Below are 57167 nucleotides of genomic sequence, written 5' to 3' on the forward strand. Positions count from 1 at the left end.
ACCGCCTTGCCGATAACCTTCTTCAGCGGCAGGGCGCCTTCAAGCAAGGAGAAGGCGGAGTGGACGCGCAGATGCACGAACTGCGGATCCGTGCCGAGCGCCTCACTCGATGCTGCCTTGCTGTCGTCTGCCATTGTCGCACCCTGATTCCTGTCCAGCCGGAAGGATATCCCGTTTATCGCCCGCCATGTCCAGTTTGCCCTGACATGTCGTCCCCCTTATTCAACGGGGACGAGGCGCTTTTACGGAGGGTGACTGAGAGGAGATATTGGCGCGGCCTCAGAGGCCGAGCGCGATGAATGAGATGCTTGCGATGAACAGGCTCATCGAAGCGAAGGCGGCGAGGTCACGAACAAAATCCGTCATAACATGGCTCCTTTTCCGTTATGTTTTTACTTTGTTCCATTTTTGTTCACGCGTCAAGTCAACCACAGGTGTTCTGTTCACGATGGTTAACACGACGCCCGAATGCAGGTTAACTGACGAGGAAGCCGCTTGAGGAAAGTGCTACGCCCGCCTATCAAGAGGAACAACCACGCGGAGCGTTCCGACATGACTGCACGCCTCATTCTCCCATTGCTGCTCCTGCTTCCGGCCGTCGCCTCTGCGGCGGAGGCGATCGACCCTGCCCGCATCGTCTCCGCCGCAACCGGCGACTGGAACAAGGACGGCAGCCCGGATCTCGCGCTCATCGTGCGGCCCGCCGAAGGCAGTGATGAGGACAACGGCGTCTACCTTTACCTCGCTGGCGACGATGGCGCGCTCACCTTGAAATCGGCCATTGCGAACAAGGTTTGGGGTCAGTTCGCGCTCGCCGGACAGGCGCCGTCGATTGCGGCATTGCCGAGCGGCTCGCTGCTCATCACCAGCCACAACGACGCCGTCGGACGGGATCGCTGGGAACAGAAACTGACGGTCGCCTATCGGAATTTCGAATTCGTGGTCGCCGGCTACACCTACGCGTCCTACGATACGCTCGATCCGGACAACACGTCGCAATGCGACCTCAACGTTCTGACGGGCAAGGGCAAGACCAACGACAGGCCAGTGGCCACCAAAGGCGAGCTCGTGCTTCTCAAGGACTGGTCCGACGATCGCGGCCAGAAAGCCTGCGGCCTGCAATAACCGAGTAATGTTTCTCATTTGTTCTTTACAACCGCGTCGGATCGCGACATCCTTCTGCGTGAACATATAGGGAACAATCATGACCGCGCTCGGGCCACTCAGGGACTTCATCGTCGAAGCCAAATCAAACACCTATGTCGGCGGTGGCGGGCGACGCTCGTCGTCACGCCCAGGCTCCCACGACATCGGCTATGAGCGGGATCGCTGGCGCTACCTCGACAGCTATTTCGGCGGGACGGACTTCGCAGGACAGGAGACCGTTTGGCACGATGGCGCGCCGCACTGGGCGATGAACTATTTCGGTCGGATCATTCGTCCTGATCTCATCGACGGGGAAAAGGCGGGCCTCGTCATCAAGGCTGCGCTGCAGGCCATGTACCAGGAGAAGCGGCACTTTCTCGGTGGCACTGAGTTTCGGCACGCCCATGGCTACTACATCGACAACAGCCGCGGCGACACCGCACATTTTTCCGGGCACGAGGTCATCTTCGTCGATGGCGAGGAAGCCTACGAACTCGACTATCGCGGCGGTCTGATCAAGCCATGACGGCAAGACCCGGCGCCAGGCGCTACGGACGGCCGGTGAAGACGGGCAATCGGTGAGGCCGCGGCCGCGGCTACGTCTTCCCGACGTCCTTGCCGTCCTCGATCATCAGGCGGCGGCCTTGCCTCCACCACCTCGACATCATCTGTGCTCTTGTCATTCGTAGCGAAGGGCCTGAACCGGATCGAGGCGCGAGGCGCGCCAGCCCGGAAAGATCGTGGCGAGGAAGGAAAGGGTGAGCGCCATGACGATGACCAGTGCTGTCTCGTCGGCGTTCATGTCGGCCGGAAGCTGGTTGAGGAAATAGAGCTCCGGACTGAACAGCGTCGTTCCGGAGATCCAGGAAAAGAACTGCCGGATGGATTCGATGTTGAGGCAGACGACGACGCCGAGCGCCACGCCGGCGACCGTTCCGGCAACACCGATCGCAGCCCCGGCCATGAAGAAGATGCGCATCACGGAGCCTGAGGTCGCGCCCATCGTTCTCAAGATCGCGATGTCGCTGCCCTTGTCCTTCACCAGCATGATCAGGCCGGAAATGATGTTCAGCGCCGCGACCAGCACGATCAGCGACAGGATCATGAACATCACGTTGCGCTGAACATCGAGCACCGAGAAGAAGGTCTGGTTGCGATCGCGCCAGTCGGTGATGAAGATCTGCCGTCCGGCCGCATCCTCGATCGGCTGGCGCAGTTCTTCGACGACATCGGGGTGCTCGACGAAGATCTCGATCGACTGGACCAGCCCTTCGGCGTTGAAGAAAAGCTGCGCTTCCTCGAGCGGCATGAAGAGGATCGTCGCGTCATATTCCGACATGCCGATCTCGTAGATCGCCGAGACGGTGTAGGCCTTGACGCGCGGGTTCATGCCGAGCGGCGTGACATCGCCGTTGGGCGAGGTCAGCGTGATCGTGCCGCCGACCTGAATGCCGAGCTGCTCGGCCATGCGCGAGCCGATCGCCACACCGGAACCGGCGGCAAAGCCGACGAGATCGCCGGACTGGATATGGTCGGAGACCGACTTCATCTTGCTCAGGTCGTCGGCGCGGATGCCGCGCACCAGCGCGCCCGTGGAGCTGTCACCGATGCCTTGAGCCAGAACCTGGCCCTCGACCATCGGGATCGCCATGGTCACGCCCTTGACGCCCGAAAACCTGGTCGCCAGCTCGGCATAGTTGTTCAGCGGCCCGTCGATCGGCTGCACGATCATGTGGCCGTTGATGCCGAGAATGCGGGAGATGAGCTCGGTGCGGAAGCCGTTCATCACGGCCATGACGATGATCAGCGTCGCCACACCGAGCATGATGCCGATGAAGGAGAAACCGGCGATCACCGAGATGAAGGCTTCCTTGCGCCGCGAGCGCAGGTAGCGCCACGCAACCATGCGCTCGAAGGCGGAAAAGGGTCGGCTGGAGGACTTTTCAGGCTGCGCTGCGGCCTGCACCTGATCTTGCACCTCGGCGGTCATCCTGCCTTCCCTCGCCTCAGACCATCACGCCATCTCGACGACCTTGCCGTCTTCGATCGTCACACGGCGGTCCATCAGTGACGCAAGCTCATGATTGTGGGTGGCGATCAGGGCCGCCAGCCCGGACTGGCGGGCGAGCGCTTCCAGCGCCTCGAAGACATAGCCGGCAGTTTCCGGGTCGAGGTTGCCCGTCGGTTCGTCGGCAAGCAGCACCAGCGGCGCATTGGCAACGGCGCGTGCGATCGCCACGCGCTGCTGCTCGCCGCCGGAAAGTTCCGCGGGCCGGTGATCGGCGCGGTGGCCGATGCGCATGTAGTCGAGCAGCGCCCGTGCCCGTTCCGCGGCCTCCGCCTTGGGCAGGCCGGCGATCAGTTGAGGCATCATGATGTTCTCGAGCGCCGAGAACTCAGGCAACAGGTGATGGAACTGGTAGACGAAACCGATCTCGTTGCGGCGGATCGCAGTGCGCCGGTCGTCGTTGAGGTCGCCACAGGAGACGCCGTTGACCAGCACCTCGCCGCCGTCGGGACGTTCCAGAAGCCCCGCGACATGCAGCAGCGTCGACTTGCCGGTTCCCGACGGCGCCACCAGCGCCACGGTCTCCCCGCTTTTCAGCGTGAAATCCGCCCCCTTGAGGATGGAAAGAAACGTCTCGCCTTCGCCATAGTGTCGCTCGACGCCGGAAAGCTGCAGTGCCACGCGCGCATTCATTTAAGATGTGTCCTTGTCATTCGTAACGCAGGGCCTGCACCGGATCGAGGCGCGAGGCGCGCCAGGCCGGGAAGATCGTGGCGAGGAAGGAAAGGGTGAGCGCCATGACGATGACGAGTGCTGTCTCGTCGGCGTTCATGTCGGCCGGAAGCTGGCTGAGGAAATAAAGTTCGGGGCTGAACAGCGTCGTTCCCGAAATCCAGGAGAAGAACTGGCGGATGGATTCGATGTTGAGGCAGACGACGACACCGAGCGCCACGCCGGCGACCGTTCCGGCCACACCGATCGCTGCACCCGTCATGAAGAAGATGCGCATCACCGAGCCTGAGGTCGCGCCCATTGTTCTCAGGATCGCGATGTCGCTGCCCTTGTCCTTCACCAGCATGATCAGGCCGGAGATGATATTCAGCGCCGCGACCAGCACGATCAGCGTCAGGATCATGAACATCACGTTGCGCTCGACCTGGAGCGCCGAGAAGAACGTCTTGTTGCGGTCACGCCAGTCGGTGATGAAGATCTGCCGTCCGGCCGCATCCTCGATCGGCTGGCGCAGTTCTTCGACGACATCGGGGTGCTCGACGAAGATCTCGATCGATTGCACAAGCCCTTCGGCGTTGAAGAAAAGCTGCGCTTCCTCGAGCGGCATGAAGAGGATCGTCGCGTCATATTCCGACATGCCGATCTCGTAGATCGCCGAGACGGTGTAGGCCTTGACGCGCGGGTTCATGCCGAGCGGCGTGACATCGCCGTTAGGCGAGGTCAGCGTGATCGTGCCACCGACCTGAATGCCGAGCTGCTCGGCCATGCGCGAGCCGATCGCCACGCCGGAACCGGCGGCAAAGCCGACGAGATCGCCGGACTGGATATGGTCGGAGACCGACTTCATCTTGCTCAGGTCGTCGGCGCGGATGCCGCGCACCAGCGCGCCCGTGGAGCTGTCACCGATGCCTTGAGCCAGGACCTGGCCCTCGACCATCGGGATCGCCATGGTCACGCCCTTGACACCCGAAAACTTGGTCGCCAGCTCGGCATAGTTGTTCAGCGGCCCGTCGATCGGCTGCACGATCATGTGGCCGTTGATGCCGAGAATGCGGGAGATGAGCTCGGTGCGGAAGCCGTTCATCACGGCCATGACGATGATCAGCGTCGCCACACCGAGCATGATGCCGATGAAGGAGAAGCCGGCGATCACCGAAATGAAGGCTTCCTTGCGCCGCGAGCGCAGGTAGCGCCACGCCACCATGCGCTCGAAGGCGGAAAAGGGTCGGCTGGAGGACTTTTCAGGCTGCACTGCAGCCTGCACCTGATCTTGCACCACGGCGGTCATCCTGCCTTCCCTCGCCTCATTACTTCGTTGCGATCAGCTTGTTGATCGCAGCTTCGACGGTCATGGTCTCGCGCTCGCCGGTCTTGCGATCCTTGACCTCGACTTCGCCATTGGCGATCGAACGCGGCCCGACGATGATCTGGACCGGAACCCCGATCAGATCGGCCGTTGCGAATTTCGCACCGGCACGGTCGTCGCGGTCGTCGAGCAGGGCATCGAATCCGGCCTTGCCGAGCTCGGAGTAGAGCGTCTCGCATGCGCCGTCGCAAGCGGCGTCACCCGCCTTCATGTTGATGATGACGCCATCGAACGGCGCGATCGACTTCGGCCAGATGATGCCATTGTCGTCATGCGAGGCTTCGATGATTGCCGGCACGAGGCGGGTCGGACCGATGCCGTAGGAGCCCATGTGCACGGCGTGCTCCTTGCCGTCGGGGCCGAGAACCTTGGCGCCCATGGCTTCGGAGTACTTGGTGCCGAAATAGAAGATATGGCCGACTTCGATGCCGCGGGCGGACAGTCGGTCGCCTTCGGCGACCGCATTGAAGGCTGCCTCGTCGTGCATTTCCGACGTCGCGGCATAACGCGACGTCCACTTGTCGAAGATCGCCTTCAGGCCGGCAACGTCATCGAAGTTGGTTTCTTCGCCCGGAATGTCGAAGCCGAGGAAGTCCTTGTGGCAGAAGACCTCGGATTCGCCGGTGTCGGCGAGAATGATGAACTCGTGGCTGAGGTTGCCGCCGATCGGGCCGGTATCGGCGCGCATCGGAATGGCGCGCAGCCCCATGCGCGCAAAGGTGCGCAGGTAAGCGGCGAACATCCGGTTATAGGCGTGCTCGGCCCCTTCCCGGTCGAGATCGAAGGAATAGGCATCCTTCATCAGGAATTCGCGCGAGCGCATGGTGCCGAAGCGCGGACGGATCTCGTCGCGGAACTTCAGCTGGATATGATAGAGGTTGAGCGGCAGATCGCGGTAGGACTTCACGTAGGAGCGGAAGACGTCCGTGATCATTTCCTCGTTCGTCGGACCGTAAAGCATCGGCCGGTCCTGGCGGTCCTTGATGCGCAGCATCTCCCTGCCATAGGCGTCGTAGCGCCCGCTCTCCTGCCACAACTCGGCGGACTGGAGCGTCGGCATCAGGAGTTCGACCGCGCCGGAGCGGTTCTGCTCCTCGCGGATGATCGCATTGACCTTGTCGAGAACCCGCTTGCCCAGTGGCAGCCAGGTATAGATGCCCGAGGATTGCTGCCGGATCATGCCCGTGCGGAGCATGAGGCGGTGGGAAACGATTTCCGCTTCCTTAGGGTTTTCCTTGAGGATGGGCATGAAAAAGCGGGACAGGCGCATAACGGGTTCCAGAACTTGATGAACGTCGCACTATCGGCGGATTCGGGCGAAATGACGTTGAGCTTAGATGCCGGCTCACCTTTTGATGGTAAAGGCGACCGCTGCTTCTCGGGTCGGGCTCTTTCGTTTTCCATCGCCAGCGGAGCCGGCAGGAACCTTTATGAGCCTTGCGTTCATAGCTGCTTCGCAGGCGGAAGAAAACCCTGCTCTCCGTTGTCACGGACAGAGAAGGCAGCCACGGATTTTGAGGGGGAATGCGACGCCGCTCCTGCGTCAAAAGAGCACGCTAGTAACAAGATTACGACAGGAATTGTCAACGGGAATATTTTACTCGACTGTAGCAAAAATGCAAAAAAACAGGATGACAGCGCCCAATGTTTGGGCTAGTTTCGGCTCACAAAACAGGCATGAAGACTAAATTCTTGCCGACTTTCGCGGTCAAGTCTTGGGAGGATAAGATCTTAGGCGCGCCTAGTCGCTGCCGCCGGAAACGGATTAAAGATCACGCGAAACTTGAAAAACAAGGCTTTCAGCCTTGTTTTTTTTTGCTTTTCAGCAAGCGGCGCTTGTGCGAAGCACTTTCAAAAATTGAACTATGTCAATTTCACGGCGGTCAATCCTGCAATTGCTCGGGTTTTGTCCGCAGCGCGTGCAGGGCCCTGTCAAGGCAAGGGCATCCCCCGTCAAATCCCGCAGAATATGTCGCAAGGAAAACAGCCACCGCGCGGCAGCCCCAATGAACGTATCAATAGAATTTGGGGTAGAAACGCGGAATGGAATCGATGCCGTAGCCGAGCCTCACGGAGACGATGTACCAGGCAAGTTGAATGACGGCCGCAATCACCGTCGTCAAAAGCACGACGCGTTTGGCGTTGAACCGTGCCGGCGCGCTCTCGACACTGCCCGGAACGACGCTGTTTTCTTCGGCCTGGGTGCGGACGCCCAGGGGCAATACGGCAAAAAGCGTAATCCACCAGATGATGAAGTAGATGGCAAAGCTCGAAAAAAGCGACATTCTCAGCTCCGGATGAGGGCGATCGGCAAGGCGGCCAACAGCGCATTTCGCCACGACGTCCGCGACATTCTGCCCGCCTTATAGCGCCGCCGGCCCTTTCACACAAACGGCGCCCGCGCGATCAACTGTCACACCTCTTCAAGTTCGATCAGTGTTCCCTGGAAATCCTTGGGGTGCAGGAAGAGCACGGGCTTGCCGTGCGCGCCGATCTTAGGCTCGCCATCGCCCAGCACCCGGGCTCCCGCGGCACGCAGTGCGTCGCGCGCCGACAGGATGTTCTCCACCTCGTAGCAGATGTGATGCATTCCGCCCGAGGGGTTCTTCGCCAGGAAAGCCGCGATCGGCGAGCCTTCACCAAGCGGCTCCAGCAGCTCGACCTTGGTGTTGGCAAGCGTCACGAACACCACGGTCACGCCGTGTTCGGGCAAAGCCTGCGGCGCCGTGACCGAAGCCCCGAGCGTCGCACGATAGCTTTCCGCGGCGACGGCAAGGTCCGGCACGGCGATGGCGATATGGTTCACTCGTCCGAGCATGGCGATCCTCCCGCGATAACGTCCGGTTCCGCTTACATGGCCGCTGGCGGCGCGCCAATCAGACTTTGGTGACAAACACCGTGACGATCGGCTTCTTGCCCCAGATTTGGTTGGCGGTGCTGCGAACGGCGCGGCGGACCGCCTCCTGCAGCATCGCCAAATCCTTGCGCTTGGCACGCGGAATGCTCTCGACGGCGCCGAGCACGGCGTCATAGAGCGTATCCTCCATGTCCTCGCCCTCGTCGTCGAATTCCGGCAGACCGATCGCGACGATATCCGGATCTCCGAGGAAGTCGTAGCGGCTGTCGAGAACGACGTTGACCGCGACATGGCCGGCAAAGGAGAGCTTGCGGCGCTCGCCAATGCCCATTTCCTCGAAATCGCCGATGAGGCTGCCGTCCTTGTAGATGCGGCCGTGCGGCACTTCGTCGATCACCTCGGCTGGCCCCGGGGCCAGGCGCAGCATCTCGCCGTTTCGAAGCCGCGGCACGCTGGCGATGCCGGATTGGCGGCCGAGTTCCCCATGCGCCGTCAGATGCGCCGCCTCGCCATGAACAGGCACGAGAATCTGCGGCCGCAGCCACTGATACATCTGCTGCAGCTCCGTGCGGCGCGGGTGACCGGACACGTGCACAAGCGCCTCGCTGTCGGTAATGATGTGGATGCCCTGTTCGACAAGGCCGTTCTTGATGTCGTTTATCGCCTTCTCGTTGCCGGGGATCGTACGCGATGAAAACACGACCGTATCGCCGGCAGAGAAAGCGACGTTGCGCATCTCGTCTCGGGCGATCTTGGCAAGTGCTGCCCGCGGCTCGCCCTGGCTACCCGTCAGGATGACCACGACCTTGTCGCGCGGCACATAGCCGAACTCGTCTTCGGCCAGGAACGGCTTGATGCCTTCCATCAGTCCGAGGTCAGCAGCGACGGCGACGACCCGCTTCATCGAGCTACCGAGCAAAAGCACATCCCTGCCCGCTTCTTCAGCCGCCTCGGCGATCGAGCGGATGCGGCCGACATTCGAAGAGAACGTCGTGATGGCGACCCGCCCCTCGGCGTTGGCGATGATCTTCGTCAGGCTTTCGGAGACTTCCTGCTCCGACGGCGAAACGCCGTCACGCATCGCGTTGGTGGAATCGCAGACCAGCGCCAGCACGCCCTCGTCGCCGATCTGGCGGAAGCGCGCCTCGTCGGTCAAGGGTCCGAGCGACGGCTGAAGATCGATCTTCCAGTCGCCGGTATGAACGACGGTGCCAACGGGGGTGCGAATGATGAGCGACATCGGCTCGGGGATGGAGTGATTGACGCCAACCGCCTCGATCTCGAACGGACCGACATTGATGCGGTCACCCTGCTTGAAGATCGTCACGGGGATTTCGCCACGGCTTTTCTCGAAGTCACGCTTGGCTTCGAGCATGCCCGCCGTAAACGGCGAGGCGTAGACCGGCACGTTGAGGCCCGGCCAAAGATCGTTCAGGCCGCCGTAGTGGTCCTCATGGGCGTGGGTGATGATGATGCCCTTGAGATTGCGGCGCTCTTCCGCCAGGAAGCTGATGTCTGCGAGAACCAGATCCACGCCCGGAAGCTCCGGTCCCGGAAAGGTGACGCCGCAATCGACCATGATCCATTGGCGGCTTCCCGGCCGTCCGTAGCCGTAAAGGCCCAGATTCATGCCGATTTCGCCGACGCCGCCGAGCGGCAAGAACACCAGTTCTTCTTCTTGCGCCATATCGTGATGCGCCCTTGTTCTAAAGATTATCCGAAAAATACGTCGCCGGCGGCAATCGCCTGCATCGTGCCCGAGCCGGTATCGAGCAACAATCGCCCGGCCTCATCAATACCGGCAAAGCGCCCCGAAAGCGATCGGTCCGGCAGGTTCACTGTTATCGCTTCGCCGATGCCGCGGGCGGCTGCCCGCCACTGTGCGATCGTTGCGGCGATGCCTGCGCCCCGGTCCCAGAGCGCCAAAGTCTCCGCCATCGTCAGGAACAGCCGCGCGAACAGTTCGTCCGGCGAGACCGCAGCCCCCTCCTTCGCCAGCGACGTCACCGGATAAAGGGCTTCATCCGGCTCGACGGCAATGTTGATGCCGCAGCCGATGACCAGCGCCCGGCGTCCGTCGGCAAGGTTTTCGCCTTCGAGCAGGATGCCGCAGGTCTTCTTGCCGTCGATCAGGATATCGTTCGGCCACTTGATCTCCACGGGTGCCGAACCAGGCGGCATCACCTGGCGGATTGCCCGGTGGACGGCGACGGCTACGGCAAGCGGCAGAGAATGCAGGTGCTCGACCGGCGCCGGTTCGATGAGGAGAAGCGAAGCGTAGAGATTGCCAGGTTCGGAGAACCATGCCCGGCCGCGACGGCCGCGCCCGCCGGTCTGCCTGACGGCCGTCACCCAGAGATTGCCCGGGTCGCCCTGGCGCGCCCGCGCCAGGCATTCGCTGTTGGTCGACCCGACCGCATCGAGAGCGACGTGCCGGAAATCGTCGAGCGAAATCCGGCCGCCGCTTTCAAGGGCGATCAAAAGAAGGTCCGCGCCGCGACTTCAGCGGCGTTTCCGAGCGGTCCGCCGATCAGGACGTATCCGAGAACGAACAGGCCCGAGAGACCGAACACCAGCCGCAGTTCACCGGCGGTGCGGGCGAACTCGCCCTTGGCATCGTCGAACCACATCACCTTGATGACGCGCAGGTAGTAGTAGGCGCCGACGACGGATGCGAGAACGCCGATGATGGCGAGCGCATAGAGCTGGGCTTCGATCGCCGCCATGAAGACGAAGTACTTCCCGAAGAAGCCTGCCATCGGCGGGATGCCGGCGAGCGAGAACATTAGAACGGTCAGCACGGTCGCCATGAAGGGGTTGGTCTGCGAGAGACCGGCGAGGTCGTCGACGTTCTCGACGTTTTCGCCTTCCTTGCGGCGCATCGCCAGGATGCAGGCGAAGGTGCCAAGCGTCATGACCATGTAGATGAGCATGTAGAGCAGCACACCGCGCACACCCGCCATGGAGCCGGCAGCAAGACCGACCAGGGCGTAGCCCATGTGACCGATCGAGGAATAGGCCATCAGGCGCTTGATGTTCTTCTGGCCGATCGCCGCGAAGGAACCGAGCAGCATCGACGCGATCGAGATGAAGACAATGATCTGCTGCCAGTCGGCAACGACGGGCTCGAAGGCATTGATGACAATGCGCACGAGGATCGCCATGGCGGCAACCTTCGGTGCTGCCGCGAAGAAGGCGGTGACCGGCGTCGGCGCACCTTCATAGACGTCCGGCGTCCACATGTGGAACGGCACGGCCGAGATCTTGAAGGCGAGACCGGCGAGCACGAAGACGAGGCCGAAGATCAGGCCGAGCGAACGGCCTTCCGCCGTCAGTGCGGCAGCGATCTCGGTAAAGCCGGTGTGGCCGGTGAAGCCGTAGATCAGCGACATGCCGTAGAGCAGCATGCCCGAGGACAGCGCGCCGAGCACGAAATACTTCAGGCCGGCTTCCGTCGAGCGGATGCTGTCACGGTTGATGGCGGCGACGACATAGAGCGCGAGCGACTGCAGTTCCAGCGACAGGTAGAGCGAAATCAGGTCGTTGGCCGAGATCATCAGGAGCATGCCGAGCGTCGCCAGCACCAGGAGCACCGGGAACTCGAAACGGTCGATCTGGGCGGAGCGCGCATGGCCGACGGTCATCACCAGGGCGGTGATGGAGCCGATCAGCGCCAGCACCTTCATGAACTTGGCGAAGGGGTCGGAAAGGAAGGCGCCGTTATAGGCCGCCCCTTCGCCGGTCTTCAGCACGAGCCAGAGACCGGCGATGATCAGAAGGGCAACCGCAAGACCGGTGACCGTCGACGCCGACTTTTCGCCGGAAAACACGCCAATCATCAGCAAGGCCATCGCGCCGACCGCGAGGATCAGCTCGGGGATCGAGAGTTGCAGGCTTGCAAGGAGGGTTTCAGCAGTCATGTCCAATCACGTCCTGTGGTCATTGCACCGAAAGCGCAACGTTTTGCGCTGCCTGCAGGGCTGCGGAGTAGTTGTTGACGAGCAGATCCACGGAGGCCGCGGTCGCATCGAAGATCGGTGCCGGGTAGACGCCGAAGAAGATCGTCAGGATCACCAGCGGATAAAGAATGGCCTTTTCGCGCGCCGACAGATCGAGCAGCGACTTCAGGCTTTCCTTCTCCAGCGCGCCGAACACGACCCGGCGATAGAGCCAGAGCGCGTAGGCGGCCGACAGGATCACGCCGGAGGTCGCAAAGAGCGCAACCCAGGTGTTGGCGCGGAACGCACCGACGAGCGTCAGCACTTCACCAACGAAGCTGGACGTGCCCGGCAGGCCGACGTTCGCCATGGTGAACACCATGAAGGCGACGGCATATTTAGGCATGTTGTTGACGAGGCCGCCATAGGCCGCGATTTCGCGGGTGTGCAGACGGTCATAGACAACGCCGACGCAAAGGAAGAGCGCGCCGGAGACGATGCCGTGCGACAGCATCTGGAAGATCGCACCCTGCACGCCCTGAACGTTGGCGGCAAAGATACCCATCGTCACATAGCCCATGTGCGCAACGGACGAATAGGCGATCAGCTTCTTGATGTCGGTCTGCATCAGCGCCACCAGCGAGGTGTAGATGATGGCGACGACCGAAAGCGTGAAGACGAACGGCGCGAAGTAATCTGATGCCAGCGGGAACATCGGCAGCGAGAAGCGCAGGAAGCCGTAGCCCCCGAGCTTCAGGAGAACGCCGGCCAGGATGACCGAGCCTGCCGTCGGCGCCTGAACGTGTGCGTCCGGAAGCCAGGTATGGACCGGCCACATCGGCATCTTCACCGCAAAGGAGGCGAAGAAGGCGAGCCACAGCCAGGTCTGCATCTGACGCGGGAAGTTATAGGCCAGCAGCTGCGTGATATCGGTCGTACCGGCCTGCCAGTACATCGCCATGATCGCGAGCAGCATCAGCACCGAGCCGAGCAGCGTATAGAGGAAGAACTTGTAGCTGGCGTAGACGCGATCCTTGCCGCCCCAGACACCGATGATGAGGAACATCGGGATGAGGCCGGCTTCGAAGAACACGTAGAAGAGCACGATGTCGAGCGACACGAAGACGCCGATCATGAACGTTTCCAGAACGAGGAACGCGATCATGTAGGCCTTCAGGCGCTTCTCGATCGACAGCCAGCTTGCGAGCACGCAGAACGGCATGAGGAAGGCCGACAGCACGACGAACAGCATCGAGATGCCATCGATACCGAGATGGTAGGAAATGCCGGTGCCGAGCCACTCGTGCTTCTCGATCATCTGGAAGCCCGGGTTCGAGGAATCGAACTGGTACCAGATGTAGACCGACACCGCGAAGGTGAAGATCGTCGTCAGCAGCGAAACGTTCAGGATGTTCCGGCGGCCGTAGGCGCTGTCTTCCCTTGTGAGCAAGAGAAGCAGGACGCCGACGAGCGGCATGAAGGTGACCGCGGAAAGTACGGGCCAATCGGTCATCAGAAGGAACTCCTGAACATCATCCAAGTAACGAGCGCGGCAATGCCAATCAGCATCGCGAACGCGTAGTGATAGAGGTAACCAGTCTGCAGGCGGACGACGCGGTCAGTGACGTTCATCACGCGTGCGGCAATGCCGTTCGGGCCGTAGCCGTCGATCACGCGACCGTCGCCTTCCTTCCACAGGAAGGTGCCGAGCCACTTGGCCGGGCGTACGAACAGGAAGTCGTAGAGCTCGTCGAAGTACCACTTGTTCAAGAGGAACTGGTAGAGGCCGCGGTGCTGTTCTGCCAGATACTTCGGCAGTTCCGGCCGGCGGATATACATGTACCAGGCGGTGAAGAGGCCGAGCGCCATGGCGCAGAACGGGCTCCACTTAACCCACAGCGGTACGTGGTGGTACTCATGCAGGATTTCGTTTTCCGCCGAGGTGAACAGCGCGCCCTTCCAGAACTCGGCATAACCTTCGCCGAAGAAGTGGTCGTGGAAGAAATAGCCGGCAGCAATGGCGCCGACGCCAAGGATGTAGAGCGGGACCAGCATCACCTGCGGCGATTCATGGACGTGATGCATGACATCGGAGGAAGCACGCGGCTTGCCGTGGAAGGTCATGAAAGTCAGACGCCAGGAGTAGAAGCTGGTGAAGAGAGCGGCGATCACCAGCAGCGTGAAGGCAAAGCCGGAAACGACGCTATGCGACGCGAAGGTCGACTCGATGATCGCGTCCTTCGAGTAGAAGCCCGCCGTGCCGATAACGCCCGGAATACCGACGCCGGTCAGTGCGATCGTGCCGATGAACATCATCCAGTAGGTGACCGGAATGTGCTTCCGAAGACCGCCCATGTAGCGCATGTCCTGCTCGCCATCGACGGCGTGGATGACCGAACCGGCGCCCAAGAACAGTAGAGCCTTGAAGAAGGCGTGCGTGAACAGGTGGAAGATCGCCGCGCCATAGGCGCCGACGCCCAGTGCCACGAACATGTAGCCGAGCTGCGAGCAGGTCGAATAGGCGATGACGCGCTTGATGTCGTTCTGCACGAGACCGACGGTCGCGGCGAAGAAGGCGGTGATCGCACCGATGATGGTGACGACGGTCAGCGCATCCGGCGACAGCTCGAACAGCGGCGACATGCGGGCGACGAGGAAGACGCCGGCGGTGACCATGGTTGCGGCATGGATAAGGGCCGAAACCGGGGTCGGGCCTTCCATGGCGTCCGGAAGCCAGGTGTGCAGCAGGAACTGCGCCGACTTGCCCATCGCGCCCATGAAGAGCAGCAGCGATGCGGCGGTGATGGCATCAGCCTTGTCGAGGTGCATGCCGAACAGGGTGACGACCGCCTCCCCTGCTCCGGCACCTTCGGCCGGCAGATAAGTCTTGGCAGCAGCGAAGATCGTTTCCAGGTTGACCGAGCCGAACAGCACGAAGACGAGGAAGATGCCGAGCGCGAAGCCGAAGTCGCCGACGCGGTTGACGATGAAGGCCTTCATCGCGGCGGCGTTGGCCGACGGCTTCTTGTACCAGAAGCCGATGAGCAGGTAGGACGCGAGACCCACGCCTTCCCAGCCGAAGAACATCTGCACCAGGTTGTCCGAGGTGATGAGCATCAACATCGCGAAGGTGAAGAGCGACAGGTAGGCGAAGAAGCGCGGACGATGCGGATCGTGGTGCATGTAGCCGATCGAATAGACATGCACGAGCGTCGACACCGTATTGACGACCACGAACATGACCGAGGTCAGCGTATCGACGCGGAACGCCCATTCGACATCGAAGGTGCCGGACTGGATCCAGCGCAGCACCGAAACCTTGATCATTTCCTGGTGGCCCATGGCGACGTCGAAGAAGACGTACCAGGAGAGCGCAGCGGCGATGATCATCAGACCGCTGGTGACATATTCCGATGCCTTGGCGCCGATCGAATTACCGAAGAGGCCGGCGATCAGAAAGCCGATCAAAGGCAGGAAAACGATAGCCTTGATGATGGTATCCATAGCCCAATCAGCCCTTCATCATGTTGACGTCTTCAACAGCGATCGAGCCGCGGTTGCGGTAGAAGACGACGAGAATTGCAAGTCCGATGGCCGCTTCCGCAGCCGCGACGGTCAGGATGAACAGGGCAAAGACCTGGCCAGTGATATCGTTCAGGAACGCCGAGAAGGCGACCATGTTGATGTTGACCGCGAGAAGAATGAGTTCGACCGACATCAGGATGACGATGACGTTCTTCCGGTTCAGGAAGATGCCGAAGACGCCCAGCGTGAACAGGATGGCGCTGACGGTGAGATAGTGGGAAATTCCGATTTCCATTTTTTTGTTCCTCGATCTCGCGTCCGACTTAGATGCCCTGGCCCGGCTTGACCGTGACCACTTCGACGGCGGTCTCAGGCGTGCGGGCAACCTGCTGCGGGATGTTCTGGCGCTTGATGTTTTCGCGGTGGCGCAGCGTCAGCACGATGGCGCCGATCATGGCGACGAGCAGGACCAGGCCGGCGATCTGGAAGAAGTAGACGTAGTGGGTATAGAGCACGTCGCCGAGGGCTGCCGTGTTCGTCCGCTCGGTGACGGCCGGGATTGGCATCGAGACCGCCTTGGCGATTTCCGGCGAAAACGTCGCGCCGCCCACCACGATGATGAGTTCGGCGGCCAGGATCAGACCGATCAGAGCGCCAACCGGTGCATATTCGAGTACGCCGGCGCGAAGTTCCGCAAAGTCGATGTCGAGCATCATGACCACGAACAGGAAGAGCACCGCGACCGCGCCGACATAAACGACCAGCAGGATCATCGCGAGGAATTCGGCGCCGGTCAGCAGGAACAGGCCTGCCGAGTTAAAGAAGGTCAGGATCAGGAACAGAACCGAATAAACCGGGTTCCTGGCCGCAATGACCATGAATGCCGACGCCACCGCGATGAAGGCAAAGAGATAGAAAAAAAGAACCTGCAGACCCATGATCGGTGCCTTCTTCGTCTTGCACGGCGTGAGGCGCTTTTGGCCCCACTCCACAGGCAAAGCCGGACACGCGTCCGGCCGTTGCCCAAACCTATGTCACATGCACCGCCCTCCCCGGGGCGGCGCTACGCAATGGCCTCAGCGATAGGGCGAGTCCATTGCGATGTTACGTGCGATTTCCCGTTCCCAACGGTCACCGTTGGCGAGGAGCTTGTCCTTGTCGTAGTAAAGCTCTTCGCGCGTCTCGGTGGCGAACTCGAAGTTCGGGCCCTCGACGATGGCATCGACCGGACAGGCTTCCTGGCAGAAACCGCAATAGATGCACTTCACCATGTCGATGTCGTAGCGCACCGTGCGGCGGGTGCCGTCGTTGCGGCGCGGGCCGGCTTCGATGGTGATGGCCTGTGCAGGACAGATCGCCTCGCACAGCTTGCAGGCGATGCAACGCTCTTCACCGTTCGGATAGCGGCGCAGCGCATGCTCGCCACGGAAGCGAGGGCTGACCGGGCCCTTTTCGAAGGGGTAGTTCAACGTTGCCTTCGGCTTGAAGAAATAGCGCATCGACAGAAAGAAAGCGCCGACGAATTCCTTCAGGAACAGCGAGCTGACGGCTTGCGAAAGACCGGCCATCATTTACCTCCAGAGTTGCCGGCCTGGGAGCGACCGGCGGTATGCTGCCAAACGTAAGCCATCGTCATGCGGCTCCCGTCAGCTTGAGAACGAACGCAGTGATCACGACCATTGCGAGAGAGATCGGCAGGAAGACCTTCCAGCCGAGACGCATCAGCTGGTCGTAGCGGTAACGCGGAACGAAAGCCTTCACCATCGCGAACATGAAGAACACGAAGGATGCCTTGAGCACGAACCAGATGATGCCGGGGACCCAGTTGAGGAACCAGACGTCGACCGGAGGCAGCCAGCCGCCGAGGAAGAGGATCGTCGTCAGCGCGCACATCAGGCAGATGGCGGCATATTCGCCGAGCATGAACATCATGTAGGGCGTGGAGCCGTACTCAACCATGAAGCCGGCGACGAGTTCGGATTCGGCTTCCGGCAGGTCGAAGGGCGGGCGGTTCGTTTCGGCCAGCGCCGAAATGAAGAACACGATGAACATCGGGAACAGCGCCAGCCAATGCCAGTCGAGGAACGACGCCGGCAGGCCGAGGTTCGTACCGATGCCCGTGGACTGGGCGTTGACGATGTCCGTCAGGTTCAGCGAGCCGACGCAGAGCAGAACGGTGACGATGACGAAGCCGATCGAGACTTCGTAGGAAACCATCTGTGCTGCAGAACGAAGCGCGCCGAGGAAGGGATACTTGGAGTTCGACGCCCAGCCGCCCATGATGATGCCATAAACTTCAAGAGAAGATATGGCGAACACGAAGAGGATGCCGACGTTGATGTTTGCGATCACCCATCCGGCGTTGAGCGGGATCACCGCCCAGGCGGCGAGCGCCAGCGTCACGGAAACGAGCGGTGCGAGCAGGAAGATCGCCTTGTTGGCGCCGGCCGGGATCACCGGTTCCTTGAAGACGAACTTCAAAAGGTCGGCGAAGGACTGGAAAAGTCCCCAGGGGCCTACCACATTCGGACCACGGCGGAGCTGAACTGCAGCCCAGATCTTACGGTCGGCGAGCAGAATGTAGGCGATGAAAAGCAGCAGCGCGACCAGGAGCAGCAGCGACTGGGCGACCATGATGATCGCGGGCCAGACATAGGTCGAAACGAAAGCGTCCATGATACTCTATTCCTTCGCGCTCATTCCGCCGCAGCTTTGAAATTGTTGCGTGCCAAAGCCGAGCATTCGGCCATGACGGCGGATGCGCGCGCTATCGGGTTCGTCAAATAGAAGTCTTTGACCGGAGACGCAAACACGGATTTGCCCATCTCACCGGCTTTTTGGCCAAGTGCGGCAATTTCGTCGCCGTTGCCGGCCGCGATCGCGTCGATATCGGCGAAATGCGGGTGGGCCGCATAGAGCTTCGAGCGCAATTCGCCAAGCGAATCAAAGGGCAGCTTCTTGCCGAGGACGTCGGACAGCGCGCGGATGATCGCCCAATCCTCGCGTGCGTCGCCCGGTGCGAAGCCAGCGCGGTTGCCGACCTGAACGCGGCCCTCGGTGTTGACCCAGGTGCCGGACTTTTCGGTGTAGGTCGCGCCCGGCAGGATGACGTCGGCGGCATGCGCGCCGTTGTCGCCGTGCGAGCCGATGTAGACCGTGAAGCCGGACTTGCGTTCCGCAAGATCGATCTCGTCAGCGCCGAGCAGGAAGAGAACATCGGAAGCGGTGACCATTTCGGCCGCCGTCTTGCCGTTTGCACCTGGAACGAAGCCGAGGTCGAGGCCACCGACGCGGGAAGCAGCCGTGTGAAGAACGGCAAAACCGTTCCACTCGGCGGTAACCGCACCGGCGGCGCCTGCGAGCTTGGCGGCGGCAGACAGAACGGCAGCGCCGCCCTCCCCTGCAACAGCACCCTGGCCGATGAGGATCATCGGGCGCTGCGCCTTCTTCAAGGTGGCGGCAAACTTGCCCTTGCCGGAAACGAGTTCGGCAAGCGTTTCGGTGCCGGCGCCGAGATATTCGTATTCGTAGCGCAGTTCGCCGGGCTCGCCGATCACGGCGATCGGGAAGTTGCCCATGCGGTAGCGCTTGCGGATCCGGGCGTTGAGAACCGAAGCCTCGAAGCGCGGGTTGGAGCCGATGATCAGCAGCGCATCAGCGCTTTCGATGCCAGCGATCGTCGGGTTGAAGAGGTAGCTGGCGCGGCCGAGCGAAGGATCGAGTGCTGCACCGTCCTGGCGGCAGTCGACACTCTCGGAGCCGAGCGCTGCGATCAGGCTCTTCAACGCGAACATTTCTTCGACCGAAGCGAGGTCGCCGGCAATCGCGCCGATCTTGTCGCCAGAGGTCTGGGCAACCGCGGCCTTGACCGCCTGGAAGGCTTCGGCCCAGGTGGCCGGCTGCAGACGGCCGTCCTTCTTGACGTAAGGACGATCGAGGCGCTGCGTCTTCAGGCCATCCCAGATGAAGCGGCTCTTGTCGGAGATCCACTCTTCGTTGATGTCCTCGTTGACCCGCGGCATGATGCGCATGACTTCGCGGCCGCGGGTATCGACGCGGATCGCCGAACCGAGCGCGTCCATCACGTCGATGGATTCGGTCTTGTTCAGTTCCCACGGACGGGCGGTGAAGGCAAACGGCTTCGAGGTCAGCGCGCCGACCGGGCAGAGGTCAACGACGTTGCCCTGCAGTTCCGAGGTCATCGCCTGCTCGAGATAGGTGGTGATCTCGGCGTCTTCGCCGCGGCCGATGAGGCCCAGCTCGGCAATGCCGGCGACTTCGGTCGTGAAGCGGACGCAGCGCGTGCAGTGGATGCAGCGGTTCATCACGGTCTTGACCAGCGGGCCGATATACTTGTCTTCGACGGCGCGCTTGTTTTCCTGGTAGCGCGACGAGTCGATGCCGAAGGCCATGGCCTGGTCCTGCAGGTCGCATTCCCCGCCCTGGTCGCAGATCGGGCAATCGAGCGGATGGTTGATCAGCAGGAATTCCATCACGCCTTCACGGGCCTTCTTGACCATCGGCGTGGTCGTGAAGACTTCCGGGGCCTCGCCGTTCGGGCCCGGACGGAGGTCGCGCACGCCCATGGCGCAGGAAGCGGCGGGCTTGGGCGGCCCTCCCTTCACCTCGATCAGACACATGCGGCAGTTGCCGGCGACCGAAAGCCGCTCGTGGAAACAGAAGCGCGGAACTTCAGCCCCGGCCTCTTCGCACGCCTGAAGCAGCGTGAAATGATCCGGTACCTCGATCTCTTTTCCGTCGACTTTCAGCTTTGCCATCTTCGTACTCAATCCTGTCTTCCGTCCGTCGGCCCATCGGCGACGGACAATTCCAACACAGCCTTGCTGCTTGCGGGCGATGGCCGTCTCCGGTCCCCCGCCCCTATTGTCTCAAGCGCCTTTCAGCGCCTTGGCCTGTCCAACCCAATCGTCCCGCTTGATCCGCCCGCCGAAACCGAGTTCGTCGTCGAAGCGGGCGACATCCGCCTCGCTCCAGCCGGCGATGTCGGCAAAGCCGCTGATCCCTTTAGCGTTCAGCACCTGCTCGAGCTTCGGGCCGATGCCGGAGATCAGCTTGAGGTCGTCGGTGGCTTTCGCCTTGGCGCGCGTCGCGCGAACCTTGACCGCCTTTTGAGCGGCACCCTTCTCGACTACCGGCTTTGCGGCTGCGCGCTTGGCAGGCGCGGACGGCTTGGCAACCGGTTCCGGCTTTGCGTCGGCCTGCACCGTCTTTGCGACAACGGCGGTCGTCTTGTCAGACGCTGCGGGCTCTGCCCGCTTCTGCGCCGCCTCGACGGCCCCCTGCATCGCGCCGATCATGGCGCCTGCAATCTGGGTCGTGAGACCGAGGCCGATCGCGGTCGCCGCCGCAACTGCGGCTGCCGGATGAACCATCAGCGGATGCAGCGGCACCTGTGAAAGGCCCTTCATCCATTCGCCCATGCCGAACGGATCGGCCGGATCGCCGTCAAGCGGACGTGCGAACGGAATGCCTGTTTCGGCCTGTCCCTTCATCTGTCCCTCTTCGCGTGCGCCGGCCATCGTCGGGTTACTCCGCCGCTTCCAGAACCGCGCCATGCGACGACGCGTTGCGCGTGTATTCGTCGATGCGCGCTTCCATCTCCGGACGGAAATGCTTGATCAGGCCCTGGATCGGCCAGGCGGCCGCGTCGCCAAGCGCGCAGATCGTGTGACCTTCCACCTGCTTGGTGACGTCGAACAGCATGTCGATCTCGCGCTTCTGGGCGCGGCCCTGAACCATGCGTTCCATCACGCGCATCATCCAGCCGGTGCCTTCACGGCACGGCGTGCACTGGCCGCAGCTCTCGTGCTTGTAGAAGGCCGAGAGACGCCAGATCGCCTTGATGATGTCGGTCGAGCGGTCCATGACGATGACGGCAGCGGTTCCAAGGCTGGAACCGACTTCGCGCAGACCGTCGAAATCCATGATCGCGTCCTTCATCTGCGCGCCAGGCACGCAAGGAACGGACGAACCGCCGGGGATGACGGCGAGCAGGTTGTCCCAGCCGCCGCGAATGCCGCCGCAGTGCTTTTCGATCAGCTCATGGAACGGGATCGACATCGCGTCTTCGACCGTGCACGGGCGGTTGACGTGACCGGAGACCGAATAGAGCTTGGTGCCGTGGTTGTTCGGGCGACCGAAGCTCGTGTACCAGCCAGCGCCGCGACGCAGGATCGTCGGGGTGACCGCGATCGACTCGACGTTGTTGACGGTCGTCGGGCAGCCGTAGAGGCCCATGTTCGCCGGGAACGGCGGCTTCAGGCGCGGCTGGCCCTTCTTGCCTTCAAGGCTTTCGAGCAGCGCCGTCTCTTCGCCACAGATATAGGCGCCGGCACCATGGTGCACGTAGATGTCGATGTCGTAGCCGAGCTTGTTGTTCTTGCCGAGCAGGCCATAGGCGTAGCACTCGTCAATCGCCGCCTGCAGCGCCTCGCGCTCGCGGACGAATTCGCCGCGGACGTAGATGTAGGCGACATGGGCACCCATGGCGAAGCTGGCGATAACGCAGCCTTCGATCAGCGTATGCGGATCGTGACGCATGATGTCACGGTCCTTGCAGGTACCGGGCTCGGACTCGTCGGCGTTGACCACGAGATAATGCGGACGGCCGTCGCTTTCCTTCGGCATGAAGGACCACTTGAGGCCCGTCGGGAAGCCGGCGCCGCCACGACCGCGAAGGCCGGAAGCCTTCACTTCGTTGACGATCCAGTCACGGCCCTTTTCGAGCAGCTGCTTGGTGCCGTCCCAGTGGCCGCGCGCCATGGCGCCCTTCAGGGACTTGTCCTTGAGGCCGTAGATATTGGTAAAGATGCGGTCTTCATCTCTGAGCATAATTCACCTCTTTACCGCGGCTTCTTGCCGAAGACCTTGATGTATTCGGCTTCGCCGCCCTTGGCGAGCGCCTTGGCCTGCTTGACCCAGTCGTCGCGTTCGATGCGGCCCTTGAAATTCAGGTATCCGTCGACCCACTCGCGCTCCGCCTTCTTCCACGAAGCAACTTGCGCGTAGGTGTAGATGCCCAGTTCGTTGAGCGTACCTTCGATTTTCGGACCGACGCCCGAGATCAGCTTGAGGTCGTCGGTCGCCGCCGGCTTTTCGATGCCGGCCGGACGGTTCTTGTCCTCCAGCGACGGTTTCCCGGAAACGGCAGCAGCCTTGGCCGGCTTCGACTTGTCGACGGTGTCGCCTTCGACCTTGGCGTTGGCAGCGGCTTCCGCCTTTGCCGTCGCCGGGGTCTTCAGCGATGGGTCGGTCACGGCCGACGCGGTCTTGGCGCGACCGGCATTCGACGGCGGCACGGAGACGGCCGGAGCATCGCTCACCTTCTTGGCGGCGCTAGTCGCAGCCTTGGCCGGAGCGGCATCCACAAGCATGAGGGTTGTCGGGCCGCCTTCCGGAGCCGAATAGATGCGATCGATCTGCGGACCGGGGGTGATTTCAGCACCCTTGCCTGCTTCGAAACGGTCGATGATCTGCTCGAGTTGCTCGGGCGTCAGGTCTTCGAAGGTGTCCTTGAAGATCATGACCATCGGCGCGTTGACGCAGGCGCCCTGACATTCGACTTCTTCCCAGGAGAGCGTGCCGCCCTCGTTGAGGGTGAAGGGATCGTGGGCGATCTTCTTCTTGCAGACCTTGATCAGATCTTCGGCGCCGCGCAGCATGCAGGGCGTCGTGCCGCACACCTGAATGTGCGCACGGGTGCCGACCGGCTTCAGCTGGAACTGGGTGTAGAAGGTCGCAACTTCGAGCGCGCGGATGTAGGGCATGCCGAGCATGTCGGCGATCGACTCGATGGCGGCCTTCGTGACCCAGCCGTCCTGATCCTGAGCGCGCATCAACAGCGGGATGACGGCGGACTGCTCACGACCCTTGGGGTATTTGTTGATCGTTTCCTTCGCCCAGGCGGCGTTCTCCTTGCTGAAGGCAAAGCTCGCTGGCTGGACGGTGTCTTCGGCTAGTCGACGAACGGACATTCTAGTGGACACCTTATCAGTTAATCGAACCGCACCGCGATTTCGTCACCGAGACGAATTCGCAGGCATAGGCTGACTGGTCTTTCTGCAAAAATACGATGTAGCGCGTGCCATTGGCGACCGCGGCCTTGATCTCGTAGCCCTTGGCAACGAGATCGGCCATCGAGCCCCCGCGCATGCCGCCCGACGTCGTGCCCGTATCGAGCTGCTCCTGGGCGGGAGCGGCCGATGCGAACGCGAGAAGAGCGAGCGTGGCCAGGGGCGCGAGACGCATCAGCGGTCCACCTCACCGAACACGATATCGAGGGAGCCCAGCACGGCCGAAACGTCGGCAAGCTGGTGTCCCCGACAGAGGAAATCCATCGCCTGGAGATGCGCGTAACCCGGGGCACGGATCTTGCAGCGATAGGGCTTGTTGGTGCCGTCGGAGACGAGATAGACGCCGAACTCGCCCTTCGGCGCTTCGACGGCGGCGTAAACTTCGCCGGCCGGCACGTGATAGCCTTCGGTGTAGAGCTTGAAGTGGTGGATCAACGCTTCCATCGAACGCTTCATCTCACCGCGCTTCGGCGGAACGATCTTGCCGTCGAGCGACGAAACCGGGCCGACCTTGGCATCGCCGAGCAGGCGATCGACGCACTGGCGCATGATGCGGGCCGACTGGCGCATTTCGATCATGCGGATCAGGTAGCGGTCGAAGCAGTCGCCGTTCTTGCCGATCGGGATATCGAATTCCATATCCGAGTAGCACTCGTAGGGCTGCGAACGACGCAGGTCCCAGGCAGCGCCCGAGCCACGCACCATCACGCCCGAGAAGCCCCAAGCCCAGGCATCGTCGAGCTTGACGACGCCGATGTCGACGTTGCGCTGCTTGAAGATGCGGTTGCCGGTCAAGAGTTCGTCGATGTCGTCGACGGTCTTCAGGAACGGATCGATCCACTTGCCGATATCTTCGACCAACTCGTGCGGCAGGTCCTGGTGGACGCCGCCCGGACGGAAATAGGCCGAGTGCATGCGCGCGCCGCAGGCACGCTCGTAGAACACCATCAGCTTTTCGCGCTCTTCAAAGCCCCAGAGCGGCGGCGTCAGTGCGCCAACGTCCATGGCCTGCGTGGTGACGTTCAAGAGGTGCGACAGGATGCGGCCGATTTCCGAATAGAGAACGCGGATGAGCTGGCCGCGGATCGGAACTTCCGTCGCCGTCAGCTTCTCGATCGCCAGCGCGTAGGCATGCTCCTGGTTCATCGGCGCCACGTAGTCGAGGCGGTCGAAATAGGGCACGGCCTGCAGATAGGTCTTGGTTTCGATCAGCTTTTCGGTGCCGCGATGCAGCAGGCCGATATGCGGATCGACGCGCTCGACGATTTCGCCATCAAGCTCGAGCACCAGACGAAGAACGCCGTGCGCCGCCGGATGCTGCGGGCCAAAGTTGATATTGAAGTTGCGGACGTTGTGTTCGGTCATACCGATTGCTCCAGGCCGGACGGCAGCCGCTTGGCGGCTACCGCGGACCATTTAGTCTCACCGTGCTTTCGCCTTCTCGTCGCCGGGGAGCACGTAGTCCGTGCCTTCCCAGGGAGACAGGAAGTCGAAGTTGCGGAATTCCTGCTTCAGTTCGACGGGCTCGTAGACGACGCGCTTGGCTTCGTCGTCATAACGCACCTCAACAAAACCGGTGACCGGGAAGTCCTTGCGCAGCGGGTGTCCTTCGAAACCGTAGTCCGTCAGGATACGACGCAGGTCCGGATGGCCGGTGAACAGGATGCCGTACATGTCGTAGGCTTCGCGCTCGAACCAGTCGGCGCCGGGATAGACCGGCGTTGCCGACGGAACCGGTTCATTCTCGCCGGTCGAAACCTTGACGCGCACGCGCAGGTTCTGGCGCGGCGACAGCAGGTGGTAGACGACGTCGAAACGGTCCGGGCGCTGCGGCCAGTCGACGCCGCAGACGTCGACGAAGTTGACGAAGGCGCATTGCACGTCGTCGCGCAGGAACGTCAGCAGCGCGATGAGGTTCGCCGACGTCGTCGTCAGCGTCAGCTCGCCATAGGCCAGCGACGCGTCGGAGATCAGCGCACCACGCGTTTCGCGCAGGTAGGATGCAAGCTCGTTCAGGGCTTCACTCATATCAAAGACCCCCTGCCCTTAGCGCTCGATCGTGCCGGTCCGGCGGATCTTCTTCTGCAGCAGGAGCACGCCGTAAAGCAGCGCTTCTGCCGTGGGAGGACAGCCTGGCACGTAGATGTCGACGGGAACGACGCGGTCACAGCCGCGAACAACCGAATAGGAATAGTGGTAATAGCCGCCGCCGTTGGCGCAGGAGCCCATCGAGATGACGTAACGCGGCTCCGGCATCTGGTCATAGACCTTGCGGAGCGCGGGCGCCATCTTGTTGGTCAGCGTGCCGGCGACGATCATGACGTCGGACTGGCGCGGCGAGGCGCGCGGCGCAAAGCCGAAGCGCTCGGCGTCGTAGCGCGGCATCGACATCTGCATCATCTCGACCGCGCAGCAGGCGAGACCGAAGGTCATCCACATCAGCGAGCCGGTACGGGCCCAGTTGATGAGCTCGTCGGTCGAAGTGACCAGAAAGCCCTTGTCGGCGAGTTCATTGTTGATCTCGCCGAAGAATGCGTCATTGCTGCCGATCGGCTTGCCGGTCGAGGGATCGATGATCCCCTTGGCCTTCGGCGCAACGAGCGTGGTGCCGGATGCTAGTTCCATTCCAGCGCTCCCTTCTTCCATTCATAGATAAAGCCGATCGTCAGCACACCGAGGAAGACCATCATCGACCAGAAGCCGAACCAGCCCAACTCATGGAACGAGACCGCCCAGGGGAAGAGGAAGGCAACTTCGAGGTCGAAGATGATGAAGAGGATCGACACGAGATAGAAGCGGATGTCGAACTTCATGCGGGCGTCGTCGAACGCATTGAAGCCGCACTCGTAGGCCGACAGCTTTTCCGAATCAGGAGCCTTGAAGGCGACGGCGAAGGGAGCAATCAGGAGCGCCACACCGATCACCAATGCGATTCCAATGAAAATCGCGATCGGAACATAGGAACCGAGAAGTTCAGTCATTGTTATCCGTCCCTGCCTGCGGGAGGGCGCATGGGAGAGCGCCAGATCAACAAATCTCGCAGGCCGAAAAATATGTTGCAACGCCGGAGTGGTTAGCGCAGCCCGCGCCGTCGCGCAAGCCTTGAGGGGCCATTTAAACCGGTTCGCGACACAGGATCAGACGGGTGGTACCGACAAAGCGCGGATTCGTGGGCCGACGGGAACTTTACGGTAAAACAAAGCAGGACGAGACAGATTGCCGCAGTGCACAATCCAGCCCGAGGGCTGGCACATTTCAAAGGAAAACCGGAGAGGAGAAATGGCGCGAGTGACGGGGCTCGAACCCGCGACCTCCGGCGTGACAGGCCGGCACTCTAACCGACTGAGCTACACCCGCATCCTCTTGACTTGGTTGAGGCGTTTCCGCCCCGGCACCGAGCGGGCTTGCCCGTTCGATGAGCGGCTAACTAAGCGGTTCGCATTTGGGTGTCAAGCGTGTTTGAAGACAAATCCGTGACGGAATGAAAATTGATCCACAGGGCGAAAATGATCCACAGGGCAGCAAGGCGACAAAGCTTGGCAGGTCCGGTTCATTTCACGGGACGCAGCCGCGTCGCCATTCCGATCGCCCTCCGTCCCGCACGGCGAACTCGCCCGGCGATTCTTTTCCGCGCCCTCCCCTGCCACTCCTCCAAGAGAAGAGACGCTTTCTTGTCCACAGCCACGAACCCCTGCAATTCAGGGCATCGCGCAGGCGCTCGCAAAAAAAATCATAAAAACGATACAAATGCTCTTGCGGTTTTTTTCGGTTACGCCTAGATCACGGCCACCGACGCGGCGGACTGAACCGGTCCAAACGCGGAAGGGCGATTAGCTCAGTTGGTAGAGCGCCTCGTTTACACCGAGGATGTCGGGAGTTCGAGTCTCTCATCGCCCACCATTTTCTCCCAGAAAATAGACGTCATTCACCGCAGTTGAATTTGCTGTTCGCAATTTCCTGCCGCACTCGTATGTGCCTGCGCTTCCGGATGAGCACCAACCCTGAATGGCCGGATAAGGGACCAGACGGCCCAGTCGCGACGGCTTCCCGCGATTTGCGACGCTCGGCTCGCCACAAGCGCCAAGACCTTCAGCGCCGGCGAGCCCGCATGCGCGGCGCAGTTACGCGCCGCGGTACTGCTCGTCGCTCACATGCTCCAGCCAATCCACGGCCTTGCCGTCAAGCGCCTCCTGGATCGCCAGATGCACCATGGCAGTGTCCGGCGCGGCACCGTGCCAATGTTTTTCGCCTGGCGGGAACCAGACGACGTCACCGACGCGAATCTCGCGCACGGGGCCGCCCCAGCTTTGGGCAAGGCCACGGCCGGCGGTCACGACCAATGTCTGGCCGAGCGGATGGGTGTGCCAGGCAGTGCGGGCGCCAGGTTCAAAGGTGACGCTGACGGCACGGACGCGCGCCGGGGCCGCGGCCTCGATCACCGGGTCCTGACGCACCGTGCCGGTGAAGTACTCCGCCGGAGCGCGCATCGAAGGTCTCGACCCACCTTGTATGATGTCCATCTCTCGTTCCTCCGGTTTTTTTCAGGGCATGTATTCCCCGAAAATGCGTCACGGCCAGCGGGCACTGGCTTGGTCGCGAGCCTATCATAACCTGTGGATCGTCACAGTCGGGCAGGCCTCACGGGCAATCTCGCAAAGATGCTCGTGGTGCGTCAGATAGATCACCTGGCCGACACGCGCCATGTCTGCCATCTGCTCGAAGGCGCGGCCGGCCCGCCCGTCGTCGAAGGTCTCCATGATGTCATCGGCGATGAAGGGCAGCGATTCGCGCGCCGCGGCGATCTCGTGATAGCCGGCGATTCTCAGCGCGAGGTAGAGTTGGAATCGGGTGCCCTTGGAGAGATCCCTGGCAAGCTTCGATCCGCCGGCCGCCGCATTGGCGATCAGGAACTCCTGCCCCCTGTCGGATTGCGCCGAGAGACCGGAGTACTCTCCGCCGCTGATCCGGCTGAAGGTTTCCGAAGCGCGGCGCATCATCGCGCTACGGTGCCGCTCGCGGAAGAGCCGCAGCGCCGTCTCTGCGGCGATGACGCCGGCGCGCAGCCGCAGGTAGGCGAGCGCCTTGCCCTCGATGTCGAGAAGCAGCGTTCTGCGCTTCTGTTCGAGTTCTGCGACCGTATCGCCCCCCTCGACAGCGGCGAGCGCCTTTTCCCTTTCTCGCATCTCCGTATGCAGTTCGCTGACGTCTCGGTCGCTTTCTTCGAGCGCCGCGTCCAGCCGCGCGAGTTCCAGCCTGACCTTCGCGTCATCGAGTTCCGCGAGCAGGGCCTCGGCTTGCTCGCTCCCGGCGACACCCAGGCGGGAAGCAAGATCCGCCTCCGATTCGGCGATGCGCTCGCGCAGGCGCTGCTGCTCCCGGCCGGCCTCAAACAGCTGCGCCGCTTCGTCGAGCGTTTCGCAACCGAAGAAATCAAGCACCAGGCGCCTGCGCGCGAGATGCAGCTCCCGTTCGGAGCAAGCGACACGCCGCTCCTCCTCCAGGCGCGCGAGTTCCGCGAGGAAGGTTGTACGGCGATCCGAAAGCCGTTGCGCCTCGGCTGCGCGCGCTTTCAGCGTCATGTAGGTCGTCAGGGTGTCGTCAGCGGTCGCCCCGCAGGCAAGCTCGGCAATGGCACGGTCAAACTCGATCTGGTCCTTGCGCATGCCGGCGATTCGATATTCGAGATCTGCCTTTCGCTGCGTGAGCTTGTCGAGCTCCTGCAGGATCGAGAGCATTGGACCGATCTGCTCCGGCGTCAAAGGCTCGCTGCGCGTGGCCAGCCAGCTTTTCGCAAGAGTATCCGTCCATTGCTCTTGCCAGGCGGCTATCGCGGCTTCCGAAACGTCGAGCGTGGATTGCCGGCTATCAAGGACCGTTTTCGCCCGCCTTGCCGCCTCACGGGTCGCATTGCGGGCGCCGTCCAGGGCGCGCGCCTGCGAGACGGCCTGCTCGGCGACAAGAAGAAGGCTGTCGAGCCGCTCCGGCAGGTGTCTGCCCATGTCTATGGCCACAAGCTCCTCGCGCAGTCCGATGATTGCGTCGGTCTCCTCGGCATGAGCGCGATCGAAATCCTGGCGCGCGGAACGCAACTGGGCACGCAGCTCAAGTGCCACAAGCCGGACCGCCAACCACGCCTCCAGTTGAGTCAAGTCATTGACGCCGGGTAATCCGCAGGCCAAGGCGGCTGTTGCCAACACCTGCGCCTGCCTTGCCGCGTCAGCCAGAGATTGCCTCTCCTGTTCACGCAGCGCCTCGATGCGGGCACGCCGCTCGGCGATCGACAGCGAGAGGCCGCGCATGTCGGCAAGTCGCGTCGTTTCGGTGAGGCGCCGTGCGGTAAGCTCGTCGTCTTCGCCCATGACCCGTTCGAAGGCGATGGCCGTCTCGCAGACAAGCTGGGACCTGTGCTGCCGCCACGCTTCGTCCCGACGCTGGCGGAGCGCTGTGGCCGAGGCATCGTCCATCGTGCCGCCGACGGCGGAAAGCCCGGTCAGCCGTGCCTCCTCGCCCGCCAGCAATTCCTGCTCCGCGGCGATGCGGTCGACAACGCGCACGCGCCGCTCCTCGTGGCTGGCGGTCGCCTGGCGCCACGCCTCGAGCGCTGCCGGCGACGGGACGTCGAGCGCCAGAAGGTCATCGGCCATCCCGGCAAAGGGCCTCAGCAGCACGCGCTTGTCGGCGAGTTCCGCCTCCAGGCGGTCGATGGCCTGTTGCGCCGCCTGTTTGCGCAGGGCGCAGTCGCTGCGCCGTAACAGCGACAGCCGCTCGGCAAGGCTCGTGACATCCGCTGCACCCTGCTCTTCGAGCCGGACCAGTTCGCGTTCGGCATCCCGATCGGATTCGACGGCGCTTTGCAACTCCTGGCGCGCCGAGGCCAGGCGCTCGACGAGCGCCGAGTGCCGGCGGGCGAGATCCTGAAGCTGGGCAGCGGTGCCTGCCGGCAGCAAAAGTCCCACGGGGTCGCGGTCGGCCGGTTCGCCAAGCCGCAGCAGGCAGCCGAGCACTTCCGCCGCGGTCCTTGCCAGGTCCTCCAGTCGAGACGGCATGTCACGCGCCGCCGTGACGTAGCGCGCGTCAAGCGCTGTGTCCTGAAGCGCGGCCAGCCGCTCGATCAGGCAGAGACCTTCCTTGTCGATCGGCATTTCTTCGAGAGCGTCGCGGCGATGCTGGATCTCGCTGTCGCTTTGCCGCAGCCTGATCTCGATCTCCGCCTCCCGACGGCGAAGCGCCGGCAGTTCGCTTGCCCACTCTGCCGGCGGGGCCGGCAGCGGTGGAGCGCTCGCCAGCTCCGCGCGGAGGGCGCGAAGTCGGCCGAAATGCGGCAGCGCCTCGATCTCGGCTTTGAGGCGAGCCCGTGCCAATCACAACTCACTGCGGCGGGTGATCGCTTCGTCGTGCCGTTCGCGCGCCTGCGTCAAGGTCTTGCGCAGCGCCGCATATTCGCGCGCATTGATATCGAGCGCGTTGCGCTCGGTCCTTAAGGACTCGAGCTCACCCTTGAGTTCCGCCAGTTGATGCTTGCGCGCCTGCGGACGGTAGAAGCCATCGGCCTGCCCGCGCAGGGCGGCAAGGATCGCCGTGCTGTCCGGTAGGCCAGAGCTCGCGGAAAACAGCAGCGATCCAAGTTCGCCCTCGCTTTTCAGGATCGCTTCGCCACCCTTCTCGATGCTCTCGTCATCAAGCGAGAACATCATCTGATAGGTGTCGCGATCGATGGCGCCGAGCGCGCCGGAAAACAGGTTGTCGGGCAAAGGTTGGTCGTCGGGACCGATCAGCGAATTCGTCTTTCGCTTGATCCGGAAGGCGCGGTCGGTGCGGCCGGCGGCTTCGATCGTGCCGCCGACGCGCATCGTCGGGTATGGATGCAGGAAACCATAGGGGCTCGAATGCTCGATACCGAAGAGCAGATCGAGGAAACCGGAAAACAGGGTCGACTTGCCGGCTTCGTTCGGGCCGTAGACGATGTGGAGATCCGGTGTACCGGGCACCCCGTCGCCGAAGTCGAGGCGGCGATCGGTGAACTTGCCGTAGCGGACGAGATCAAGTGCACTCAGCCGCATCAGTTGGCCCCCTCGCCGGCGCCGCCACCATGAAGATGGGCAAGCACCTCGGCCGTTCCCGACACCCCGGCCTCGAAGGCCAGCCGCTCGACCGCCTCCTCATCCGGCGCGAGCGATTGGCGAAGTTCGGGCGGAAGCTGCTGCAAGACGTCTTCCACGGCTGAGAGCACATCCTGGCGAAAGCCGTGCGCCGGCAGGACATCCGTCTCGACCAGCGCTGCCAGCTCCTCGACGGGATCGAGGATGGCGCCCGGCGTTTCAGTCCGGACGTTGCTGCAGGTCAGCTCGACCTTCTCGATCCAGCAGCCGGCGATGCCGGCAGCGATGTTGTCGATCTCTGCCCGCAGCAGGTCCGCGTCACGGCGAAGGCGCCAGGCCAAGGGCGTGGTGCCGCCAAGCATCAGACGCAGGATGACGTTCTGTGCCGATATCTCGCCACACACACGCGAAAGCGCCTGCCTGACGGCATCGAGCATGTCACGCCATTCCGCGAGCCCCGTCAGGTCGACGCGCAGGCGTTCGAAACTGGCAATGCCGATTGCCCGCTCGGCAAGACTGACATGGCCGTCGTCGTCGATCGTGACCAGAGACACGCTCTTTACGCCGACTTCATTGATGTCGCGCCCCTGCGGCATGCCCGGCATGACGACGAAGGGCGCCGTCGCATGGACCTGCCGCTGATGAATGTGGCCGAGGGCCCAGTAGTCGAAGCCGTGGGCAATGAGGTCGGCGACGCTGCAGGGGGCGTAGAGATCATGGCCGGCGGCGCCTGCGAGACTCGTATGCAGCATGCCGACGTTCACCGCGCCGGGCACCGGTGGCTGGAAAGCCGGAAGCAGGCTTTCGGGCGCATGCGGGCTGGCGAAGCTCACGCCGTGCACGTAGACGTCGCGGCCGCTTGCCAGAGTCTTGGCGGCGACCGCCTTTGCCCTGCCTTTGAAGACATGGGCGGACGGCGGCAGGGTCAGTTCATTGGTGACCTGGGACTGGGCATCGTGATTGCCACGAATGATGAAGACGCGGATACCGTGTTCGTCCAGCCGGCGCAGTTCCCGACCGAGAAACAACGCCGTGTTCATCGACGTCTGGCTGCCATCGTAGAGATCGCCGGCAATCAGCAGGGCATCGGCCTCTTCGGCGATGCAGAGGTCGACGATATTGACGAGGGCCTGCCGCGACGCCCCGCGCACGATCTCTGCGAGATCGGCATTTCTGAGGGCGAGGCTGCGGAGAGGCGAGTCGAGATGCAGGTCTGCGGTGTGGACGAAACGGAAGGGCATGACCGACCATGGCCGCCCCGCCACCGCCCGTCAATCAGTGCCAACGCGTCATCCACTTGGGAGATGCGCCGCCCTCGCGCAAGCATATTTCAGATCACGAAAGTAAAGGCAGAGCTAATACAAATGCGGCCGGCTGCGATTGTTAACATCGCCCGTCCCTGACAGCCAGAGGCTACCTGCAAATATCAGATTATACTCACTTTAATCGATTAGGGCTTTTGTAACATCTTGTTCGATAGGTTTGCGCCGGTTGCGTTTCAAGCGCGTCCAAGCACCGGAATGATTCCTGCTTCGGCTATCCGCTCCGTCATGACGATCAAGAGCCGGAATGACTTAATTCAAGTACAGTTTTACGGACGGCCGTCCTTCCGGGGGTACACATGTCACGGCTCAAGATTTCCCACACGCTTATTGCCCTTTTCCTCGTGGTCGCCGTTATCGTCTCGGCGCTTGCCGTTTCCTCGCTCGGCGGCATCAAGATGATGAACGAGCGCAACAACGAGATCGCCACCACCTGGCTGCCGCGCGTCTCGCTTTCGCGCGCGCTCGAAACCCAGCTTTCCGATACCCGCATGGCCTTTGCCCGCCACCTGATTTCCTTGACCCCGTTCGAAAAGAAGGCCGCGGAAAAAGTCATCGGCCAGACCGTCGAAGGCTTCAACAAGCTCGCGGACGAATATTCGAGCCTGATGGTCACCGATGCCGACAAGGCAGCGCTCGACAGTGTGCGGGCGGCCTACCAGGCATACCTCTCGGTCGCCGAAGGCATGGTCAAGCTCTCCAACAACCTCGAAAACATGAAGGCGCAGAGCGTCTTCAAGGTCGAGATGCGCGAAACCGAAGGCAAGGTCGACGAGGCGATCAAGGAAATGCGCGCGCTGAACGTCGCCGGTGCGGATGCCGCGGTCGCCGCAAGCTCGGCCACGCATGACCAGATCCGCATGATCGAGATCGCCGTCATCGCGCTTGCCGCCGTGATCGTGCTCGGCGCCATCCTCTATGCCGTGCGCGGTATTGCCCGCCCGATCCAGATCATCACCCGCTCGATGGCACGCCTTGCCGAAGGCGACACCGACAGCAGCATCCCCTATGGCGCCCGCAAGGACGAAATCGGAGAGATGGCCCGCGCGGTCGAGGTCTTCCGCCAGGCGGCGATCAGCAACCAGCACCTCGAGGCGGATGCTCATGCACAGCGTGCCAAGGCGGAAGCCGAGCGCGTTCGCGTGACCGAAGAAGCGGAAGCTGCTGCCCAGCGCCGCCTTCAGGAAGCGACCGCCGGTCTTGCCACCGGCCTGCGCCGCCTCGCCTCGGGCGATCTCGCCTTCCAGCTCAACGAACCCTTCGCGCCCGACTTCGAACAGCTTCGCCACGACCTGAACCAGGCCGTCGCCCAGCTTGCCGACACGCTCACCGCCGTATCGGCAGCCTCCGGCAGCATCGACAGCGGTGCCCGTGAAGTGAGCCAGAGCGCCGACGACCTGTCGCGCCGGACCGAGCAGCAGGCAGCATCGCTGGAAGAAACGGCGGCGGCGCTCGACCAGATCACGGTCAATGTCGGCAACTCGTCGAAGCGCACCAACGAAGCCCGCACCGTTGCCGGTCAGGCCAACGAAAGCGCCCGCAAGTCCGGCGCGATCGTCTCGGGCGCGGTCGATGCCATGGGCCGCATCGAACATTCGTCGAGCCAGATCTCCAACATCATCGGTGTCATCGACGAGATTGCCTTCCAGACCAACCTGCTGGCACTCAATGCCGGTGTGGAAGCGGCACGCGCCGGTGACGCCGGCAAGGGCTTTGCCGTCGTCGCCCAGGAAGTGCGCGAACTGGCACAGCGCTCGGCCAATGCGGCCAAGGAGATCAAGGATCTGATCCGCAACTCCGCCGTTGAAGTCGAAAGCGGCGTCAGGCTCGTACGCGAAACCGGCGAGGCCCTGCGCACGATCGAAGGCTTCATCGTCACCATCAACCAGCACATGGACGCGATCGCGGTCTCGGCGCAGGAGCAGTCCGCCGGGCTCTCCGAGGTCAACATGGCCGTCAACCAGATGGACCAGGTCACCCAGCAGAACGCGGCGATGGTCGAGGAGGCTAATGCGGCAAGCGCGACGCTTGCCCAGGAAGCCGGCCGCCTGCGCGAACTGATCGCGCGCTTCACGCTCGCTGACGCCGGCGGCCACGGCTACGCGCAATCGATCAGCGGGTCGCGCTGGGCCGCCTGATCGCAGGCCCGAAGCGACACCCAAGTCGTGCGGCGCGCAAACGGTCGCCTGTCACGAGAATTTCTTGCCGCTTCAAGTCAAACGGCCGCCAGAAATGGCGGCCGTTTCTTTATCGGTGACGGAGTTACCGTGAAGCGCCGGAGGTTTGTGTCGACAAATGCGGCAATTGTAACTATCACTAATGTTACTGCCATTTCACATGGCACCTCATGAAATTCCAGCGACGATCATGAAGAAGACATTCGAAGTTTCCGATAGACTGTTCGAGCTTTACCACCGGGTTCACCGGCTGGTGAACGAGTCCATGACCGAAGAGGGCGTGTCGCTGGCACGCAGCAAGTTCCTCTTCTTCCTCAACAAGCTCGGCCCCTGTCGCTCGACCGACATCGCCTGTGCGCTGAACTTCGCGCCGCGCACGGTGACGGAAGCGATCGACGGACTGGAGCGCGACCGGCTGGTCATGCGCAAGCCCGACCCCGAGGACCGGCGCGCCAAGATCGTCTCAATCACCGAGACGGGCCGCGTCGTGCTCGAGGCCGCCGAACATCCCCGCAAGCAGTTGCTTGAGGAAATCTTCTCGGCACTCGACGATGACGAACTCGACGCGCTCTTTGACATCGTCGGCAAGCTGGTCGACCGGACGGACGAGATCCGCAAGCGCAAGGACGAGGCCGAAGAGGCGGCGCAGGTCGCGATCGCACGCTAACGTCCTATCGCCCGTCGCAAATCACAAGTGCCGAAACAGAAAGAGGCCGGGACGTCATGTCCCGGCCTCTCCCGTTTTCTCCGGGCGCTAACGCTTACATCGCGTTGATGGCGCCAATGGAGAAGAACAGGGTTTCACCCGAGGAGTCGTCGACACCGTCATTGTCGGTGACGACATAGCCGTTGCCGGCGGCGTCGATGGTGAAGCCTTCGACCTTGTCGACGACATAACCGTTCAGCGCCTTCAGGTCGGGAATGAGATCACGAACCTCTTCCTTCTTGACGACAGGAAGCTCGCCACCGAGTGCGGCCGGCTTCAGTTCCGAAAGCGCAACACGGTAGATCTTCTTCAGCTTGGCAGCCTGACCGATCAGATTGTCGCGCTCGATGATGTAGGCGTAGTCGCCATGAACGGAGATTTCCGACAGGCCGACCCAGCCGTCACCGGCCTTTTCCAGCGGGTAGCGCACGGCGCCCCACTCTTCGCTCTTCGGGTTGTAGGAAACGAGCTTGACGAAGCCCTTCTCGTCACCCTTCCACTCGCGCTGGACCGCCATCCACAGCGTCTGCTCGTCGCCTTCGCCAACGACGGTGATGCCTTCGAAGCCGAACCGGGTCTCGCCGGCGCGCAGTGCTTCCGGCAGGGCGATTTCCTTCTTGATCTCGCCCTTCTTGTTCACGTGGAAGATCGCGTGGCTGTAGAGCTTGTCGGAATTGCCCTCGGAGGCGAGCCAGAAGCCCCCTTCCCCGTCATTGGCGATGCCTTCGATGTCGAGCTTCTGCGCCGGTGCTCCGTCCCGAGTGATGGCGAGCGCCTCGGTGATCAGCGCCGGCTTCTTCGTGGCGTCGATCGTGAAGATCGTCGGTTGCGACGAGTAGACCGAATCGTTGACGGCGCGCAGGAAGCCGGGCTTGTCGGCGACCGCAGCGAGACCGGAGAGCGCGCCGAAGCCAATCGGCAGGCCATCCTTCTCGGTGGAGCGGATCTGCGGATAGGCGGCTTCGCCCTCGGCACGCTCGTAGATCATCACATGCGAACGGGCACCACCGTCCTCGCCGAGGTCGACTTCGTTTGCGGTTGCAAGCAAGTTGCGCGCAGGGATCGCGACGGCGCCTTCCGGCGAAATGCCCGACGGCAGCAGCTGCAGCAGTTCGGGCTCGGTGCCGGTGTCCTTGTAGACGCCGACAACCGAAGCGCGCTCGGACAGGACGAAGAACAGGTTGTCGTCGCCGAACTTCGCCGCTTCCAGCCCCTCGGGCTCGACGCCCTTGGCCGAAGAACGCTTCTCCGGATAGTGGCCAATCGCGGCAATCGCATGCTCGAAGCTGGCGCCCGATTCGAAGAGGACCTTGCCGGTGGTGTCGAAGATTGTGAAGCCGCGCGAACCGCCTTCGTAGTCACCTTCGTTGGCGACGACGATGCGGTTGTCGTCGAGCCACTTCACGGCGTCCGGCTCGCGCTTGCGGCCCGGCTGCTCGTCCTTGAAGGCGATCGCGCCGTTGCGCTTGGTGTCGATGTTCTTCAGATCGACGGCGCCGGCGGAGAAGTGCGTCTTCACCGTCCCCGTCTTGCCGTCGATGATGACGATGTGGTTGTTCTCCTGCAGCGTCAGCGCAATCTCGTCCTTGCCGTTGAACGAGACGAATTCCGGCTCCGGATCTTCGCCGGCAATCTCGGAAAGACCGGTCAGCGTCACGCGCTTCAGCGAACCGCAATCCGCAACGCCGTCCTTCAGGGACAGGATCACCAGGTCGCCGGCCGGCATCTGCGGGATCTTGCCGTCGTTCACGTCCTCGTCGCGCTCGTTTTCGATCGCGATGGCTGCAAGCGTGCGGTCCTTGTTGACGGCGACCGAATCCGGCTGGCCGCCGAGATCGCAGCTCGCATCCACCTTCTTCGACGCCAGATCGATGATCGCCAGAAGACCTGATGGCTTGACGAAGCTTTCGCGCGTGTTGACCGCGACGAGTGCCTTTGCACCGGCGATGGTGACCGAGGTCGGCTCGCCGTCAAAGGAGACCGTGCCGGCTGCCTTCGGCGCCTTGGCGTCGGTGATGTCGATCAGGCCGACGCGCTTGCCGGGGCTGTCGGAATAGACAAGCAGGTTGCCGTCTTCGCTGGCCGTGATGATTTCGGCAGATGTCGGCGCCTTGCGCGCATCGCCTTCCGGCAGGTTATCGGCAACAGCAAAGGATGCAATGCGGTTGAAGACGGGTTCGGCCGCCGCAGGAAATGCTGCGGATGCAAGAAGAACGGCCGCAAGCGCGGTCACGCGCGAAGTGATGGTCATGAAATCCCCCATGTGCGAACACTGAAAACATGGGGGTTCTGCGCGATGCCGATGACAGCCGAATGACAACGCCTGGGTTTTACACCGTTCCGGTTGCAGGCGCGGCGCGCTCACGCCGCATCTCGTTGCGCATGATGAACAGCGACGCTGCGAGGATCAGCACCGCGCCAACCCAGAGATACCCTGTCGGCGCGTAGCCGAAGACCAGCCAGCCCGCAAAGACGTTGAGCGGCAGCTTCAGGTCGTCGAAGGGCTGCACATAGGCGGCGTCGGCAACCGTATAGGCAAGCGTCAGCAGATACTGCGCGACGACGGTCAGGATCCCGGCGAGCAGCAGAAAGCCGAGTGCTGCTCCGTCGGGCATCGCGAAGCCGGCCGAAAACGCGATGGCGCCGTTGATCGGCGTCAGGAGCACAAGCAGCCAGACGGTGATCGTTTCGGGACGCTCCAGACTGGTGAGGCTCTTGGTGATCAGCGACGAGGCTCCCCAGAGCAACGCCGAGAGGACCGGCAGGAGGGCAGCCCAGCTGAAGCTGTCCGACCAGGGTTCGAGAATGATCATTGCCCCGGCGAAGCCGACGGCGGTTGCGGCCCAGCGCGCCGCGCCGACGCGCTCGCCGAGAAACAGGCGGGCACCGAGAATGATGAAGAACGGCGAGGTCATGACCAGCGCGATCGCCTGCCAGATCGGCACATGCGCAAGACCGGAGACCCAGGCTCCGACGCCGAAGGCGGCGAGCACCACCCGCACGACGTGACGCCACGGATACTCGGTGCGCATGGCCGAGAGCCCGGCGCGCCTGAGGAACGGCAGCGAAAACAGAAAGGCAAAGGCATATTGCCAGAACGCCATGGAGGTGGCGGGAAAAGCGAGCGTCATCGTCAGCCATTGGGTGACGACATTGAGGCCGGCAAAGGCAATTCCGGCGAGCACCATGAAGGCGGCTCCGGCCATGGCGCGGGAGGAGGAAAAGCCGAGGGAAGTCTGATTCATGTCATGCACCCTGAAAGCGGACCAAACACAAATCAGGACGCATGAGCGCACGGCACGACGCCGGGCAGCCCTGCCCTTCGTGCCAGCGACCATTCTCTTTCATCCGGACTGTGACCGTCGGCTCCGGAGTTGCACCGGATCTGCTGACCCTTTCCCCAAACGGAGGAAAGGCGCTCGCGGGCTTGGGCCACCTTCGCGCGTCTTCAACGACGCAACACTGTCGTGCCCTTACCGCCGGTGGGGACTTTCACCCCGCCCTGAGAATGGGCAAGCCGTAGAGCAAATGGCGGAAGCCCGCAAGGGCTACCCCCGAAATGCGAAAGGGTCCGGCTTGCGCCGAACCCTCGAATACCTGGACTGCCGGCCTCGTGTCCGGCCGCCAAGCAAATCTCATCAGCCGTTGACGGCATCCTTCAGGCCCTTGCCGGCCGTGAACTTCGGCACGTTGCGTGCCGGGATGTCAACTTCCGCACCCGTGGACGGGTTACGGCCCTTCGAGGCTTCGCGGCGCGAAACCGAGAAGTTGCCGAAGCCGACCAGGCGAATGTCGCCGCCGTTCTTCAGCTCAGCCTGGATGGTCTCGAAAACTGCATCAACTGCAGAAGATGCGTCGGTCTTGGAAAGTCCGGCCTTCTCAGCAACGGCAGACACGAGCTCATTTTTGTTCATGTTTCCACCCCTTTCAGATTGGTTCGAAACGACTGTGTTTTAAGGCGCGGCGGCTTGCGCTTCGCCCGCGTCTTGCCTTTCCCAATTGCGCCTAATCCCTTGGAATGCAAGGCTTGCAGGGTGCTTTTACAACAAAAAAGACCGGCCAATGGCCGGTCTTCCCAATTTTTCTGCAAAATGAGCGCCGCGCGAGCCGCGCTGCGCCCATTTTCAAGCACCCGTCAATGGGCGACGGAGGAGCCCGCTTCGTCCTGCGAATCAACCGGTGCAACGGTTGCCGGCTCGTTTGCCGGGTCCCATTCGATCGGTTCCGGCATGCGCACCAGAGCGTGTTCGAGCACCTCGCCCACCCGCGAAACCGGGATGATTTCGAGCGCGTTCTTCACGTTGTCCGGGATCTCGGCGAGATCCTTGGCATTCTCTTCCGGGATCAGCACCTTCTTGATGCCGCCGCGGAGCGCCGCCAGGAGCTTCTCCTTGAGACCACCGATAGGCAGCACGCGGCCGCGCAGCGTGATCTCACCGGTCATGGCGACATCCTTGGAGATCGGGATACCGGTCATGATCGACACGATCGCGGTTGCCATGGCGACACCGGCCGACGGGCCATCCTTCGGCGTCGCACCTTCCGGCACGTGCACGTGGATGTCGCGCTTGTCGAACAGCGGCGGTTCGATGCCGAAGTCGATCGCGCGCGAGCGGACATAGGAGGCCGCTGCCGAAATCGATTCCTTCATCACGTCGCGCAGGTTGCCGGTGACGGTCATGCGGCCCTTGCCGGGCATCATGACGCCTTCGATCGTCAGCAGCTCACCGCCTACCTCGGTCCATGCCAGGCCCGTGACAACACCGACCTGATCGTCGCGCTCTGCTTCGCCGTGGCGGAAGCGCGGGACGCCCAGATAGTCGTTGATGTTGGCAGCGGTGACCTCGACCTTCTTGGTCTTGCCCTTGATGATCTCGGTCACGGCCTTGCGGGCGAGCTTCATCAGTTCGCGCTCGAAGTTACGTACACCGGCCTCGCGGGTGTAGGTCTGGATGACCGCCATCAGCGCGCCGTCGGTGACCGAGAATTCCTTCGGCTGCAGCGCGTGGTCGCGGATCGCCTTCGGCAGCAGGTGCCGCTTGGCGATTTCCAGCTTTTCCTCTTCGGTGTAGCCGGCGATGCGGATCACTTCCATGCGGTCCATCAACGGCGCCGGGATGTTCAGCGTGTTGGCCGTGGTGATGAACATCACGTTGGACAGGTCGTACTCGACTTCCAGGTAGTGGTCCATGAAGGTCGAGTTCTGTTCCGGATCCAGCACCTCGAGCAGTGCCGACGACGGGTCGCCGCGGAAATCCTGGCCCATCTTGTCGATTTCATCGAGCAGGAAGAGCGGGTTCGACCGCTTCGCCTTCTTCATCGACTGGACGACCTTGCCGGGCATCGAACCGATATAGGTGCGGCGGTGGCCACGGATTTCGGCTTCGTCACGAACGCCGCCGAGCGCCATGCGCACGTATTCGCGGCCGGTCGCCTTGGCGATCGACTTGGCGAGCGAGGTCTTGCCGACGCCCGGAGGGCCGACGAGGCACAGGATCGGGCCCTTGATCTTCGACGAACGCGCCTGCACGGCGAGATACTCGACGATGCGCTCCTTGACCTTGTCGAGGCCGAAGTGATCCGTGTTGAGCACGTCCTCGGCATGGTTGAGGTCGGTCTTGATCTTCGACTTCTTGCCCCACGGCAGGCCGAGCAGCCAATCCAGATAGTTGCGAACGACGGTCGCTTCCGCCGACATCGGGCTCATCTGGCGCAGCTTCTTCAGCTCCGCGTCAGCCTTTTCGCGTGCTTCCTTGGAGAGCTTCGTCTTGGCGATGCGCTCCTCGATCTCGGCCATCTCGTCGCGACCGTCCTCGCCGTCGCCGAGTTCCTTCTGGATCGCCTTCATCTGTTCGTTGAGGTAGTACTCGCGCTGGGTCTTCTCCATCTGGCGCTTGACGCGCGAGCGGATGCGCTTTTCCACCTGCAGGACGGAGATCTCGCCTTCCATGAAGCCGAGCGCCTTTTCCAGGCGCATCTTCACGCTGGTGGTCTCCAGCATTTCCTGCTTTTCGACGATCTTGATCGACAGGTGCGATGCGACCGTGTCGGCGAGCTTCGAATAGTCCTCGATCTGGCTGGCAACGCCGACGACCTCGGGCGAGATCTTCTTGTTGAGCTTTACGTAGCTTTCGAACTCGGAGACGACCGAGCGGCTGAGCGCCTCGATCTCGACCGGGTCTTCCTCCGGCTCGCTCAGCGTATGCGCGGCAGCCTCATAGAATTCCTCGCGCGGCGTGTAGCCGTCGATCTTGGCGCGCGCGCGGCCCTCGACCAGAACCTTGACGGTGCCGTCGGGCAGCTTCAGCAATTGCAGAACGTTGGCGATGGTGCCGACTTCATAGATCGCGGAAGGCTCCGGATCGTCGTCGGTGGCGTTGATCTGGGTGGCAAGCATGATCTGCTTGTCGGTGCCCATGACTTCCTCAAGCGCACGGATCGATTTTTCGCGGCCAACGAAAAGCGGCACGATCATATGCGGGAAGACTACGATGTCGCGGAGCGGCAGGACCGGGTAGGTCGCGCTTTCAGTCGCCGGTGACGTTTTGTTCGTCATGTCATTTCCTTTCCGTCCCGATTTCGGGCCCGTTTCCGGGAGCCCTTCAGGCACTCCCGGCTGTCATATTTTCCACATGAAAGTGGAGTGCGACCGCGTCCATTTCAAGGCTCGACGCGGACATCCACAAACCGTGGCCGGGTCCTTCTGACTACGCATCAATGCTGTTGCGGACCTTGCGACGGACAACAAGCTCATGGACCGCAACCATGAAGGTCCTTCATTGAATCGTCACATCATTGCGTTGTTTGCGGCACTTTAGCAACAATCGAATTGTGAAATCTGCGCACCGGCGTTCGTGTCTCAACAGCTAAGTGTGCGGACACGAAAAAGCCCGCACGAGGCGGGCTTCTCAAACGACAATTCAGGGCGCTCAGGCCGAAACGTTGGTCTTTTCGTCCGACCGTTCGGAGTAGATGTAGAGCGGCCGGGCAGCGCCCTTGACCACCTCGTCCGAGATGACCACTTCGCGAACGCCTTCGAGCGTCGGCAGCTCGAACATGGTGTCGAGCAGGATCTTTTCCATGATCGAGCGCAGGCCGCGGGCGCCGGTCTTGCGCACGATCGCCCGGCGGGCAATCTCGCGCAGCGCGTCCTCGTGGAAGGTCAGCTCCACGTCTTCCATCTCGAACAGGCGCTGGTACTGCTTGACCAGCGCGTTCTTCGGCTCGGACAGGATCTGGATCAGCGCGTCCTCGTCGAGGTCTTCCAGCGTCGCCAGAACCGGCAGACGGCCGATGAATTCCGGGATCAGGCCGAACTTGACGAGATCTTCCGGCTCAAGTTCGCGCAGGACTTCGCCGACGCGGCGATCTTCCGGCGCACGAACCGTCGCGCCGAAGCCGATCGAGGTCTTCTCGCCACGGGCGGAGATGATCTTGTCGAGACCGGCGAAAGCGCCGCCGCAGATGAAGAGGATGTTGGTGGTGTCGACCTGCAGGAATTCCTGCTGCGGATGCTTGCGGCCACCCTGCGGCGGCACCGAGGCAACCGTGCCTTCCATGATCTTCAGAAGCGCCTGCTGCACGCCCTCGCCCGACACGTCGCGGGTTATCGACGGGTTGTCGGACTTGCGCGAAATCTTGTCGACTTCGTCGATGTAGACGATGCCGCGCTGGGCGCGTTCGACGTTGTAGTCGGCCGCCTGGAGAAGCTTCAGGATGATGTTTTCGACATCTTCACCGACGTAGCCGGCTTCGGTCAGCGTCGTGGCGTCGGCCATGGTGAACGGCACGTCGATGATGCGGGCGAGCGTCTGGGCGAGATAGGTCTTGCCGCAGCCGGTCGGGCCGACGAGCATGATGTTCGACTTGGCGAGCTCGACGTCGCTGCCCTTGGCGGCGTGCGCCAGGCGCTTGTAGTGGTTGTGCACGGCCACCGACAGGATGCGCTTGGCCTGCTGCTGGCCGATGACGTATTCGTCGAGGACCTTGATGATTTCCTGAGGGGTCGGAACACCGTCGCGCGACTTGACCATCGAGGTCTTGTTCTCTTCGCGAATGATGTCCATGCACAGTTCGACGCATTCATCGCAGATGAACACGGTCGGTCCGGCAATCAGCTTGCGGACTTCGTGCTGGCTCTTGCCGCAGAACGAACAATAAAGTGTATTCTTCGAGTCACCGCCGTTGCTTCCGCTGACCTTGCTCATTTCCACTTCCTTCCAGCACGCCGGACACTTCAGACAAAGTATCGCGGACCACTCAATTTGCCCTGAGCCTCAACCTCAAACAGGGCTTCCGGGAGTACTCACCGCTTCAGGCAAACACGCCCGACGCAGCCGCAACGACTCTCCCAACTCCAACCGAACACTACGCGGACAGATTCCAACATAGCATTAATGGTTCATATTACCGGCTTTACCCTGTCGATAAAGCCCTTGAGCCATTACAATTGTGTCACAATTACATCTATCCCGACACAAATGCGCGTTATCAGGCCTGCTCGCCGCCTTCGATCTCTTCGCGCGACGTCAGCACCTTGTCGACGATACCCCAGGAGAGAGCCTCGTCCGCGCTCATGAAATGATCGCGGTCCAGCGTCTGCTCGACTTCCTCATAGGTCCGTCCGCAATGCTTGACATAGACCTCGTTGAGGCGGCGCTTCATCTTCAGGATGTCCTTGGCATGGCGCTCGATATCGGAGGCCTGGCCCTGGAAGCCGCCGGACGGCTGGTGAACCATGATGCGCGCGTTCGGCGTGGCAAAGCGCATGTCCTTGTGACCGGCGGCCAGAAGCAGCGAGCCCATCGAGGCCGCCTGGCCGACGCAGAGCGTCGAAACGGCCGGCTTGATGAACTGCATCGTGTCGTAGATCGCCATGCCGGAGGTCACGACGCCACCCGGCGAATTGATGTAGAGCGCGATTTCCTTCTTCGGGTTTTCCGCCTCGAGGAAAAGAAGCTGGGCGCAGACGAGCGTTGCCATCTGATCTTCGACCGGGCCGGTCACGAAGATGATGCGCTCCTTCAGAAGGCGCGAAAAGATATCGTAGGAACGTTCACCGCGGTTGGTCTGCTCCACAACCATCGGCACCAGTGCCAGGGCGGTATCAACGGGATTTCTCATATCGAACCTTCATCAATCGGGTTCACAAAACCTTTGCGAACCGGGAATCACGGGATTGCCTTCTGCTCCTACATAGAGTGTCAACACCCTTCACTTCAAGTCGCGAAGCTTCGATAAGCTTAATCGAAGGCGCGCTTCGCATCGAAGTTCGGCCGTCCTCCACACATGGTTGGCGATAGAACATTTTTCCATCGATATCCCCGGTTGAAGCAATGGGTGCAAACTCTGCGCACAGGCTTCGGCGATATCGGTAAACGAAGCGCAAATCCGGTAACCAGGCGCCTGCTCAAAGCTGGGACTCGATCGGCAGGATGCGGATCACGCCGGCAATCATACGCCTTGCAAGGCTCGCGTCCGGCTCGTGGCGCACCAGCCGCTCGGATCCGTTGGCACGATCCCGCCAGACAAGACGTGCCTCTTCGATCCCGACCCTGTAGCTGATCGCCGGCGAGGTTTCCTCCTCGAACATCAAAGCCAGCTCGCCGGCAAGCGCGGCGTCCTCGAAGACGACGCCCATTTCAGTGTTGAGCGAGGCGGAACGCGGGTCGAAGTTCATCGAGCCGACGAAGCCGTTCAGACCATCGACCACGAAAGCCTTGCTGTGGAGGCTCGCATTGCGGCGTCCGAACAGCGTCATGCGGTGCCCCTCGGCGACGTCGCCCTGCTCCTTCAACTCGAAGAGCGCGACGCCGGCCTGGATAAGCTTCCGGCGATATTTGACATAACCGCCGTGAACGGCGGCAACATCGGTCGCTGCAAGCGAATTGGTGAGGACCGCCACTCGAGCGCCGCGCGAAACGATGGCGGCGAGTTCCCGTGTGCCGGCAACGCCGGGGATGAAATAGGGCGAGATGATCCTCAGGTCCCGCGTCGTCGCCTCGATCAGCGGGAAGAGTTCGCGCAGCAGCCAGTTCTGGCGACGCTGCATCAGGGCTTTTTCCGGCGGATCGGACGCGAGCCGGATCTGCGAACTCCAGTGAAGCCGTCGCGTACCGTGATAGATGTCGGCCTCCTCCACCGCCCTGTCGACACGCTCCAGATAGAACCGGCCCGCCGGTGTGCGGGCCAACCCGTCGACGGCCTCGCGCAGCGCCGGCAGATACTGCTTGCGCGGCGTGCGCAGCGCCGCGATCGGAAGCACGGAAGCGCTGTTCCAGTAGCGATCGAACATGGCCGACGCCTGCTCCAGCACCGGCCCCACCATCCAGACGTCAAGGTCGCGGAAATTGGAGAGTTCCGCGGCGTCGAAATAGGCGTCGCCGATGTTGCGGCCGCCGGCGATCGCGACCCGACCATCCGCCACCCACAGCTTGTTGTGCATGCGGCGGGTGGCGCTGAAGGCACGGATCGCCATTTCGAAGCCACGGCGAAAGCGGTCGGTGCGCGCCCGGCTCGGATTGAAGAGCCGCACGTCGATTTGGGGATGGGCGTCCAGCGCAATGCACATGCGGTCGTGAATGCCCGCATTGATGTCGTCGAGCAGTAGCCGGACGCGCACGCCACGGTCGGCGGCGGCCAGGATCTCGCGGGCGAGCAGAAGACCGGTCAGGTCGTCCTTCCAGTAGTAATACTGCAGATCGAGACTGCGGCCGGCCCGCCGCGCCGCATGGGCGCGCACCACCAGAGCCTCGATGTTGTCGGAAACGAACGCCACCCCATTGGCACCCGCGTGGCTGGCTAAAAGCGGCGCCAGATGCCGGTCGAGATCGGTGCCGCCATCGGCGAGCGGAAGTGCCGTTGACGGCGGCCCATGCGGGCGGCGGCCGAACCGGCCGTAGACATAGAGGAGCGTCGCCACGACCAGGCCGAGGATGAGGGCAACGGTGAACAGGACAGAGGACAACATCGAAAGCCCGCCAGCGCCGTCAGACCGACCCCGCGCGACCGGCTTCGACCCGCCTGCCGTCTCTCTGTCCCTGATGAGCCGCCTTCAGGTCGATCGAAGCCTTCACCGGCAGGTGATCCGAGGCGATCCGCGCAAGCGGCGAGTCGTGCACGGCAACCGACGTCACCAGGCTGTGTGGATTGCCGAGCACGCGGTCGAGCGGCAGCAGTGGGAACCGCGATGGGAAACTCGCGACGGTCGCGTGCGACGGATCGAAGACCGGGCTCAGGAATGACAAGGACGAGCGCCGGCCCATCCGCCATTCGTTGAGATCGCCGATGAGCAGAGTGGGCCGCCCCTTCGCGTCGGACGCTGCTTCCAGTATCGCTTCCGCCTGCTGGGCGCGGGAATGCCGGAGAAGACCGAGATGCGCGGCGATGATGCGCAACGGGCCCACGTTCAGGTCGAGATCGACGACAAGCGCGCCACGCGGCTCTACTCCCGGCAGCTTCAGTTGCCGCACGTCGGAAACGGCACCTTCACGCAAGAGCAGGACATTGCCGTGCCAGCCATGTCCCTTGCTCGAAAAGCCCGAAATCGGCACCGACACGAGATGGGCCTCGCGGCGGAGATGCTCGAGATCGAGAAGCCCGGCACGCTCACCGAAACGCTGGTCCGCCTCCTGAAGCGCAACGATATCGGCACCCAATTCACCGATGACATTGGCTGTTCGACCGGGATCGAAACGGCCGTCGGTGCCGACGCATTTGTGGATGTTGTAGGAGGCGATGACGATATCGCCGCGGCTGACCGCGGCCTCGCGATGAACGACGGTGGGGCGTCTCTTGCGGATTGCAGCGACGATCCCCGCCGATAGACTGGACTGGTTTTTTGCCATGCCGCTCCCTGTCTTCTGTCTGCATCATTGCGCAAATAGGTCACCGGGCGCCACTGAAAAAGAGCGGTATGGACAAGTTGTTCGCAAGCGCGGCATGGCGCCGCATCGGCGGTGCCATGCCGCATCGTTGCTTTCCCCCTCAGTCTGCCGGCCCGGCGAACAGGATCAGATTCCCGTCGGGATCGAGCACGATGAACGTACGCGCGCCCCAGGGTTCCGTGCGCAATGGCTGATGAAAGCGCACGCCGGCCGTCTGGTAGGCAAGGAACAATTGCTTGATATCGCTGGCTGTATCGAGGGCGATGGCGGCCGACAGCAAGTCTTCGCGCTGCCGGATGTCGCCGACGAAGACCGGTTCGCACACGAGACGCAAGGCAAGCCTGGCGCTGTCCCGGATCACCTGGCCATAGAAGGGCGGATCGCCGTAGACGAAGTCGACGGCAAAGCCGAGCTTCTCGGTGTAGAAGTCGCAAGAGGCCTTGATGTCGGCAACGAACAGCTGCGCGGCCGTCGATTGCAGGACCGGCCGCGACGCGGTCGGATTGGCTTTCATGGTCATTGTCAGGGCTCCTGATCTGAGCGCCTGCCAACTGTCGAAACCGGATTGGCGCGCGATGAGTTCCTGCGCGTCGGCGAGCTTGAACTCCGCCTTGAGAATGGCGTCGTCATCAAGATCGCGGAAGCGTGGCAAGGCAGCCCTGATTTCGGCGGCGACCGGATGGTACCGGTCGCGATGCCATTTGAGGTACTGTTTCGCCTGCTTCTTCAGGTTTTCGAGGTTGGGCATGGGCGCAGCTACGGTTTGTCTTCCGTAGGCGGGCGTCGCCCTTTCAGCCTCAAGCCGATGCGCCCTACGCAGCAACGGGAGAGTGACCGCCAAGGCTCGCGCTGTCAACGTCCCGATCGCGGTGGCGGCGGATATCTGCGCTTGCCGGTCGAACCGCGATACCCTTAGACATAGAGGCCGTTCCAATGCTGCGAAGAGCCCTGCCATGCCTGCCATCTCAATCGACGGTGCCCAGAGGCGCGTTTCAATCGATACGCGCGATCCTGCCTTCTTTCGCGCACCGATCGCGGCCTATGCCGAGATCCACGCCCAGTGTCCGGCCTTCTTCTGGGAGGAGCGGCAGCAATGGTATTTCGCGGGCTACGATCAGGTAAGCGCGCTGCTGCGCGACAGGCGCTTTGGCCGGCAGATCCTGCACGTGGCCACGCGCGAAGAGCTCGGCCTGCCGGCGCCGAAGCCGCACCTGAAGGATTTCGACGCGCTCGAGGCGTATTCCCTGCTCGAACTCGAGCCGCCGGCGCACACGCGGCTGCGCACGCTGGTCAACCGGGCCTTCGTCTCCAGGCAGATCGAGCAGCTGCGGCCGGACATCGAGCGCCTGTCGCATACGCTGATCGACGGTTTTGAGGCCGACGGCGAGGTCGAACTGTTGAAGACCTTTGCCGAAACGCTTCCCGTGACGATCATCGCCCGTATGCTCGGCATCCCCGTCGAGGCGGCGCCCGACCTTCTCGACTGGTCGCACCGCATCGTGCGGATGTATGTCTTTAATCCGAGCTTCGAGACCGAACTCGACGCCAACCAGGCCTGCGCCGATTTTGCCAGCTATCTTAGCGGGATCATCGCCGAGAAGCGCCGCAGGCCCGCCGACGATTTGCTGACACACATGATCACCTCGGAAAAGGATGGCGAGCGGCTGTCGGAGCCAGAATTGGTCTCGACAACGGCCCTGCTCCTCAACGCCGGGCACGAGGCAACGGTGCATCAGATCGGCAATGCGGTCAGGACCATTCTGCAATCCGGGCTATCGGCCGCGGCGATGTTCGCCAATCCTGGGGCGACGGAGCTTGCGGTGGAAGAATGCCTGCGCGTCGCAGCGCCTCTGCATATTTTCCAGCGCTACGCCTTGTCGGACACCGACCTTGACGATGGCATCACGCTGCGAAAGGGCGACAAGATCGGCCTGTTGCTCGGAGCGGCGAACGTGGATCCGAAGAAGTTCACCGATCCGCAAGCTTTCCGGCCGACCCGCGACGAAGGGACCAACGTCTCCTTCGGCGCCGGCCTGCATTTCTGCATCGGCGCGCCGCTCGCCCGGTTGGAGCTCAACATCTCTCTGCCGATCCTGTTTCAGCGACTGCCGAACGTGCGGCTGAAGAACGAGCCCGAGGTGAAGGACGCGTTCCATTTCCACGGGCTGGAGCGCCTCGACCTCGTCTGGTGACCAGCACCGAAGACCGTGCAATCTCCGGTGCCTGTATGGTCACAGGCGGATCACGTAGTCCTTGCGGGTCGTCTCCACCACTTCCCAGGTGCCTTCGAAGCCGGGGCGCAGGATCATGCTGTCGCCGGCTTTGAGATGCGCCGCCTCGCCGCCATCCTGCGTGACGATCGAATAGCCGGAGATGATGTGGAAATACTCCCACTCCTCGTAGACGATCCGCCATTTGCCCGGCGTCGATTCCCAGACCCCGGCATAGAGGCCGCCTTCGGCTTCCTCGAGGTTCCAGGTCCGGAACTGTGGCGCCCCAGAGATCAGCCGATCCGCAGCGGGCGTGCCGGTTTCCGGTTCGAGAGACGACAGATCGAACTTCTGCATGTTCGTCATGGTGGCACCCTTGCGAAGGGCGCGCTGAAGCGCCCCTCGCGGCTAGTGTTTCAGAGCTTTGCCAGCGACTGTTCGAGATCGGCGATGATGTCGGAGACATCCTCGATGCCGACCGAGAGACGCACGACGTCAGGACCGGCACCGGCCGCCACCTGCTGTTCGGGCGTCAGCTGGCGATGGGTGGTCGAGGCCGGGTGAATGACGAGCGAGCGCGTGTCGCCGATGTTGGCAAGGTGCGAGAACATTTCCAGCCCCTCGACGAAGCGCTTGCCGGCCTCGTAACCGCCCTTGAGGCCGAAGGTGAAGACGGCACCGGCTCCCTTCGGGGAATAGCGCTGCTGCAGGGCGTGGTTGGGATCGTCCTCCAAGCCCGCATAGTTGACCCACGACACCTTGTCGTTCGTCTTCAACCACTTGGCGACCGCAAGCGCGTTGTCGCAATGGCGTTGCATGCGCAGCGGCAGGGTCTCTGAGCCGGTCGCCAGCATGAAGGCATTGAAGGGCGAGATCGCCGGGCCGAAGTCACGCAGGCCGAGAACGCGCGCGGCGATGGCAAAGGCGATGTTGCCGAAGGTCTGGTGCAGCACGACGCCCGCATACTCCGGACGCGGCTCCGACAGCATCGGATACTTGCCCGACTTCGACCAGTCGAAGGTGCCGCCATCGACGATGACGCCGCCCATGGAGTTGCCGTGGCCGCCGATGAACTTCGTCAGCGAGTGCACGACGATGTCGGCGCCATGCTCCAGCGGCCGCAAGAGGTAGGGCGTCGCCATGGTGTTGTCGACGATCAGCGGCAGATCGTGCTTGCGGGCAACCTCGGCAATGGCGGCAATGTCGACGAAGGTGCCACCGGGGTTGGCGAGGCTCTCGATGAAGATCGCCTTGGTGCGCCGGTCGATCTTCGCCTCGAAGGAAGCCGGATCGGCAGGATCGGCCCAGCGGACCTGCCAGTCGAAGGACTTGAAGGCGTGGCCGAACTGGTTGACCGAGCCGCCATAGAGCCGGTTGGCGGCGACGAAATTGTCACCCGGGCTCATCATCGTGTGGAAGACGAGAAGCTGGGCGGCATGCCCCGAAGCGACCGCGACGGCCGCCGTGCCGCCTTCGAGCGCCGCAAGTCGCTCTTCCAGCACCGCCTGGGTCGGGTTCATGATGCGGGTATAGATGTTGCCGAACTGCTGGAGGCCGAACAGTGCCGCGGCATGGTCGGTGTCGTTGAAGACGAAGCTCGTCGTCTGGTAGATCGGCGTCGCCCGCGCGCCCGTGGTCGGGTCGGGCTGCGCCCCCGCATGGATTGCGAGCGTGTTGAAACCTGGATTGTCTTTCGTCATCTACCCCTCCCGTGATCGAAACGCGGCCGCCTGCTGGCGCGCCAGAAACGTTCTATCACCTTGAATCTGCGCGGTATCCGCGAGCGAACTTCCGCGGATCTGGGCGGAAGCCGCGGCACTATTCCAGAGCCTTGGCGCGCGGTCAAAGAGGTTTTTCTCGAAACTGACGGTTGCGGAGACGTCAGCAGATCTCAGCCGGGGTCAGCCGATCAGGCGCGGATACTCGATCGCCGGACAGCGGTCCATGACCACCTTGATACCGGCTGCCTCCGCTTTTGCCGCCGCCCCATCATGGTGCACGGAAAGCTGGCCCCAGATCGCCTTCGGCAGCGCCTCGAGCGCGAGAATCTCGTCGACGAGCGCCGGCAAGGCGTCTGCGGCGCGGAAGACATCGACCATGTCGATCGGTTCCTTGATGTCGGCCAGCCTGCCGACCACGGCCTGGCCCTGGATCGACTTGCCGACATGCCCGGGATTGATCGGGATCACCCGGTAGCCCTTACGCAGCAGAAACGCCATGACCCGATGGCTCGGACGCTCAGGATTGGGCGAAGCGCCGACGAGGGCGATCGTCTTGGTCTCGCGCAAAATGTCGGCGAGATAATAGTCCGGGTAAGCGTCGTGGTTCATCTGCGGCTTCGGATCCGTTCGTGTTAAACGGTCGTATAATGATGGCGGGGTCGGCCAAGTCAACCGTGCGCCCCGTTCGTCCCCCGTCAAAGATTGCCGCTTGCGCAAGACTTTCCGGTTGCTTTTGCGCCCGTGCGGCGCGACAAGCATCACAAAGCCTGCCACATCGTTTTCCGAGGTCTCATCTTGCCTGTTGAAGTCATTGCGCTCGTCCTGTTCGGGGCGTTGTTGCACGCGACCTGGAATGCACTGGTCAAGGCGGGCTCGGAAAAATCGCTCGACGCGGCGATGATCGCGCTCGGGGCCGCGGTCGTGGCAATCCCCTTCCTCCCCTTCCTGCCGCTGCCTCAGCCGGAAGCCTGGCCCTATATCCTCGTCTCGGCGCTGTTCCAGTTCGCCTATTTCCAGCTCGTCGCCGCTTCCTACCGCGCCGGCGACATCGGCCTCGTCTATCCGCTGATGCGCGGCACCGCGCCGCTGATCGTTGCGGCCACCAGCGGCGCGCTGATCGGCGAAGAACTCACCTTCGGCACGTTGCTCGGCATCCTGACGATCTCCGCCGGCGTGCTGACGCTCGCCTTCGAGTCCAGGAAGGGCGGCAAGAACGCGATCGTGCTCGCCCTTCTCAACGCCTGCGTCATCGCCAGCTACACCTATGTCGACGGTATCGGGGCGCGCGTCTCGGGCAACGCGATCTCCTATACGCTTTGGATGGCGTTGCTGCCGCCGGTGCTATTGTTCACCTGGGCCTTTGCCCGCCGCGGCATCAAGCCGGTCGCCCGCCACGTCTACAAGAACTGGTGGCGTGGCCTCATCGGCGGCGCTGGCTCGATCGGAGCCTATGGCCTGGCGCTCTGGGCCATGACCAAGGCGCCGGTCGCAACCGTCGCGGCGCTCCGCGAAACCTCGATCCTCTTTGCCGTGGTGATCTCGGTCGTGTTCCTCAAGGAGCCGGTCAGCATCTGGCGCATCGCGGCTGCCTGCGTGATCGCACTCGGCGCGCTGCTATTGAAGCTCGCCTGAGCCTCAGTCGTCCTTCCATTCCGGCATGCGCTTGCCGAGGAATGCGCCGATACCGTCCTCGGCATCACGCGCGAGCATGTTCTCGACCATGACGCCGACGGCGTATTCATAGGCCTCCGGCATGTTCATTTCCGCCTGGCGATAGAAGGCTTCCTTGCCGATCTTCAGCGCCTGCGGCGACTTCGAGGCGATCACGGCAGCGTACTTGTCGACCACCTGTCGCAGGTATTGCTGCGGCACGATGCGGTTGACGAGGCCGAAATCCTTGGCGGTCGAGGCGTCGATGGTCTCGCCGGTCAAGAGCATCTCCATCGCCTGCTTGCGGTGTGCGGCACGTGTCAGAGCGACCATCGGCGTCGAGCAGAAGAGGCCGATATTGACGCCCGGCGTGCAGAAGGTGGAGCTGTCGGTGCAGATCGCCAGGTCGCAGCTCGCCACCAGTTGGCAGCCGGCCGCGGTCGCGAGCCCGTCGATTTCGGCGATGACGGCCTGCGGCAGCCGATTGATCTTCAGCATCAGGTCGGCGGCAAGGCGGATCGTTCGTTCGAAGAAGGCCCTGCCCCGATCGTCGCCCCCACGATGCGCCGTCATTTCCTTGAGATCGTGGCCGGCGGAAAACAGCTTGCCCGTCGCGGCGAGTACGACGACCTTGATGTCTTTGGAGGCGGCAATCGCATCGAACTCGGCGTGCAGCGCCTCCATCATGGCGATCGACAATACATTGGCCGGCGGGTTGTTGAGCGTCAGCCGCAAGACGGGTCCAGACTGTTCACGCAGCAGCAGGCCATTCGGCTCTTCCTTCTTGAACGATACGACATCGGCCATGGTCTTCTCCTGAAACTTGAACTGGCTTGGTGGTACGCCGGGCGGGCGTGCGGCGCAAGGTGACCGGAGAACTGGTCGGCGCATTGCGTCTTAGACCTTTTTCCGCCTTGCGTCCGACCGCCTGCCGGTTTCAGGTGGCGGCCAGCCATATTGAAGGATGCATCGCATGACCATCGCGCCGATCATGACCGTCGACGACCTCAACCGCTTTCTCGACACGGATTTCCCGCAGGTCCACACCGACGGCAAGGTCTTTCACGTCACGGCGGTCGGCCCGGGCTTTGCCACCATGCGGCTCGATCCGAACGAACGGCACGTCCGCCCGGGCGGTACCGTCTCGGGCCCCACCCTCTTCGCCCTTGCCGACGTTTCCGCCTATATCGCGCTGATCGCGCACATCGGTCCGGTCGCGCTCGCGGTCACCACCAACCTCAACATCAACTTCCTGCGCAAGCCTGAGCCGGAACCGCTCGAATGCACCTGCCGGATCCTCAAGCTCGGCAAGCGGCTCGCCGTTCTCGACGCGTCGATCGTCAAGGTCGGCGACGACGATCTCGTCGCGCACGCAACCGCGACCTACTCGATTCCGCCGCGCTAATTTGTGGTAACAAAATACCTCACTACTAACATATTGTTTTTACTAATCTTTATTTCCACCGTGCAGATTTCGCGTTCTTGACGCTTGTTTCGCGCTTGCGTATAAGCTGCCGCAGATCGCGGTCCCCAAAGGGCCGCTTTCTCTTTTGTCCGGGAAACCGGGCAAAACCAAGCAACAAGAAACGCCCAACGGTTCGCCGTTCGGGTCCAAAGAAAGAGTTTTGATATGGCAACCTTCGTTCAGAAGCCTGCAGAGGTGGAGAAGAAGTGGATCATCATCGACGCCGAAGGCCTCGTTGTTGGTCGCCTCGCTTCCCTCATCGCAAACCGCCTGCGCGGCAAGCACAAAGCTACCTTCACCCCGCATGTTGACGACGGCGACAACGTCATCGTCATCAACGCCGAGAAGGCAGTTCTGACGGGCAAGAAGTACACCGACAAGAAGTACTACTGGCACACCGGCTACCCCGGCGGCATCAAGGAGCGCACCGCTCGCCAGATCATCGAAGGCCGCTTCCCGGAGCGCGTCATCGAGAAGGCCGTCGAGCGCATGGTTCCGCGCGGTCCGCTCGGCCGTCGCCAGATGAAGAACCTGCGCGTATACGCAGGCGCCAACCACCCGCATGAAGCACAGCAGCCGACCGTCCTCGACGTCGCCAAGCTGAACAGCAAGAACACAAGGAGCGCCTGATAATGGCTGACCTTTCCGCTCTCAAGGACATCGCCACGACCGCGGAACCGGCTGCTCCGGTTCACGTCAAGAAGGTCGACGCCCAGGGTCGCTCCTACGCGACCGGCAAGCGTAAGGACGCTGTCGCCCGCGTATGGGTCAAGCCGGGTTCCGGCAAGATCACCATCAACGGCAAGCCCTACTCGGACTACTTCGCCCGTCCGGTTCTGCAGATGATCCTGCAGCAGCCGATCGTCGCAGCTGCCCGTGACGGCCAGTTCGACATCGACGCGACCGTCGCTGGCGGTGGTCTTTCCGGCCAGGCCGGTGCCGTTCGTCACGGCATCTCCAAGGCACTCACCTACTTCGAACCGGGCCTGCGCTCGGTCCTGAAGCGTGGTGGCTTCCTCACCCGCGACAGCCGCGTGGTCGAGCGTAAGAAGTACGGCCGTGCGAAGGCACGTCGTTCGTTCCAGTTCTCGAAGCGTTAATCGCTTCCAAACTGCGACTTGGAAAGGCGGGGCTATGCTCCGCCTTTTTTTGTTATTGTGCCCACACGAATCGACAGCGTCGCAACGCCGATCTTCCGAGGCCCCCATGGCAAATCCATCCGTCGCCAAGACCCCTGAGCCGCCCTATTACATCGTCACCTTCTCGTCGCATCGAACGGCCGGCGACCATGGCTACGGCAACATGGGAGAGGAAATGGAACGGCTCGCGCGCGAACAACCGGGCTTTCTCGGGCTTGAAAGCGTGCGCGGCGCCGACGGCTTCGGCATCACCAATTCCTACTGGTCGGACGAGGAAAGCATCGCCGCGTGGAAAAGCGACGTCCGCCATCTGACCGCCCAGCGGCTTGGCCGCGAGCGCTGGTACGAGGATTATCAGGTGCGCGTCGGAAAGATCGAACGGCAATACGGGTTCGAGCGCTCCTAATTCCCTGCCATCCCTCGGCCGGTTCTAGATCGGCAGCTCCGTCGTCGACTTGAGCTCCCGCAGGACGAAGCTCGACACCACGGTGCGCACATGCGGGTTGCGCATCAGGTAGCGCGTCATGAAGACGTCGTAGCTCTCGACGTCGTTGGCACGGATCTTCAGCATGTAATCGAACGTGCCGGATAGGGCATAGCATTCCATGATTTCCGGCCGGTCACGCACGACCGCCGAGAAGGCAGCAATCGCCTCGTCGTGGTGATCCTCGAGCGTCACATGGGCGATGATGCAGAGTTTCAGATCAAGCTTTGTCGGATCGAGCAGCGCCACCCGCTTGCGAATGACGCCCTCGGCCTCCAGCTCCTGCAACCGTCGCCAGGCCGAGCTTTGCGACATGCCGGCTTTCTCGGCGAGGTCGGAGAGCGACTGGCCGCTATCGGCCTGAATCAGCCGCAGCAGCCTTCGAACCGGCTGAAGATTTTCTTTCATATCGGACGGCATTTCGGATTTTCCTCCCGCCAGCAGGCCTCCACCTGGCAACTGTGGAACAAATACTCGCTCCATCCGCGATACAATTGCAACAGGAGAAGTGTTCTGGCGAATGAGGAGACGTCATGACCAAGGAAAGCACATACACCGCCAGGCTGCCGGAGCCTGACGGTACCTATCTCTACACCCCGGAAGAGGATGCGATCTGGGGAGAGCTTTACCAGAGGCAGATGAGG

The 57167-nt window shown here is 62.4% G+C and carries 52 protein-coding genes, 2 tRNA genes, 1 pseudogene and 1 riboswitch (2 of these 56 only partly in view); of the genes and pseudogenes, 12 read left to right on the top strand and 43 right to left on the bottom strand.

The genetic code is table 11. From position 1 onward, the window contains the following. Positions 1-134 carry the 5' portion of a DNA polymerase III subunit alpha gene (gene dnaE / locus C1A35_RS18255; protein ID WP_104665697.1) on the bottom strand. 3364 nt of this gene lie to the left of the window's left edge, so 134 of the gene's 3498 nt are visible here — the first part of the coding sequence; its start codon is at positions 132-134; its stop codon lies beyond the left edge, outside the window. Between the two features lie 418 nt (positions 135-552). Between dnaE and C1A35_RS18260 the strand changes: the two genes are divergently transcribed. Continuing rightward, a complete protein-coding gene (locus C1A35_RS18260) occupies positions 553-1125 on the top strand; it encodes a hypothetical protein (protein WP_104665698.1) in 573 nt (190 codons plus the stop codon). A gap of 79 nt (positions 1126-1204) precedes the next feature. Beyond that, positions 1205-1672: a DUF5680 domain-containing protein gene (locus C1A35_RS18265; protein ID WP_104665699.1), complete on the top strand. Its 468-nt coding sequence runs from the start codon at positions 1205-1207 to the stop codon at positions 1670-1672. 153 nt (positions 1673-1825) lie between these two features. On the opposite strand, the gene C1A35_RS18270 is transcribed toward C1A35_RS18265, so the two are convergent. The 25 genes from C1A35_RS18270 to C1A35_RS18390 all read right to left on the bottom strand — a co-directional run bounded on the left by C1A35_RS18270 (position 1826) and on the right by C1A35_RS18390 (position 27022). Continuing rightward, the gene (locus C1A35_RS18270; RefSeq protein WP_104665700.1) at positions 1826-3136 is read right to left on the bottom strand and encodes a lipoprotein-releasing ABC transporter permease subunit; all 1311 of its coding nucleotides are present in this window, start codon (positions 3134-3136) and stop codon (positions 1826-1828) included. 24 nt (positions 3137-3160) lie between these two features. After that, positions 3161-3847 carry an ABC transporter ATP-binding protein gene (locus tag C1A35_RS18275; RefSeq protein WP_104665701.1) on the bottom strand — a complete coding sequence of 229 codons (687 nt, stop codon included), beginning with the start codon at positions 3845-3847 and terminating at the stop codon, positions 3161-3163. A gap of 16 nt (positions 3848-3863) precedes the next feature. Continuing rightward, positions 3864-5174 (bottom strand): lipoprotein-releasing ABC transporter permease subunit, encoded by a 1311-nt coding sequence (locus C1A35_RS18280; protein WP_104665702.1) that lies wholly within the window; start codon positions 5172-5174, stop codon positions 3864-3866. A 19-nt stretch (positions 5175-5193) separates the two neighbouring features. Beyond that, positions 5194-6522 carry a proline--tRNA ligase gene (gene proS / locus C1A35_RS18285; RefSeq protein ID WP_104665703.1) on the bottom strand — a complete coding sequence of 443 codons (1329 nt, stop codon included), beginning with the start codon at positions 6520-6522 and terminating at the stop codon, positions 5194-5196. Positions 6523-7267: 745 nt separating this feature from the next. Then, positions 7268-7537: a DUF1467 family protein gene (locus C1A35_RS18290; protein WP_104665704.1), complete on the bottom strand. Its 270-nt coding sequence runs from the start codon at positions 7535-7537 to the stop codon at positions 7268-7270. A 128-nt stretch (positions 7538-7665) separates the two neighbouring features. Continuing rightward, the gene (mce, locus tag C1A35_RS18295) at positions 7666-8070 is read right to left on the bottom strand and encodes a methylmalonyl-CoA epimerase (RefSeq protein WP_104665705.1); all 405 of its coding nucleotides are present in this window, start codon (positions 8068-8070) and stop codon (positions 7666-7668) included. Between the two features lie 58 nt (positions 8071-8128). Then, positions 8129-9796 (bottom strand): ribonuclease J, encoded by a 1668-nt coding sequence (locus C1A35_RS18300; RefSeq protein WP_104665706.1) that lies wholly within the window; start codon positions 9794-9796, stop codon positions 8129-8131. Positions 9797-9822: 26 nt separating this feature from the next. Continuing rightward, complete coding sequence (locus C1A35_RS18305; RefSeq protein WP_199772976.1) at positions 9823-10587, bottom strand: biotin--[acetyl-CoA-carboxylase] ligase; 765 nt, start codon at positions 10585-10587, stop codon at positions 9823-9825. Further along, the gene (nuoN, locus tag C1A35_RS18310) at positions 10587-12029 is read right to left on the bottom strand and encodes an NADH-quinone oxidoreductase subunit NuoN (protein WP_104665708.1); all 1443 of its coding nucleotides are present in this window, start codon (positions 12027-12029) and stop codon (positions 10587-10589) included. The genes C1A35_RS18305 and nuoN overlap by 1 nt, the downstream gene beginning before the upstream one ends. A gap of 19 nt (positions 12030-12048) precedes the next feature. Then, the gene (locus tag C1A35_RS18315) at positions 12049-13560 is read right to left on the bottom strand and encodes an NADH-quinone oxidoreductase subunit M (protein WP_104665709.1); all 1512 of its coding nucleotides are present in this window, start codon (positions 13558-13560) and stop codon (positions 12049-12051) included. Beyond that, positions 13560-15551 (bottom strand): NADH-quinone oxidoreductase subunit L, encoded by a 1992-nt coding sequence (nuoL, locus tag C1A35_RS18320; protein ID WP_104665710.1) that lies wholly within the window; start codon positions 15549-15551, stop codon positions 13560-13562. Before nuoL ends, C1A35_RS18315 begins: the two co-directional genes overlap by 1 nt. 7 nt (positions 15552-15558) lie before the next feature. Continuing rightward, positions 15559-15867, bottom strand: coding sequence for an NADH-quinone oxidoreductase subunit NuoK (gene nuoK / locus C1A35_RS18325; RefSeq protein ID WP_034803568.1), 309 nt, complete (start codon positions 15865-15867; stop codon positions 15559-15561). A 28-nt stretch (positions 15868-15895) separates the two neighbouring features. Continuing rightward, positions 15896-16510, bottom strand: a complete 615-nt coding sequence (locus C1A35_RS18330) for an NADH-quinone oxidoreductase subunit J (RefSeq protein ID WP_104665711.1) — start codon at positions 16508-16510, stop codon at positions 15896-15898. Positions 16511-16648: 138 nt separating this feature from the next. Then, positions 16649-17140: an NADH-quinone oxidoreductase subunit NuoI gene (gene nuoI, locus C1A35_RS18335; protein WP_025426590.1), complete on the bottom strand. Its 492-nt coding sequence runs from the start codon at positions 17138-17140 to the stop codon at positions 16649-16651. Positions 17141-17204: 64 nt separating this feature from the next. Continuing rightward, complete coding sequence (gene nuoH, locus C1A35_RS18340; RefSeq protein ID WP_104665712.1) at positions 17205-18248, bottom strand: NADH-quinone oxidoreductase subunit NuoH; 1044 nt, start codon at positions 18246-18248, stop codon at positions 17205-17207. 20 nt (positions 18249-18268) lie between these two features. Then, positions 18269-20350, bottom strand: coding sequence for an NADH-quinone oxidoreductase subunit NuoG (nuoG, locus tag C1A35_RS18345; protein ID WP_104665713.1), 2082 nt, complete (start codon positions 20348-20350; stop codon positions 18269-18271). 111 nt (positions 20351-20461) lie between these two features. Then, complete coding sequence (locus tag C1A35_RS18350; RefSeq protein ID WP_104665714.1) at positions 20462-21112, bottom strand: NADH:ubiquinone oxidoreductase; 651 nt, start codon at positions 21110-21112, stop codon at positions 20462-20464. Between the two features lie 7 nt (positions 21113-21119). Continuing rightward, a complete protein-coding gene (nuoF, locus tag C1A35_RS18355) occupies positions 21120-22424 on the bottom strand; it encodes an NADH-quinone oxidoreductase subunit NuoF (protein WP_043626148.1) in 1305 nt (434 codons plus the stop codon). A gap of 11 nt (positions 22425-22435) precedes the next feature. After that, positions 22436-23566 (bottom strand): NADH-quinone oxidoreductase subunit E, encoded by a 1131-nt coding sequence (locus C1A35_RS18360; protein ID WP_104665715.1) that lies wholly within the window; start codon positions 23564-23566, stop codon positions 22436-22438. 16 nt (positions 23567-23582) lie between these two features. Beyond that, a complete protein-coding gene (locus C1A35_RS18365) occupies positions 23583-23840 on the bottom strand; it encodes a hypothetical protein (protein WP_104665716.1) in 258 nt (85 codons plus the stop codon). After that, positions 23840-25030 carry an NADH-quinone oxidoreductase subunit D gene (locus C1A35_RS18370; protein ID WP_104665717.1) on the bottom strand — a complete coding sequence of 397 codons (1191 nt, stop codon included), beginning with the start codon at positions 25028-25030 and terminating at the stop codon, positions 23840-23842. The genes C1A35_RS18365 and C1A35_RS18370 overlap by 1 nt, the downstream gene beginning before the upstream one ends. 57 nt (positions 25031-25087) lie before the next feature. Continuing rightward, on the bottom strand, positions 25088-25693 hold the full coding sequence (locus C1A35_RS18375; protein WP_077961569.1) for an NADH-quinone oxidoreductase subunit C: 606 nt from the start codon (positions 25691-25693) through the stop codon (positions 25088-25090). A gap of 18 nt (positions 25694-25711) precedes the next feature. Next, complete coding sequence (locus C1A35_RS18380; RefSeq protein ID WP_104665718.1) at positions 25712-26290, bottom strand: NuoB/complex I 20 kDa subunit family protein; 579 nt, start codon at positions 26288-26290, stop codon at positions 25712-25714. Then, positions 26281-26646: an NADH-quinone oxidoreductase subunit A gene (locus C1A35_RS18385; protein WP_034803593.1), complete on the bottom strand. Its 366-nt coding sequence runs from the start codon at positions 26644-26646 to the stop codon at positions 26281-26283. The genes C1A35_RS18380 and C1A35_RS18385 overlap by 10 nt, the downstream gene beginning before the upstream one ends. A 299-nt stretch (positions 26647-26945) precedes the next feature. Continuing rightward, positions 26946-27022: transfer RNA gene (locus C1A35_RS18390), tRNA-Asp, on the bottom strand. A gap of 467 nt (positions 27023-27489) precedes the next feature. Between C1A35_RS18390 and C1A35_RS18395 the strand changes: the two genes are divergently transcribed. After that, a tRNA-Val gene (locus C1A35_RS18395) sits at positions 27490-27565 on the top strand. A gap of 221 nt (positions 27566-27786) precedes the next feature. Here C1A35_RS18395 and C1A35_RS18400 read toward each other — a convergent pair. From C1A35_RS18400 to C1A35_RS18410, 3 genes and pseudogenes are all read right to left on the bottom strand, one after another. Then, complete coding sequence (locus C1A35_RS18400) at positions 27787-28185, bottom strand: (R)-mandelonitrile lyase (protein ID WP_104665719.1); 399 nt, start codon at positions 28183-28185, stop codon at positions 27787-27789. Positions 28186-28269: 84 nt separating this feature from the next. After that, a pseudogene (locus C1A35_RS18405) lies at positions 28270-31725 on the bottom strand (AAA family ATPase). Continuing rightward, positions 31725-33005 carry a metallophosphoesterase family protein gene (locus tag C1A35_RS18410; protein ID WP_104665720.1) on the bottom strand — a complete coding sequence of 427 codons (1281 nt, stop codon included), beginning with the start codon at positions 33003-33005 and terminating at the stop codon, positions 31725-31727. The pseudogene C1A35_RS18405 and the gene C1A35_RS18410 overlap by 1 nt, the downstream one beginning before the upstream one ends. Before the next feature lie 380 nt (positions 33006-33385). Here C1A35_RS18410 and C1A35_RS18415 point away from each other — a divergent pair, with 380 nt between their 5' ends. After that, positions 33386-35224 carry a HAMP domain-containing methyl-accepting chemotaxis protein gene (locus C1A35_RS18415; protein ID WP_104665721.1) on the top strand — a complete coding sequence of 613 codons (1839 nt, stop codon included), beginning with the start codon at positions 33386-33388 and terminating at the stop codon, positions 35222-35224. Between the two features lie 229 nt (positions 35225-35453). Then, positions 35454-35930, top strand: coding sequence for a MarR family winged helix-turn-helix transcriptional regulator (locus C1A35_RS18420; protein WP_104665722.1), 477 nt, complete (start codon positions 35454-35456; stop codon positions 35928-35930). 94 nt (positions 35931-36024) lie between these two features. Here the strand turns inward: C1A35_RS18420 and C1A35_RS18425 are convergent, their stop codons facing one another. The 9 genes from C1A35_RS18425 to C1A35_RS18465 form a co-directional block, all read right to left on the bottom strand. Further along, complete coding sequence (locus tag C1A35_RS18425) at positions 36025-38232, bottom strand: esterase-like activity of phytase family protein (RefSeq protein WP_199772969.1); 2208 nt, start codon at positions 38230-38232, stop codon at positions 36025-36027. Positions 38233-38299: 67 nt separating this feature from the next. Beyond that, positions 38300-39214 (bottom strand): DMT family transporter, encoded by a 915-nt coding sequence (locus tag C1A35_RS18430; protein WP_104665723.1) that lies wholly within the window; start codon positions 39212-39214, stop codon positions 38300-38302. An 87-nt stretch (positions 39215-39301) separates the two neighbouring features. Then, positions 39302-39483: riboswitch (FMN riboswitch) on the bottom strand. 124 nt (positions 39484-39607) lie between these two features. Further along, on the bottom strand, positions 39608-39883 hold the full coding sequence (gene hupB, locus C1A35_RS18435; RefSeq protein ID WP_034803616.1) for a DNA-binding protein HupB: 276 nt from the start codon (positions 39881-39883) through the stop codon (positions 39608-39610). A gap of 221 nt (positions 39884-40104) precedes the next feature. Then, the gene (gene lon, locus C1A35_RS18440; protein WP_104665724.1) at positions 40105-42525 is read right to left on the bottom strand and encodes an endopeptidase La; all 2421 of its coding nucleotides are present in this window, start codon (positions 42523-42525) and stop codon (positions 40105-40107) included. Positions 42526-42898: 373 nt separating this feature from the next. Continuing rightward, positions 42899-44176 carry an ATP-dependent Clp protease ATP-binding subunit ClpX gene (gene clpX, locus C1A35_RS18445; protein WP_077961578.1) on the bottom strand — a complete coding sequence of 426 codons (1278 nt, stop codon included), beginning with the start codon at positions 44174-44176 and terminating at the stop codon, positions 42899-42901. Positions 44177-44459: 283 nt separating this feature from the next. Continuing rightward, the gene (locus C1A35_RS18450) at positions 44460-45092 is read right to left on the bottom strand and encodes an ATP-dependent Clp protease proteolytic subunit (protein WP_077961579.1); all 633 of its coding nucleotides are present in this window, start codon (positions 45090-45092) and stop codon (positions 44460-44462) included. Between the two features lie 286 nt (positions 45093-45378). Next, positions 45379-46938 (bottom strand): phospholipase D family protein, encoded by a 1560-nt coding sequence (locus C1A35_RS18455; protein ID WP_104665725.1) that lies wholly within the window; start codon positions 46936-46938, stop codon positions 45379-45381. Positions 46939-46957: 19 nt separating this feature from the next. Beyond that, on the bottom strand, positions 46958-47815 hold the full coding sequence (locus C1A35_RS18460; protein WP_104665726.1) for an endonuclease/exonuclease/phosphatase family protein: 858 nt from the start codon (positions 47813-47815) through the stop codon (positions 46958-46960). Between the two features lie 139 nt (positions 47816-47954). After that, a complete protein-coding gene (locus tag C1A35_RS18465; RefSeq protein WP_104665727.1) occupies positions 47955-48602 on the bottom strand; it encodes a VOC family protein in 648 nt (215 codons plus the stop codon). 205 nt (positions 48603-48807) lie between these two features. Between C1A35_RS18465 and C1A35_RS18470 the strand changes: the two genes are divergently transcribed. Continuing rightward, positions 48808-50046, top strand: coding sequence for a cytochrome P450 (locus C1A35_RS18470; protein ID WP_104665728.1), 1239 nt, complete (start codon positions 48808-48810; stop codon positions 50044-50046). A gap of 39 nt (positions 50047-50085) precedes the next feature. Here C1A35_RS18470 and C1A35_RS18475 read toward each other — a convergent pair whose 3' ends face one another. From C1A35_RS18475 to C1A35_RS18485, 3 genes are all read right to left on the bottom strand, one after another. Continuing rightward, positions 50086-50430 (bottom strand): cupin domain-containing protein, encoded by a 345-nt coding sequence (locus C1A35_RS18475; RefSeq protein ID WP_104665729.1) that lies wholly within the window; start codon positions 50428-50430, stop codon positions 50086-50088. 50 nt (positions 50431-50480) lie between these two features. After that, the gene (locus C1A35_RS18480) at positions 50481-51764 is read right to left on the bottom strand and encodes an O-acetylhomoserine aminocarboxypropyltransferase (RefSeq protein ID WP_104665730.1); all 1284 of its coding nucleotides are present in this window, start codon (positions 51762-51764) and stop codon (positions 50481-50483) included. Between the two features lie 201 nt (positions 51765-51965). Further along, entirely contained in the window at positions 51966-52394 is a 429-nt protein-coding gene (locus C1A35_RS18485) for a CoA-binding protein (RefSeq protein WP_104665731.1), read from the bottom strand. Between the two features lie 186 nt (positions 52395-52580). On the opposite strand from C1A35_RS18485, the gene C1A35_RS18490 reads away from it, so the two are divergent. Next, positions 52581-53417: a DMT family transporter gene (locus C1A35_RS18490; RefSeq protein WP_104665902.1), complete on the top strand. Its 837-nt coding sequence runs from the start codon at positions 52581-52583 to the stop codon at positions 53415-53417. A 3-nt stretch (positions 53418-53420) separates the two neighbouring features. Here the strand turns inward: C1A35_RS18490 and C1A35_RS18495 are convergent, their stop codons facing one another. Continuing rightward, entirely contained in the window at positions 53421-54242 is an 822-nt protein-coding gene (locus C1A35_RS18495) for an enoyl-CoA hydratase (RefSeq protein ID WP_104665732.1), read from the bottom strand. A gap of 166 nt (positions 54243-54408) precedes the next feature. On the opposite strand from C1A35_RS18495, the gene C1A35_RS18500 reads away from it, so the two are divergent. The 4 genes from C1A35_RS18500 to C1A35_RS18515 all read left to right on the top strand — a co-directional run bounded on the left by C1A35_RS18500 (position 54409) and on the right by C1A35_RS18515 (position 56445). Next, complete coding sequence (locus C1A35_RS18500; protein ID WP_104665733.1) at positions 54409-54840, top strand: PaaI family thioesterase; 432 nt, start codon at positions 54409-54411, stop codon at positions 54838-54840. A 225-nt stretch (positions 54841-55065) separates the two neighbouring features. After that, entirely contained in the window at positions 55066-55530 is a 465-nt protein-coding gene (rplM, locus tag C1A35_RS18505; protein ID WP_077961597.1) for a 50S ribosomal protein L13, read from the top strand. A gap of 2 nt (positions 55531-55532) precedes the next feature. After that, the gene (rpsI, locus tag C1A35_RS18510; protein WP_077961598.1) at positions 55533-56000 is read left to right on the top strand and encodes a 30S ribosomal protein S9; all 468 of its coding nucleotides are present in this window, start codon (positions 55533-55535) and stop codon (positions 55998-56000) included. 106 nt (positions 56001-56106) lie between these two features. After that, positions 56107-56445, top strand: a complete 339-nt coding sequence (locus tag C1A35_RS18515) for an antibiotic biosynthesis monooxygenase family protein (RefSeq protein WP_104665734.1) — start codon at positions 56107-56109, stop codon at positions 56443-56445. Positions 56446-56469: 24 nt separating this feature from the next. Here the strand turns inward: C1A35_RS18515 and C1A35_RS18520 are convergent, their stop codons facing one another. Then, positions 56470-56931, bottom strand: a complete 462-nt coding sequence (locus C1A35_RS18520; protein WP_104665903.1) for an Lrp/AsnC family transcriptional regulator — start codon at positions 56929-56931, stop codon at positions 56470-56472. A gap of 125 nt (positions 56932-57056) precedes the next feature. Here C1A35_RS18520 and C1A35_RS18525 point away from each other — a divergent pair, with 125 nt between their 5' ends. Beyond that, on the top strand, positions 57057-57167 hold the beginning of the coding sequence (locus C1A35_RS18525; RefSeq protein WP_104665735.1) for a phenylalanine 4-monooxygenase. Its footprint extends 681 nt past the window's final position; only the first 111 of its 792 coding nucleotides appear in the window; its start codon is at positions 57057-57059; its stop codon lies beyond the right edge, outside the window.

The organism is Ensifer adhaerens (assembly GCF_002940685.1).
GTDB classification, from domain to species: domain Bacteria; phylum Pseudomonadota; class Alphaproteobacteria; order Rhizobiales; family Rhizobiaceae; genus Ensifer; species Ensifer adhaerens_E.

Bases quoted from the DNA above. Each gene is read 5' to 3' on its own strand.
- C1A35_RS18430 (WP_104665723.1), bottom strand. From the start codon at position 39,214: ATGAATCAGACTTCCCTCGGCTTTTCCTCCTCCCGCGCCATGGCCGGA.
- C1A35_RS18350 (WP_104665714.1), bottom strand. From the start codon at position 21,112: ATGGCCGGCGCACGCGAAGAGGGACAGATGAAGGGACAGGCCGAAACA.
- clpX (WP_077961578.1), bottom strand. From the start codon at position 44,176: ATGAGCAAGGTCAGCGGAAGCAACGGCGGTGACTCGAAGAATACACTT.
- C1A35_RS18275 (WP_104665701.1), bottom strand. From the start codon at position 3,847: ATGAATGCGCGCGTGGCACTGCAGCTTTCCGGCGTCGAGCGACACTAT.
- C1A35_RS18475 (WP_104665729.1), bottom strand. From the start codon at position 50,430: ATGACGAACATGCAGAAGTTCGATCTGTCGTCTCTCGAACCGGAAACC.
- C1A35_RS18460 (WP_104665726.1), bottom strand. From the start codon at position 47,815: ATGGCAAAAAACCAGTCCAGTCTATCGGCGGGGATCGTCGCTGCAATC.
- C1A35_RS18280 (WP_104665702.1), bottom strand. From the start codon at position 5,174: ATGACCGCCGTGGTGCAAGATCAGGTGCAGGCTGCAGTGCAGCCTGAA.
- C1A35_RS18375 (WP_077961569.1), bottom strand. From the start codon at position 25,693: ATGAGTGAAGCCCTGAACGAGCTTGCATCCTACCTGCGCGAAACGCGT.
- C1A35_RS18400 (WP_104665719.1), bottom strand. From the start codon at position 28,185: ATGGACATCATACAAGGTGGGTCGAGACCTTCGATGCGCGCTCCGGCG.
- C1A35_RS18415 (WP_104665721.1), top strand. From the start codon at position 33,386: ATGTCACGGCTCAAGATTTCCCACACGCTTATTGCCCTTTTCCTCGTG.
- nuoN (WP_104665708.1), bottom strand. From the start codon at position 12,029: ATGACTGCTGAAACCCTCCTTGCAAGCCTGCAACTCTCGATCCCCGAG.
- mce (WP_104665705.1), bottom strand. From the start codon at position 8,070: ATGCTCGGACGAGTGAACCATATCGCCATCGCCGTGCCGGACCTTGCC.
- nuoH (WP_104665712.1), bottom strand. From the start codon at position 18,248: ATGGACGCTTTCGTTTCGACCTATGTCTGGCCCGCGATCATCATGGTC.
- C1A35_RS18360 (WP_104665715.1), bottom strand. From the start codon at position 23,566: ATGTCCGTTCGTCGACTAGCCGAAGACACCGTCCAGCCAGCGAGCTTT.
- C1A35_RS18260 (WP_104665698.1), top strand. From the start codon at position 553: ATGACTGCACGCCTCATTCTCCCATTGCTGCTCCTGCTTCCGGCCGTC.
- C1A35_RS18290 (WP_104665704.1), bottom strand. From the start codon at position 7,537: ATGTCGCTTTTTTCGAGCTTTGCCATCTACTTCATCATCTGGTGGATT.
- C1A35_RS18385 (WP_034803593.1), bottom strand. From the start codon at position 26,646: ATGACTGAACTTCTCGGTTCCTATGTTCCGATCGCGATTTTCATTGGA.
- nuoI (WP_025426590.1), bottom strand. From the start codon at position 17,140: ATGGCCGGTCTTTCGCAAGCCGTCAGCTCGCTGTTCCTGAAGGAATTC.
- hupB (WP_034803616.1), bottom strand. From the start codon at position 39,883: ATGAACAAAAATGAGCTCGTGTCTGCCGTTGCTGAGAAGGCCGGACTT.
- proS (WP_104665703.1), bottom strand. From the start codon at position 6,522: ATGCGCCTGTCCCGCTTTTTCATGCCCATCCTCAAGGAAAACCCTAAG.
- C1A35_RS18420 (WP_104665722.1), top strand. From the start codon at position 35,454: ATGAAGAAGACATTCGAAGTTTCCGATAGACTGTTCGAGCTTTACCAC.
- nuoL (WP_104665710.1), bottom strand. From the start codon at position 15,551: ATGGATACCATCATCAAGGCTATCGTTTTCCTGCCTTTGATCGGCTTT.
- C1A35_RS18425 (WP_199772969.1), bottom strand. From the start codon at position 38,232: ATGGGGGATTTCATGACCATCACTTCGCGCGTGACCGCGCTTGCGGCC.
- nuoG (WP_104665713.1), bottom strand. From the start codon at position 20,350: ATGGCAAAGCTGAAAGTCGACGGAAAAGAGATCGAGGTACCGGATCAT.
- lon (WP_104665724.1), bottom strand. From the start codon at position 42,525: ATGACGAACAAAACGTCACCGGCGACTGAAAGCGCGACCTACCCGGTC.
- C1A35_RS18300 (WP_104665706.1), bottom strand. From the start codon at position 9,796: ATGGCGCAAGAAGAAGAACTGGTGTTCTTGCCGCTCGGCGGCGTCGGC.
- nuoF (WP_043626148.1), bottom strand. From the start codon at position 22,424: ATGCTCAGAGATGAAGACCGCATCTTTACCAATATCTACGGCCTCAAG.
- C1A35_RS18380 (WP_104665718.1), bottom strand. From the start codon at position 26,290: ATGGAACTAGCATCCGGCACCACGCTCGTTGCGCCGAAGGCCAAGGGG.
- C1A35_RS18365 (WP_104665716.1), bottom strand. From the start codon at position 23,840: ATGCGTCTCGCGCCCCTGGCCACGCTCGCTCTTCTCGCGTTCGCATCG.
- C1A35_RS18410 (WP_104665720.1), bottom strand. From the start codon at position 33,005: ATGCCCTTCCGTTTCGTCCACACCGCAGACCTGCATCTCGACTCGCCT.
- C1A35_RS18265 (WP_104665699.1), top strand. From the start codon at position 1,205: ATGACCGCGCTCGGGCCACTCAGGGACTTCATCGTCGAAGCCAAATCA.
- C1A35_RS18315 (WP_104665709.1), bottom strand. From the start codon at position 13,560: ATGACCGATTGGCCCGTACTTTCCGCGGTCACCTTCATGCCGCTCGTC.
- C1A35_RS18515 (WP_104665734.1), top strand. From the start codon at position 56,107: ATGGCAAATCCATCCGTCGCCAAGACCCCTGAGCCGCCCTATTACATC.
- C1A35_RS18485 (WP_104665731.1), bottom strand. From the start codon at position 52,394: ATGAACCACGACGCTTACCCGGACTATTATCTCGCCGACATTTTGCGC.
- nuoK (WP_034803568.1), bottom strand. From the start codon at position 15,867: ATGGAAATCGGAATTTCCCACTATCTCACCGTCAGCGCCATCCTGTTC.
- C1A35_RS18270 (WP_104665700.1), bottom strand. From the start codon at position 3,136: ATGACCGCCGAGGTGCAAGATCAGGTGCAGGCCGCAGCGCAGCCTGAA.
- C1A35_RS18455 (WP_104665725.1), bottom strand. From the start codon at position 46,938: ATGTTGTCCTCTGTCCTGTTCACCGTTGCCCTCATCCTCGGCCTGGTC.
- C1A35_RS18465 (WP_104665727.1), bottom strand. From the start codon at position 48,602: ATGCCCAACCTCGAAAACCTGAAGAAGCAGGCGAAACAGTACCTCAAA.
- rpsI (WP_077961598.1), top strand. From the start codon at position 55,533: ATGGCTGACCTTTCCGCTCTCAAGGACATCGCCACGACCGCGGAACCG.
- C1A35_RS18450 (WP_077961579.1), bottom strand. From the start codon at position 45,092: ATGAGAAATCCCGTTGATACCGCCCTGGCACTGGTGCCGATGGTTGTG.
- C1A35_RS18470 (WP_104665728.1), top strand. From the start codon at position 48,808: ATGCCTGCCATCTCAATCGACGGTGCCCAGAGGCGCGTTTCAATCGAT.
- C1A35_RS18480 (WP_104665730.1), bottom strand. From the start codon at position 51,764: ATGACGAAAGACAATCCAGGTTTCAACACGCTCGCAATCCATGCGGGG.
- C1A35_RS18520 (WP_104665903.1), bottom strand. From the start codon at position 56,931: ATGAAAGAAAATCTTCAGCCGGTTCGAAGGCTGCTGCGGCTGATTCAG.
- C1A35_RS18495 (WP_104665732.1), bottom strand. From the start codon at position 54,242: ATGGCCGATGTCGTATCGTTCAAGAAGGAAGAGCCGAATGGCCTGCTG.
- rplM (WP_077961597.1), top strand. From the start codon at position 55,066: ATGGCAACCTTCGTTCAGAAGCCTGCAGAGGTGGAGAAGAAGTGGATC.
- C1A35_RS18500 (WP_104665733.1), top strand. From the start codon at position 54,409: ATGACCATCGCGCCGATCATGACCGTCGACGACCTCAACCGCTTTCTC.
- C1A35_RS18330 (WP_104665711.1), bottom strand. From the start codon at position 16,510: ATGGGTCTGCAGGTTCTTTTTTTCTATCTCTTTGCCTTCATCGCGGTG.
- C1A35_RS18370 (WP_104665717.1), bottom strand. From the start codon at position 25,030: ATGACCGAACACAACGTCCGCAACTTCAATATCAACTTTGGCCCGCAG.